Raw genomic sequence first — 45,441 nt, 5'->3', positions numbered from 1 at the left:
TGTCGGGTAAGTTCCGACCTGCACGAATGGCGTAACGACTTCCCCGCTGTCTCCAACGCAGACTCAGTGAAATTGAATTCCCCGTGAAGATGCGGGGTTCCTGCGGTCAGACGGAAAGACCCCGTGCACCTTTACTATAACTTTACACTGGCATTTGTGTAGGTATGTGTAGGATAGGTGGTAGGCTTTGAAGCAAGGGCGCCAGCTTTTGTGGAGCCATCCTTGAAATACCACCCTTATCCACATGGATGTCTAACCGCGGTCCGTTATCCGGATCCGAGACAGTGTATGGTGGGTAGTTTGACTGGGGCGGTCGCCTCCGAAAGAGTAACGGAGGCGCGCGATGGTGGGCTCAGAGCGGTCGGAAATCGCTTGTTGAGTGCAATGGCATAAGCCCGCCTGACTGTAAGACAAACAAGTCGAGCAGAGACGAAAGTCGGTCATAGTGATCCGGTGGTCCCGTGTGGAAGGGCCATCGCTCAACGGATAAAAGGTACGCCGGGGATAACAGGCTGATGACCCCCAAGAGTCCATATCGACGGGGTTGTTTGGCACCTCGATGTCGGCTCATCGCATCCTGGGGCTGAAGCAGGTCCCAAGGGTTTGGCTGTTCGCCAATTAAAGCGGTACGTGAGCTGGGTTCAGAACGTCGTGAGACAGTTCGGTCCCTATCTGCCGTGGGTGCAGGAATATTGACAGGATCTTTCCCTAGTACGAGAGGACCGGGATGGACGTATCTCTGGTGGACCTGTTGTCCTGCCAAGGGCATAGCAGGGTAGCTACATACGGAATGGATAACCGCTGAAAGCATCTAAGCGGGAAACCAACCTGAAAACGAGTATTCCCTATCAGAGCCGTGGAAGACTACCACGTTGATAGGCTGGGTGTGGAAGTTGGGTAACCAGTGAAGCTTACCAGTACTAATAGCTCGATTGGCTTGATCGTTCTCATTGACTATTATCATCTTTTTTGCCCTTTATAGACCTGGTGGCTTTTGCGGAGTGACTGCACCCGTTCCCATTCCGAACACGGCCGTGAAACGCTCCAGCGCCTATGGTACTTCGTCTTAAGACGCGGAAGAGTCGGTCGTTGCCAGGTCTATAAAAGGCAATCCATGAAAACTTGTAATCATGGTTCATTTAAAAAACTCAATCTATATCGCGGGGTGGAGCAGCCCGGTAGCTCGTCAGGCTCATAACCTGAAGGTCGCGGGTTCAAATCCCGCCCCCGCAACCAAGGTCCAAGTATAAAAAATAAAAATCACCCAACATATCAAAATATATAAAATCACTAAAAGTAATTGAATTGATATGAATGATATAAAAGAAGAAAAAATCCTCCAAGTTCTCGAAACTCTTTATATTCCCGAAAGTCAAAAAAATATTGTCGATATGAATCTCGTATCTGAAATTTTTATCGTTCAAAAAAAGGTGTATTTTTCAATAACGGTACCGATGCATCTTGCTAAAAATCTTGAACCTTTGCGTTTAAAGGCTCAAGAACTTGTCATTGCTTTACCAGAAGTAAAAGATGCTATTGTTACTCTTACATCAGACCAAAAAATAAATAAAAAAACAGTATATAACCCAAAACCTCTTCCAGGAGTTTGTTCAGTTATCGCTGTAGCATCTGGGAAAGGCGGCGTAGGAAAATCTACTACAGCAGTTAATTTGGCATTAGCATTACAAAACCTGGATTTAAAGGTTGCTATTCTTGATGCTGATATTTATGGACCATCTTTACCAAGACTCCTCAATATTCAGGGAAAACCAGAAATATTAGAAGGAGAAATTCTTAAACCTATGGAAAATTATAACATAAAAGTTATGTCAATAGGTTTTCTTGTAGATGAAGAAGCTGCATTGATTTGGCGTGGTCCTATGGTTCAATCTGCTTTGATTAAGATGCTTAAAAAAGTTAATTGGGGTCAATTAGATATTCTTATAGTAGATATGCCTCCAGGAACAGGAGATGCTCAATTAACAATAGTGCAGCAAATTTCTCTTTCTGGTGTAGTTATAGTTTCTACACCACAAGATTTAGCTTTGATTGATGCACGCAGAGCAGTTACTATGTTTAATAAAGTACAAGTTCCTGTTCTTGGAATAGTTGAGAATATGAGTTATTTTATAGCTGATGATACTGGCTTATATTATGATATATATGGTCGTGGTGGGGCTTCTGATGAAGCTAAACGTCTAGGTGTAGAATTTTTAGGCGCCTTGCCTTTTGATATTGATATTAGGATTTCTTCAGATATTGGGATGCCAATTTTTCTTTATAAGCCAGAAAAAGATATAGTCATTACATATCAGCAGATTGCTTCACAGATATGGGAAAAAATTTCCAGTGGAATTTCTAATAAGATATAGAATAGTTATCTTGATATGTTGTAAATAGGTCCTTAAGTAAATTAAAATTTTTGTAACGTAAATTGTGAATAAATGATGCTTATCATGGTTTATATTTCATGTTTGACTTTAGTATGGAGGAGTTAATATTAATATATTATTTTTTTACTTATTCATATCAACAATAAGTTCTAATTCCTTAGCTTAAAGTTAAAACATTTGATAAGTAAAGGATAAAATAATATTTCTATTATCTAGAAGGTCATTTGGAATAAATTAAGGCTGATATTTGTAATGATTGATACTTACCGAACTCATTCTAAAATTGATAAATATCAATTGTTTTATCTTACGTTAGAATCTATAGGTGTCGTTTATGGAGATATAGGTACCAGTGTTTTATATGCTTTTAGAGGTGCAGTGAAACCTTTAGAAGCTAATGGTTCTTTAGATAGGACAGAAATTATTGGTGTAACGTCAATAATGATATGGATTCTTACAATTATTGTAACAATAAAATATGTATTGTTATTCTTAAGAGCTGATAATGATGGTGAAGGGGGAACGTTATCGTTACTTGCCTTATTATTAAAAAAAGATTGCATTAAAAAAACAATATTAATTTTTCTTGGGTTAGCAGGCGCTTCTTTGTTTGTAGGCGATACCATGGTAACTCCAGCGCTTTCTGTGCTTTCTGCTATAGAAGGTTTAAAGCATGTTGCTCCAGGGCTAGAAGATTTTATTATGCCTATTTCTATAGGTATATTGGTGCTGTTATTTGCTGTTCAGTCACATGGAACTGGAGCAATGGCGCGTTTTTTCTTTCCTGTAATGATAGTTTGGTTTACAATTCTGGCTATTTCAGGAATTTTAAATATTGTTAATGATTGGAGTATTTTAGCTGCTTTAAATCCTATTTATGCTATAAAATTAATTATGAAAGAAAACCATCTTATTTTTTTCATACTTGGTTCTGCGTTTTTAACAGTTACAGGAGCTGAAGCTCTTTATACAGATCTTGGACATTTTGGACGTCGTCCAATCCAGTATGCTTGGATGGTTGTTGTATTTCCTGCTTTGACCCTTAATTATTTAGGGCAGGGAGCTCTAGTTCTTGCAAAGCCTGAAGCAATAATTGATCCTTTTTATTTAATGTTTCCAAGCTGGTTTTTGCCATTTGCAATTTTTATGGCAACATGTGCAACTGTTATTGCCAGTCAGGCTGTAATAACAGGGATGTTTTCATTAATACGACAAGCAATCAATTTAGGTTTTTTCCCCCGTATGCAAATTCTTTTTACATCAGAGAAATTTAAGGGACAAGTATTTTTGCCAAGTGTTAATACATTTTTGTTTTTAGGAGTGATTGCATTTGTAATTAATTTTAGAAGCTCTGACGCGCTTACCACTGCTTATGGTATTTCTGTAAGTGGTACTATGCTTATTTCTACTATGATGTTTTCTATATTCACCCAAGTATATTGGCATTGGTCATTACTAAAAACTATTGTGATTGTGTTTCCTATTTTATTAGTTGAAATTATATTTTTTGGAGCAAATATACTTAAAATTTTTGAAGGTGGTTATATACCTTTATTAATTGCATGTATCTGTATGATAATTATGTGGACATGGAGACGTGGCACAAATCTTTTATCTACTCTTACACGTCATACAGATATTCCTTTAACATCTTTTATTAGTTCGATTGAACAATCTACAGAGCAGCATGCTCCTGTGAAGGTTCCAGGAACAGCAATTTTTTTTACGAGTGACCCTCATTCTGTTCCTACTGCGTTACTTCAAAATATAAAACATAACCACGTTATACATGAACAGAATATTATTTTAACAATAAATACGGCTAATAAGCCGCGTATTTCACAAGAAAAACGCTTTATAGTTGAACGAATATCTGAACGATTTTCACGTGTAGAAATGATATTTGGGTACATGGAGGTACAGAATGTTTCTCAGGCACTTGCAATGCTTAGAAAAAATTCTCTAAAGTTTGAAATTATGACAACTTCATTTTATTTAGGACGTCGCAAATTAGTGCCGAATTCATGTTCTGGAATGCCATCTTGGCAAGATCATCTCTTTATTATGCTACTTAGTCTTTCTGAAAATCCTTCTGATTATTTCTATTTACCTGCGAATCGAGTAGTAGAACTCGGTTCGCATATTTGTATATAGATTTGTTATACTGGGAAGGACTTATTAATTTAAAAAATTATATGTCTTTATTACATAGGATAAAGGGATCTTAGATTGTAATTTTTAAATTAATGCGTTCTATGAGTTTATAGTGAAAGAAAAATATATAGCTCAGTGTAAAAAAATAAAGCGAAAGTTATATTGAGGAATAGATTTTTTGTTTTATGTTTGTTCTTTTAAATTTTATGAAATTACAATAATCCATAATTATGAGAAGCTTGTTTCTATTTCTTAGGAAGAAGTTTATCGGTTTAGCGTGATTGTAGAGGTTTTGTGTTCGTTTGTTACACTCATTTTTACAAAAAGAAGAGTAGAGGAGATTGTTAAGGAGTTGCAAAAAAGTTTCATATAAGTTTTATTCATGTATTAGATTTGAAATTACTAAAATAGAACATGATGATAGTTCTGTTTATGTCAGAAATACATGTTAAGAAGTATGAATTATTGATGATCGAAGTGATAATATTATCAATATAGAGCTGCAAATTCCTGTAATAACTTCTGGAATATGTATGATAGTTTGTAAAAACATGATAACAGATAGTAATGCTATAGCATAGAATGCTCCATGCTCTAAATAGCGATATTCATTGAGTACATTTTTTCTAAGCAATGTCATGGTCATAGAACGAACGTATATAGCGCCGATAGAAAGACCTATTACTATTATAGGTAGGTTTCGTGTTAGCGCAAAGGCACTCACGACACCATCAAAAGAAAGACTTGCATCAAGAACTTCAAGATATATAAAAGTTGCTAAACCTTGCTTTGTTTTGTTAGAAATATTTTCTGAAGAATTATTAAATAGTAATAGTAATCTTTCCAAGAAAGCAATAGCAAGGAAAATGAGGATACTGCATAGAGAAGAATACACAAATATCATTTGTTTTTTTTGAGTTAAGGTGTAAGAAAATGATAGAGTTGCAATTAATACGCAAGCAATTTCTAAGTATTTAATTTTTCCTAAACGGGACATAGGAATTTCTATAGATTTAATCCAATGTATCTTTTTTTTACTATCAAAAAAGAAACTCAAACTGACTAACATTAAAAATGTACCGCCAAATCCTGCAAGTGGTAAATATGCTTTATTGATAATTTCTAAATATTCTTGAGGATAAAAGATAGCAATTTCAATAGCTTTAATTGGTGTAATCTGGGCGATTATACAGATAATAGCTATAGGGAATATAATACGCATTCCAAAAACAGCTATTATTATTCCCCATGTTAAGAAACGTTCTTGCCAAACAGGAGATATTCCTTTCAATTTTTTTGAATTCAGTATAGCGTTATCAAAAGAAAGAGAAATTTCCATAATTGCCAAGAAACTACAAATTAGCAAAGTTTTTCCTGCACCAAATATCGTTCCAGTTGTTTTCCATCCAATGCAGATGCTTAAAAAAATACCAACTATAGTAATCACAAAAGGCCAGTAAAAACCTTGAAAAATGCTTTTATCTATTTTTTTCATATAAATTTCAGTAAAACCTTTATGTATAATTTTTTGAACTCAATAAAAATATTAACAATACAATTAATTATAAAGATGCTATGGTTAATCTAATTCATATAATGAAGACTTCTTGCTGGGATTAAGTTGAATTAAGTTTTTGTTGTCGTCAATAAAAAAATTCTATCTAACGCAGTTTGTAAAATTAAGGTTGCAGCAATCGAATCAATTTTTTCTGATTGTTTTTTCCTTGAGATATCCATGTTAATGAGCATTCGTTTGGCAGCTACAGTAGAAAGTCTTTCATCCCAAAATATGAAAGGAATATCTGTTTTTTCATTCATATTTTTTACAAAATCGCGTGTAGCTTGGGCTCGTGGACCTTCTGAACCGTTCATATTAATTGGAAGTCCAATAATAAAGGCACTAATTTTTTCTATTTTTGCAAAAGCCAGTAATATATCGGCATCTTGAGTAAATTTCTTTCTTTTAATAAAAGGACGAGGGCTTGCAATCCGTTGGCTAAGATCAGAAATAGACATACCAATAGTTTTTGTTCCCAGATCAATTCCTGCTATAGGTTGTTTTGGCTTTAGAATTTTAGAAAGTTCTTCAATAAAGATAGTAGTCATTGTAATTTTTCTTGTCAAAGACAACGATAGTGTGTTTAAGAGAATGTATGTTAATTGATCATATAGAACTAAATTAGATTTTTAGTATAAAAGATTGATATATGTTTTTGAATATATAATTTAAATGGAGTTTGAAAAATGAAAGTAGTCTGGCTTGGACACTCTGCTTTTTTTGTTGAAAATAGTAAATCACGAATTCTTATAGATCCATTCCTTTCTGGCAATCCAAGCTTTTCATGTATTAATAAAAGTGATGTTGTAAAAGATTTAACGCATATTCTTTTAACACATGGACATGCTGATCATGTTGGAGATACGATAAGTATTGCTAAGGATACTGACGCCGTTGTATTAGCTAATGCAGATTTAGCTTCTTGGTTAAAGCTTCAAGGAGTGGATAAAATTGAAATGGGTAATACAGGTGGTACTATCGATTTTGGAGATTTTACAGTGACGTTTGTCAATGCTTTGCATTCTTCCGCGCATATAACCTCTGATGGTGTATCGCATTCTTTAGGGAATGCCAATGGTTTGGTCCTTCATTTTAACGATGAACCAACGCTGTATCATATGGGAGATACTGATATCTTTTCTGATATGAAACTTATTGAAGAGCTTCATCAACCAGTTATTGGTTTGGTTCCAATTGGAGATCGGTTTACAATGGGTGGAGGAGTTGCCGCATTAGCTTGTCAGCGTTTTTTTAACTTTTCAAAGGTTATACCTTGTCATTATGGTTCATTCTCAAGTATTGATGCAACTCCTGATAAGTTTGTAGCAGCTATGCATGGGAGTATAGAAAAAGTAGAATTGTTAACACCTGGAAGCATTTTGTCAGTTTAGAGACAAACCATGAATAAAAATTTGGAGTAAGAAATTAATGTCTATAGATAGACATACTATAAAACATATTGCACGTCTTGCTCGTATAGGTATGACGAATGATGATATTGATTATATGGCAATACAACTTGAAAATATTGTTAAGTTTTTAGATCAGATTTCTGAAGTGGATGTTGAAAATGTGGAGCCGATGGTATCTGTAATGCCTATGAAGATGAAAAAACGGGATGATATTATTACTGATGGCAAAAAAGAAAAGGAGGTTATTTTTAATGCCCCCGCAGTACAAAATAATTTTTTTCTTGTTCCAAAAGTGGTTGAATAAATTATTATATCAGAGATTTATCGAATTTAATTTAAAATAGAAGGGTTGTTGCTGTGTCAGAACTTAATCTCATGAGTATATCAGAGATTCGAGATAAGTTGAGGTTAAAAGAATTTTCTTCTGTAGAACTCACTGAGTCATATCTTAAGTCTATAGAATCTTCTGATTCAAAGATTAATGCTTATGTTGAGGTAACAGCAGAAAAAGCTCATGATATGGCTAAAGAATCTGATAATCGTATTATTGCTGGTAAAGCAGGTAATCTAGAGGGAATACCTCTCGGTGTTAAAGATCTTTTTGCTACTAAAGGAGTTCATACACAGGCTTGTAGTCATATTCTTGATGGCTTTAAGCCTTTTTATGAGTCGACAGTAACTCAAAAATTATGGGATGATGGGGCTGTGATGCTTGGCAAACTGAATATGGATGAGTTTGCTATGGGATCTTCTAATGAAACTTCTTATTATGGTCCTGTTGTAAATCCGTGGAAACAGAAAGATTCTGAAGCCAATCTTACACCTGGGGGTTCTTCAGGGGGTTCAGCAGCTGCGGTGGCTAGCTTTTTATGCGCTGGTGCGACAGCTACTGATACAGGAGGTTCTATTCGTCAACCTGCATCTTTTACTGGGACCGTTGGTATAAAACCTACTTATGGTAGGTGTTCTCGTTGGGGAATGATTGCTTTTGCATCATCTTTAGACCAAGCTGGGCCAATTGCACGTAGTGTACGTGATTGTGCTATTCTGTTAAACTCTATGGCTGGTCCTGATGATAAGGATGCAACTTGTGTTGATCTTCCTGTTCCAGATTACGAGAGTTCTATTGGTAAATCTCTTAAAGGTATTAAAGTCGGTATTCCAAAAGAATATCGAGTAGATAATATGTTTAATGAAGCTGAAATTTTATGGCATAAAGGAATAGACTGGCTGAAAGATGCTGGAGCAGAAATTGTTGATATATCTCTTCCGCATACTAAATATGCATTACCCGCCTATTATGTTATTGCTTCAGCAGAAGCTTCTTCAAACCTTTCTCGTTACGATGGAGTTCGTTATGGTTTGCGAGTTGAGGGTGATGATCTTATTGATATGTATGAGAAAACACGTTCTGCTGGTTTTGGTAAGCAAGTTAAATGTCGTATAATGATAGGTACATATGTGCTTTCATCTGCTCATTATGATGCCTATTATCTGCGTGCACGTAAGATTCGTACTCTTATAAAACATGATTTTGATCAAGCATTTGGAGATGGTATAGATACTATTTTGACTCCAGTAACGCCTTCATCAGCCTTTATGCTTGGTGAAAAGGAACAGCCTGTTGACTTAATAAAAAATTATTATACTGATATTTTTACAGTTACTGTTAATATGGCTGGCTTACCTGCTATATCAGTTCCTGCAGGTTTATGTAATAAAGGCCTACCTCTTGGTTTGCAGTTAATTGGTAAGCCATTCCATGAAGAAACATTGTTTACTACTGCATATGCTATTGAACAAGCTGCGGGGGTTTTTCGTCCTGAGAAATGGTGGTAGTTTTTTATATTTGTAATCTTGAGTTGTGTAAAATTTCTAACAGCTTAGGTTTAATATTGGTATAATTTAAGATATGTATTGAGTATCTCAATAATATTTATTTTTAAGGCTTGTCTATTCTATGATCTTTATTGATACGCGTTTTCCTGAACCAAAGCGGTTCATTGCTGGTAAAACAGGTAATTGGGAAGTTGTTATAGGAATGGAGGTTCATGCACAAATAACGAGTGCATCAAAATTGTTTTCTGGTGCGTCAGCAGATTTTGGAAATGAACCTAATAGCAATGTAAGCTATTTTGATGCTGCTATGCCAGGTACGTTGCCTGTTATTAATTCGTATTGTGTCTGTCAAGCAATCATTACCGGGCTGGGTTTAAATGCTTGTATAAACAATTATTCTGTTTTCGATCGTAAAAATTATTTTTATCCGGATTTACCTCAAGGATATCAAATTTCACAACACAAGCAGCCAATTGTTGGAGAGGGGAAGGTTCTTATTTCAATTCCTCAAAATGATTGTGGTGATTTTGAAACTATAGAAATTGGGATTGAGCGTTTACATTTAGAGCAAGATGCAGGTAAATCTATTCATGATCAGCATGTAACAATGTCTTGTATTGATCTTAATCGTTCTGGAATAGCGTTAATGGAGATAGTCTCTAAGCCTGATTTGCGTTCTTCTGTCGAAGCAAAGGCTTATATAAGTAAATTAAGAAATATTTTGCGTTATCTTGGGACCTGTGATGGTAATATGGAGAAAGGTTCTCTACGTGCAGATGTTAATGTTTCTGTTCGCCGTCCAGGAGAAAAAATTGGTACCCGTTGTGAGATAAAGAATGTTAATTCTATTCGCTTTTTAGGGTATGCTATTGAATATGAATCTCGTCGGCAGATTGAAATTCTTGAAGAAGGTGGTATTGTTGAGCAGGAAACACGTCTTTTTGATCCTTCTAAGAATGAGACACGTTCTATGCGTACTAAGGAAGATGCGCATGATTATCGTTATTTTGCAGATCCAGACTTGCTACCCTTGGAGTTTGATGATGATTTTGTGAATAGCTTAAAAGCTAAACTACCAGAATTACCTGATCAAAAAAAAGATCGTTTTGTTTCTCAATTTGGTCTTTCATCGTATGATGCTTCAATTATAGTAATGGATAAGTCCATTGCAGATTATTTTGAATGTTTGGTTATTGGTCGTGATGCTAAAGTTTGTGCGAATTGGGTTATTAATGACTTATTGGGTGCTTTGAATAGGACAGGAAAAGATATTAATTCATCTCCAGTTTCTCCAGATCAATTAGGAACTGTTATTGATTTGATTAAGGATGGGACAATATCTGGGAAGATCGCTAAAGATCTTTTTGAAAAATTATGGAATACAGGTGGGGATCCCAAACAGATCGTTGAAGAATTTGGTATGAAGCAGGTTACTGATATATCGAGTATCGAGCAAGCAATTGATAAAGTTATTCAAGATAATCCTGATCAGGTTTCTCGAGTGAAAATCAAGCCCAATCTTGTTGGTTGGTTTGTTGGTCAAACAATAAAATCTACTGGAGGTAAGGCTAGTCCGCAAGTAGTTCAAGAATTAATTAAAAGAAAGCTTGGATTGGAAAGCTGATTATTTAAATTTATGTGGTGCAGTAAAGGTGATTGTGTAGTATTTATACAATAACAATGAAGTATATTTAATGGTTGTAAGTTAAAAAAATATTTCCTAGGTTCTAAATTTTGTTTATAAGTCAAAAGATAAATAGAAAAACAATTGGTATTTCTATTATACTTTTATGTTAATATAAAGGATTAAATTATGATAAAGGTATTGGTGTGGTTTCAATTTTTGATAAAGTAGCTGATATAATAGCTGATACTACGGAGATTGATCGATCTAAAATAACGCCTGAAAGCCATGCGATTAATGATTTGGGTATAGATAGCCTTGATTTTTTAGATATAGTATTCGCTATAGATAAAGAATTCGGAATTAAAATTCCGCTTGAGAAATGGACGCAAGATATTAATGCAGGAAATAATGATACTGAAGAGTATTTTGTGTTAAAAAACTTTTGTGTCAAGATTGAAGAATTATGTAATGAGAAAAATTCTTCTATTAATTAATGAGAGTTTAGAAAATATGAAGCAGTATCTTTATAAGATGTAAAGAGTTGCGTTTAAAAATGAATATTTTATGCATTTAGAATACTTCCAAATGATAGATCGTGTAATTGAGGTATCTCCTAGTCGTGATATTTTGCGGGCACGTTCTATAGTTCCAGATACAAGTCCTGTTTTTGAAGGACATTTTCCTGGTTATCCTCTTGTTCCAGGTGTTTTATTAATTGAGACTATGGCACAGGCTTCTGGATTTCTTATTTTGGTTGCGACAAATTTTATTTATATGCCATTTCTTATGTCTGTAGATTATGCGAAGATGCGTTCTTTTGTAAGGCCTAAAGCAGTGCTTGATATTGAAGTAAAGTTAGAGCATGAAGGGTCTGGGTTTGCAGTGACTAAATCTAAAATTTTATTTGAAGGAAAAAAAATTGCTGATACTCAATTAAAATTTCGTAATGTTTCTTTTAACGAAGTTCCTTTGAGTAAGGTTATTCGGTCTCGATGTGAAGATTTAGGTTTGATGTCTTTTTCTGATTTATGTTTTAAAAATGATTGTAAATCATGAATTCTGAAAATAATAATGTTGTTATTACAGGGATTGGTATTGTTACATCTCAAGGTATAGGGGTGGATATTCACTCTATGCTTTTAAGTAATGATTCTATGCCAGTTCCATGTGTTGAAAAAGAGAAATTTTCTCCGTACCCTATACACCCTTTTCCAGAGATTGATTGGTCTGAGCAAATTCCTAAGCGTACTGATCAACGTCAGATGGGCAACTGGCAACGTTCAGGTGTTTATGCTGCTGGATTGGCGCTTGAGGATGCAGGTTTAAAAGGAAATATCGCGGCATGTGATACAATGGATTTAATTGTTGCTGCTGGTGGTGGTGAGCGTGATATTGAAGTAGATACTTTAATTGTAGAAGAAGCTCTTAAAGTTTCTGATAGAGAGTCTCTTCTTAATAAAAAGCTTATGACTGAGCTACGTCCAACATTGTTTCTTTCCCAGCTTTCTAATCTTTTAGCTGGTAATATATCTATTATTCACAAAGTCACAGGTTCTTCTGATACATTTATGGGTGAAGAGGGAGCAGCTATTTCTGCAATAAAGACCGCCTCTATGCGGATAATGTCTGGACAGTCAAGGCATGTATTGGTTGGTAGTGCATTTTTTGCAGAGCGTATGGATATTATATTATCTGTTGAGGGAATAGGGGCACATGCTCTTGGAGATTGGCAGCCAGTGTGGTCTCGTAACGAATCGGCAGGTGGCGGTATCATTCTCGGTTCTGCAGCAGTTTTTTTGCTCCTTGAATCTTTTGAATATGCACAACAGCGTGGGGCGTATATTTATGCCAGACTCAATTATGTCGAAGGTGATCGTGGTTCTCGTGATGCAGGTTTTTTTGAAGATCGATTTAAAAAATTAATTGAAAATGCAAAAATAAATATTGATGATTATCCTTTGCTTATGTCAGGAGCGAGCGGTATGATAGATTTAACGCTTAGAGAAATGACTGTATTGCAGAATATTTTTCGAAATTCTCCTATCCGTGGTTACAGCAGTATTTTTGGACATACTATTGAAAGCCAATTCGTATTAGGAGTAGCTTTAGCTGCTATTTCTCTTGGTTCCTGTTGTAAAGTTCCTATTTTTCATTCAAAATTTGAGAAACCCATGTTAACTCCTGCGTATAGTGCCATTGTTACAACTGTTGGTCATCAGCGTGGTGAAGGAGTTGCGGCTTTGACGGTTATTTAAAGAGACACGAATGATTTCTTCTGGTTATAAAGATCATTTTGGACGCCCTATAGTAGCTGTTACTGGTATAGGAGTTTTAACATCATTAGGGCAGGGATTATATGATAACTGGCAAGCTTTGATTTCTGGGAAGTCAGGAATTCATGAAATTACAAGATTTTCAACAGAAGGCCTTTCTACAAGAATAGCAGGGAGTATCGATTTTATAGCAAGTAATGCTTCTAACCCTGTAGAACGTTCCTATATCTTTGCTCATCAAACCATAGTTGAGGCTTTGGCGCAAGCAGGGTTTTCTGGTGATTTTAAAGGGCCACTTTTTTTGGCTGCGCCTCCTATAGAACCAGAATGGAATTCTCGTTTTTTTCTTGCTGATCGTGCTGAGGCTCTTTCAATTAAATTTGAAAATGTTTACGAGCGGTTTCTTGCTGTTATGCGTAAGCAAAATAATCCAGATTTTTATGAATCAGTTTTGTTTGGTTCAATATCAGAACGTATTGCAGATAAATTTTGCACTACTGGACTACCAGTGACTGTTTCAACGGCTTGTGCTTCTGGAGCAACAGCAATAAAGTTGGGAGTTGAATCTATTCGACAAAAACAGAACGAGCGTGCTCTTGTAGTAGCAACGGATGGTTCGTTAAGCGTTGAAGCTCTCGTTCGATTTTCACTTCTTTCAACTCTTTCAACTCAAAATGAGTTTCCAGAAAAAGCTTCAAAACCTTTTAGTAAGGATCGAGATGGATTTGTTATTGCTGAAGGTGCAGCAACGCTAGTTCTTGAAACATTAGAAAGCGCGGTTGCGCGTGGTGCCAAGGTGCTTTCTATTATTAAGGGATGGGGTGAAAAGACAGATCATTTTCATCGGACACGCTCTTCTCCAGATGGAGGGCCTGCTGTTTCCACTATTTGTGCAGCGCTTATTGATGCTAATGTAAGAAATGATGAAGTAGGGTATATTAATGCTCATGGAACATCAACACCAGAAAATGATAAGACAGAATATATTGCTATGTCTAAAATTTTTGGTGATAACCTTGCTTCCATACCAGTTTCTTCTAATAAGTCAATGATAGGTCACACATTGACAGCAGCTGGAGCAATTGAAGCTGTTTTTGCTATACAAAGTATGATTAGTGGTGTGTTACCACCAACAATTAATTATATACGTCCTGATCCTGCCATTGTTCTTGATTGTGTTCCTAATATAAAAAGGAATACAAGTGTTGAAGTTGTAATGTCGAATTCATTTGGTTTTGGAGGACAAAATATTAGTCTTATTATGACACGTGAACCCATGTAAATATTTTAAAAAGGTAAATTTATGCGTGCTTTACAGCGAGTTGATAATCGTAAGTTAGAAGTTTTACAAGTTCCTGATCCAGGCCCTTTAAAATCAGGAGAGGTAAATGTACGGATAAAGGTTGTTTCTCTTAATCATATAGATGTTTGGGGGTGGCGTGGAATGGCATTTGCTAAGCGCAAAATGCCTATTACTATTGGAGCTGAAGCGTCTGCAGTTGTTCAAAGTATTGGCCCAGGAGTATCAAATGTTCTTCCAGGTCAATTGGTATCAATTTATGGTGCAAACATTTGTGGTTTATGCAAGCCTTGTTCTCAATCGCAAGATAATCTTTGTGAAAACAGTAGCGGTGTTTATGGTTTTCATATAGATGGTTTTGCTTGTGATTTTATGAATCTTCCAGCTCGGATATTGGTTCCGGCTCCTCCAGGCATAGATGCTATTGGTGCCGCGCTTTCTCCAATTACTTTTGGAACAGCAGAGCATATGCTTTTTGATAATGCTAAGATAACTTCAGGAGAAACTGTATTAATTCAGGCAGGTGGTTCTGGTATTGGTATTGCGGCGATTCAACTTGCTAAAAATATAGGTTGTACAGTTATAACGACTGTTGGTTCTCAGGAAAAAGTAGAAAAAGCAAAGGCTTTGGGAGCTGATTATGTTATCAATTATTCTGTTGATCGTTTTGAAGGAGTTGTCCGTAGGTTAACGAAGAAGAGAGGTGTAGATGTAGTATTTGAACATGTTGGTGCAGATACTTGGTCAGGTTCGATGCTTTCGTTAAAGCGTGGTGGACGTTTGGTTATTTGTGGCTCAACTTCTGGCATATCCGCTCAGATTAATTTAATGATGTTATTTCAACAGCAGCTCAAGGTATTCGGATCATTTGGTTGTCGTATGGAAAATATGAAAAGTGTTATGCATAAAATGGCAAGTGGATTAATTAAACCTGTAATTGATATGACTGTAGGGATTGATGATATTGATTATGCCTTAAAAAGGATGGAAGAGCGAAAAGTATTCGGTAAAATCATCTTAGTTTTGGATTAATAGGTTGATATTTTTGTTCAAGCGTTCTGTATTTAACATGAAAAATTTTCGTTATTGGTTGGTAGCAAAGATAGCTATTTTTATTATCCGGGTTTTAAAAATTTTACCTATAAATTTTGCACTAAAGGTAGCGAGTTCTATAATAAGATTTATAGGTCCTAAGCTTAAACGTCATAAATTAATTTTAAGAAATTTACAAAATGCATTTCCGGAAAAAACAAGAGATGAGATTCATAGAATTGCTATTGATAGTTGGGAGCATATGAGTCGGTTAGCGGTTGAGTGTTTTTTCCTGGATCGTTTGTTTGATTTCGATGTAAAGAATCTAGATGATAGTCGTATCGAAGTTTCAGGCCTATCAATTTTTTTGGACTTGCGTGATAATCCACGGCCATTTATAATTTTTACGGGACATACTGGAAATTTTGAGTTGCTTTCTATAGTAGGGGCGGCATATTTATTGCCGATCAGTGTATTATTTCGTCCTCCAAATAATAAATATCTTGCAGAAGAGATTTTCAAGTTCCGAAGTTCTTATATGAGTTTATTAATTCCCTCGCAGTTTGGATCCTATTTTGAATTAATGCGTCAACTTGAAAAAGGTTTTGGCATTGGTCTTCTTGTAGATCAAAAGATTAATAAAGGATTAACAACAACTTTTTTTGGACAACCTGTTAAGACAAATCCACTTTTACCTAAGCTTGTGAATCAATTTAATTGTGATGTTTATCCAGCACGTTGTATACGTTTGCCTAATAATCGATTTAGATTAGAAATCGAGCCAAAGTTAGATATATATAGGGATAAAAATGGAAACTTTGATATGACAGCTATAGCACAATTACTTAATGATACGGTAGAACGTTGGGTTAGAGAATATCCTGAACAATGGTTATGGTATCATGATAGATGGAATATAAAACATATGATCTAAAATTTTAAAATACCTTATGTTTTCTTAAAATTTATATAAAAAATCTGTTTTATTGTTAAAGCTTTCTTGCAATAAAGATTATATCGCTTTAGAAAGTATTTGTAGGCTTTTAAAAGCACTCGTAGCTCAGCTGGATAGAGCACCAGACTACGAATCTGGGGGTCAGGAGTTCGAATCTCTTCGAGTGCGCCACTTTTCATGTATTTATTTTCAGAAAATTAAATCATTAATTTTCTTTGTATGTCTTAGATATTTTAGAATTTAAGTGATTTACCCTAGAGTATAAGTTTTTTGGAGTTCAAAACACTACAATAGTAAAAAGATTGCTTTCCAAGATTAAAAAATGTTAATGAGTTAAAAACATTTCCTGTTGTTTTTATCTTTCTGATTTAAATCATTTATTTATCAAGGGAGTTTGGTGTACTGATAACATATAAGATCAGTCTATATTATCAACGTATACATCAGGGTCTATTTCTAGAAATAATAAATCATTATACTTTTTTTTAAAAAACTCAATAAAATTATAGAAACCTCTATTAATATATGAAGTATTTTTGGCTCCCCGGGCCGGATTCGAACCGGCGACCTGTCGATTAACAGTCGAATGCTCTACCGCTGAGCTACCAGGGAAAATAAAATATACGGCTTATATCCTATCAATACAAAAATCAGAATAATTTGCCAATAGATTTTTACATTTCTTTGAAAATTAATTACTAACTCTCGATTAAATAACTTTAAGAATTAATTACAAAGAATGCAATATCAGTATAATATATAATTATACTGATGCAGGTTAATTTAATAATAAATCCTTAAAAAGGATATTTTTTTCATTCTTGAATAATTTTCATGAGGTTCAGTATTCATCATAATAACCCCTTGGTTAAGTTTTTAAAAGCAGTAATTTTTTACACTAATCATTTTTATAAAACGATAGATATAAGCAAATTGGTATTAATGAATGGGAAAGACAGAGCAAAATTTAAATAATAAAGCAGCAGATATCTAGTCTTAAGGTTTCTACATGGAGGCCTCGCCCGGAATCGAACCGGGGTACAAGGATTTGCAATCCTCTGCGTAACCATTCTGCCACGAGGCCTCATAAAAATCTGAAAAAACAAAGCTTTTTATGAAAGTCAATCAAAAAAGTAGTTGAGATTTTATAAAAAATATCACTTTACTTTAACAATAAAAATTTTTAGCTGCAAGGAGAATTTTATGATAAGAATCAGGGAGATAACTGATTATTTAAACTTTAAAATTATTTGGTAGCTGATTATATAGGATTATATCGCATATTAAGTCTGTAATTTAGGATTATAAAATAAAATGATAACATATGAAGCCGCTCGTGTACAAATGGTGAATACACAGCTTAGGACTTCTGATGTTACTTCTTATCCGATACTTAGTGCGTTTTTAGAAATACCTCGTGAAGCTTTTGTTCCTCAAGAATTAAAACAATTTGCTTATTTTGATGAGCATTTGCAGATTAAACCATCATCACATACTTCTCCAGCACGTTATCTTATGGCACCAATGCCTATTGCTAAACTTCTTCAGCTTGCAAAGGTGGATAAAAAAAGTAAAGTTTTAGAAATTGGTGCTGCATCGGGATATGTAACGGCTTTGTTATCCCAGTTGGCTTCATCAGTTGTTGCGCTTGAAAGTGATTCTTATCTTTTTAAATCTGCTTCAGAAACGTTATCTTCACTAGGTTATAGAAACGTTACTATAATCAACGCTCCATTAGAAGCAGGCTATCAACCTTCTTCACCATATGATGTTATATTTTTAAATGGTTCTGTTGAAACAATTCCTCTGGCGCTCATTGAGCAACTGAATGAAAATGGGCGTTTAATAGCTGTTAAAGGATATGATCAGGCTGCAAAGTCTTGGGTATATATAAAAAGATTTGGCAAGGTTTCTAGTTATCCAAGTTTTAATGTAAACTTAAAACCGCTTCCTGGATTTTGTAAGGACGATGAATTTATTTTTTGATTATAATAACTTTTTTATTACTGATAATAGAGACAATTTTCTTAAACAAAAAGTTTTAAACTTAAGATATTTTTTGTTGATCGCTAGAGTAAATTTGAGTTTGTTTTATGTAGTGTCAGCATATTAAAAATTGTTGTTTTAAAAGAGCTTTATATTTATTAAATATTTTTTTTAAGTATCGACTCACTAATCTATGGGTTGTATTGTCATAGAGGATTTTTTCTCATTTTTCCTTAAGTTTAGAAGATTCGTAGAAAAAAAGCGAAAGAAGGTCTAGATAGTGATAATCTATGCACTGTTAGCTTATAGCTTAGCAAAATATGTTTAAAGGATCACAGTCCTTTCTTCTTATAGTATTGAGTTTTTTATAGAAAATTGATTATTTTCGTGTTATTTATTTAAAAGATTATATATTTTTTATGAGATATTTTGGTATCTAGTTAAAGACTAGTAGTTGCTATGATTTATTTTCGACGTAATAATTAAGTGTTGTAAAATTAGATCGAGTTAATAATTAATTAAGAATTAAACTAAACAGAGGTTTTTAAAAGCTTGAGTTTGTTGTAAAGTAAGCATTAGAATCAGGCACCTCAGTGGGTTGGATTTTTATTATACATAGTGGGGAGTGAAATGGCCCAATCAAATCTTGCGCTTGAGCCGTCTATGGAAGAGATACTTGCTTCTATTCGTCGGATAATTGAAAATAATGAGCAAGGAGCAGGTGTAGAAAAAGATCCCGATGTTCTTTCAAGTAATCAAGAAAGTTCATATGAAGGGGATAGTTCTTCTGGATTAGAAGAGCAGCCATCTAGTTTGTTTTCTCCAAGCAATTCAGTTTCATTTGAAGATAACAATGATGTGTCTTCTAAAACTGGCAACCTTTCTCTTGCTGATGTTGCAGCACGTGTACGTGCTGAGGCGCGGCGCGATGTTTCTTTTTCATCACGTCGGCAATCGTCAGTTTCTCCTGGTCAATCTTCTTCTGGTTCTAAAGAAAAAGAATACGATATGTTGAATTCAGGGTCCTTTTCGTCTTCAAGATCTCCTTCTAAGCAAGATATCCAATCAGATAAGCAAGGAGAAGGAGCTTTATCTTCTTCTAGTTCAGAGTATTATTCTAATTCTAGTAATGGTTTAAATAAAAAAGTTCCGCCTTTACAGTCATCAATTGTTAAGTTTGGTATGGAGCCATCAGTTTCTAAGTCTATGCCAGAGCCATCGGTTTCTAGATCTGTTTCAGAACCATCGGTTTCTAGATCTGTTTCGGAGCTATCGGTTTCTAGATCTGTTTCAGAGCCATCGGTTTCTAGATCTGTTTCGGAGCCATCGGTTTCTAGATCTGTTTCGGAGCCATCGGTTTCTAGATCTGTTTCAGAGCCATCGGTTTCTAGATCTGTTTCAGAGCCATCGGTTTCTAGATCTGTTTCAGAGCCATCGGTTTCTGAGAGTTCTTTTTCGGAGCCATCGGTTTCTAGATCTGTTTCAGAGCCATCGGTTTCTAGATCTGTTTCGGAGCCATCGGTTTCTAGATCTGTTTCGGAGCCATCGGTTTCTAGATCTGTTTCAGAGCCATCGGTTTCTAGATCTGTTTCGGAGCCATCGGTTTCTAGATCTGTTTCAGAGCCATCGGTTTCTAGATCTGTTTCAGAGCCATCGGTTTCTAGATCTGTTTCAGAGCCATCGGTTTCTAGATCTGTTTCAGAGCCATCGGTTTCTAGATCTGTTTCAGAGCCATCGGTTTCTAGATCTGTTTCAGAGCCATCGGTTTATGAGAGTTCTTTTAAAAAAGAAGAAGATGCTGATTCATTGCTATTATCTCCTGATGTGGGAGATAAAGTTTCTTCTTCGTTTAATGAGCTCATGCATGCATTAAAAGAGGCTAGCTATCGTTCATTAGATGAAATTTCCGAAGAAATTTTGCGTCCGATGTTGCGTGAATGGTTAGATGATAATCTTCCAAAAATGGTGGAAAGACTTGTGCGTGAAGAGATAGAGCGTGTTGCGCGTGGTTCTCGTCGTTAATGAGAATTGTTCTTTAATGCTTTAATAGATAAGGTTTATTTTAGTTTTGCTTAATAAAACGTATGATTGTTCTTCTATTGAGCAAAGAATCGCTTGTAAGTGGGAAAAAGCTGAAGCATTTCGTGCTGGAGTAAATTCAAGTCCAGAAGCAGAAAGTTTTTCTATTGTCATTCCTCCTCCAAATGTTACGGGTTCTTTGCATATGGGGCATGCTCTTAATAGTGTGCTACAAGATATTTTGGTTCGTTTCGAGCGGATGAGGGGTAAAAATGTTCTTTGGCAGCCTGGTACAGATCATGCTGGTATTGCTACTCAGATTGTTGTCGAACGTCATATGTCTTCCCAGAACTTGCCAAGTCGACTACAAATAGGTCGTGAAGCCTTTATTAAAAAAGTTTGGGAATGGAAAGAAGAGTCAGGTAGTAGTATTCTGACACAATTAAGACGCCTTGGGGCATCATGTGATTGGTCACGTGAGCGATTTACGATGGACCAAGGAATGTCTGAGGCTGTTATTGAAGCTTTTGTAACTCTTTATAAACAAGGATTTATTTATAAAGATAACCGACTTGTTAACTGGGACCCTAAACTTGAGACTTCTATTTCTGATCTTGAAGTTGATCAAGTTGAGGTTAATGGTAATTTATGGTATTTTAGATATTTTTTTGATAGTGAGCTATCTTATCGTTTTCCCACTAACTTGGATGAAAAAGGTAACCCTATAGCGTGGGATACTCGAAATTATATTACTATTGCAACAACACGTCCTGAAACGATATTTGGTGATACAGCAATTGTAGTGAATCCTAATGATAAACGGTATAAAGATCTTATTGGAAAATTTGTCAATGTCCCAATTATTGGCCGTCGTATTCCTATTTTAGCTGATCATTATCCTGATCCTAATTTTGGAGCTGGAGCTGTTAAGGTAACGCCTGCCCATGATTTTAATGATTTTGAGATTGCTAAACGTCTCGGATTGGGTTTAATAAATGTCTTTACTATTCAAGGAAAGCTTGATCTTCTAAACAATAAAGATTTTTTACATGGTCTTCAATTATCTGACGAACAGAGGCATCTTCTTGAAGAGTTAGATGGTTTAGATAGGTTTGAAGCTCGTTTAAAAGTTTTGAACATTCTTGAGAAACAGAATTTTCTTGATAAGATTGAGCCTTATAAGCATACGGTCCCTCATTGTGAAAGGACCGGTATTCCTGTTGAACCCCGTATGACAGAACAGTGGTATGTAGATGCTAAGAGGTTGGCTGAACCTGCGATTGATTGTGTTAAGAATTCTGAAACTGTATTTTTCCCAAAGCATTGGGAGAAAAATTATTATGAATGGCTTAATAATATACAGCCTTGGTGTATCTCCCGACAGCTTTGGTGGGGGCATCAGATTCCTGCATGGTATGGTCCTGATGGAAAAATTTTTGTTGAAAAAACAAAATCTGAGGTATTGTCTTCAGCAATAGAATATTATCTTGCCCATGGTGATAGGGAGGTAAAATCTTACGTAGAGGACCTTATTCAAAATAATTCCACTCAGGATCTTTTAAAGCAAGATGAAGATGTACTTGATACGTGGTTTTCTTCAGCTCTTTGGCCTTTTGCATCGCTTGGTTGGCCAAAAAAAACTGTTGATTTAGAAACATATTATCCAACGAGGGTTTTGATAACAGCCTTTGACATATTGTTTTTCTGGGTTGCTCGGATGATGATGATGGGCGTGCATTTTATTAAGGATAGTACAGGTAAGGGTATTGTACCTTTTCATGTTGTATATATACATGCATTAGTCCGTGATAAGAGTGGACAGAAGATGTCTAAATCTAAAGGTAATGTTATTGATCCAGTTGGATTGATAGATCAATATGGTTCTGATGCTTTACGATTTACCCTTGCAATAATGGCAATTCAGGGCCGTGATATTAAATTAGATTCTAATCGTATTGTTGGATATCGTAATTTTGCAACAAAAATTTGGAATGCTTTTCGTTTCGCTGAGCTCAATGATATAAAAGGTAGTAATCATTTTGATCCGGATAGTATTAGTTTTATGATTAATAAATGGATTATTTCACGGTTATCGTGTATTATCAAAGAAGTTACTACATCTATAGAAAATCAACATTTTAATGAAGCAGCGAGTGTTCTTTATCGTTTTATTTGGAGTGAAGTATGTGATTGGTATTTAGAATTTCTTAAGCCTCTTCTTAAGATTGAAGATGTTGAATTAAAATCTGAGACTGCTTCTTGTTTTTATTATACATTACAGCAAATTTGTAAATTGTTACATCCATTTATGCCTTTTATTACTGAAGAACTTTATTCTAATTTCTTTTTTGAAAAAGAAGAGAAGGATTTATTGTGTCATGCAGAATGGCCTTCGCTCATTTATGGGGATGATATAGCTGTTAAAGAAATTAATTGGCTTATTCATTTGATTTCTGAGATTCGTTCTGTGCGTAAAGAGATGAATGTTCCATCGAAAGCTATTACTTCCTTAGTCGTTGTTGGTGAAAATCAGTCGATTAAAGAGCGTTTAATGCGCCACCAAGCTTTAATATGTCGTTTAGCCCAAGTTCAGGATTTAATATTTTCTAAGGAAATTCCAAAATATTCTGCACAGATTATCCTTGATGAAGCAATTTTTTTCTTGCCTCTTAAAGGTTTGGTTGATTTTATTGTTGAAAAAGATCGACTTCATAAAGCCTTGTTAAAAGTTAATTCTAATTTTGATCGTATCAAAGATAAATTATCTAATCAGAAATTTATAGAAAATGCTCAAACTGAAATTGTTGAAGCAGAATATGAAAAGCTTTCTGAAATTGAAAAAAGAAAGTTATCTTTAGAGCTTGCGATTTCGAGAATTAAGAATTTATAAAACAACAAAAAGATTAAAGTAAGAGTATATTTGTAAAGAATATATTGAATTAAATATTCAATATATTCTTAAAGTTGTTTAAAAAAGCTTTTGAATATTTTTTAAAAGTAAATTCATAATAGTGTATGATGCACTATATTTCTTGTTGTTAAAGATGTGGATCGTACTGTTCTATTTTAAACACACCTTTTAAAGGAGTTTGATTATCCTCAAACGGTGTACGATTTGTCTATTTGTTGCCATAAAATAAGAAGACTTAACTGTGAAACATAATAATAGACTCAAATTCTGATAGAATTAGATAATATCTTTAAGTCTAAAAACATAGATTTAATATATTCTTTTTAAGAAGTAAGGGTTTTTTATTCGTGAAACATAGAAACACGGCGGTTTGCTATTAGTATTTATGAGTTTATAATTGTTAGAGAATAAAAATGCAATGCATTAATGGTATATTGAGGTTTAAGTCATTTTTTCTTATTTTCTCTGTGATAGCGTTATGTGTCTATAGTGGTTTATTTATTAACTTTGATATGAATTTTTCTAAAAATTCTGCGCAGGTTAATTGGGTGAGGTCGGTATTTGATTACTATGGAGAGAAAAGTTCACTGACTTCATCATATGATAATAGTAATACCAGTAAACAAGGATATATTGCTTCTCGTTGGGCAATAGCAAATATGTATGCCCTTGGTGATGGGGCTCCAAAAAATTCTTTTCAGGCTTTTAAAATATACATTGAAATTGCTAACCAAGGAATTGAGCCAGGGTCAAGTGATACAGTTTTTTTTATAGATTCTTTGCTTGCTCTTGCTGATTACTATCGACATGGTATTAAAAATAGTCCAGTGGGTATTGATTTATTCCGAGCGCGTCAAATTTATTTCCAACTTGCTTCCGTGTTTGGTGTTCCAGAAGCACAGTTTCAATTTTCTAAGATGCTTCTTTCTGGGGAAGGAGGCGATGTTGATATACAACAGGCAAAAAAATGGCTTTATCAGGCGCGTAAAAGAGGTCATATTAAAGCGATCGCATTATTTGGAAATATTTTGTTTCAGGAAGGTCAAATATCTCGGGGTCTTGCATATATGACAGCTGCTGTTGTTCGCTGTCGATCTGAAAGTTGTTTATGGATACAGTCATTGCAAAAGCATGCTTTAGCTACTGCGAATGAGGAAGATCGTCGTATTGCTATGGTTTTAGCTAATGATGTTAATATAGAATATAAAGAAAAGTAAATTTATTTTGGAGAAGGTATAGTTAATTGTATATTAACAGGTACGTGATCGGATGGCTTTTCAGAATTTCTTAATTCTTTATCTATCCACGCTGAATGGAGATAACTGGCTGCTTCTGGAGATAACATGAGATGGTCAATGCGTATACCTTTGTTTTTATTCCAAGAATTGTTTTTATAATCCCAAAAAGAATACTCTAAAACAGAATCAGTTGTAGCACGTATTGCGTCTATGAAGCCAAGATTTTTAAGTTTTTTAAAGGATTGCCGTATTGGTAAAACAAATAATGCATCGTTTTCCCAAGCTTCTGGATCATAGCAATCATGAGGTTCTGGAATAATATTGTAGTCACCTGCAAGGATAAAGGGTTCTTCTAGAGAGAGGCGTTCTTCTGCAAAAGATAGCAAACGTTCAATCCAGGCAAGCTTATAGTTATATTTTGGAGAAAGGAAAGGATTCCCATTAGGAAGATAGAGGTTTCCTATCCGCAGTATTTGAGAATTTATTGAAAAAACAGCTTCAATAAATCTTGCTTGTGTATCCTGTGGATCTCCAGGAAGTCCCTTAAGGACTTCTTCAGGCATGAACTTTGATATAATGGCTACACCATTAAAAGCTTTCTGTCCATAAGTTTCGATATGGTATCCTAGAGATTCAATACGATCAACAGGAAAACTCTCCTCTAGAGTTTTTATTTCTTGGAGACAGACAATATCTGGATGGTTTGTTTCTAACCATTCCATAAAATCATTAATATGTGCTCGTATACTATTTATGTTCCAAGTTGCAATTTTTAGTAGCAGCATCTTATTATTTCGTCTATATAGAAAAACTTGTTCCACATCCACAGCCAGAAACAGCATTTGGATTTTTTATTTGAAAAGATTTACTGATGATATCATCAACGAAATCAATTTCTGAGCCTACTAGATATGTAAGAGAGATTTTATCTATGTATATTTTTGCTTGGTTTTGTTCGAAGACAATATCTTCGTCAGAGCATGTTGAGACTAAATCAAATTTATATGAGAAGCCTGCACAACCTCCGCCTTCTACAGAAATACGCAAAGCTTTTTTATCAACTTCAGTTGTTAGGAGAGTTCTTATTCTTGTGGCAGCATTATCAGAAATTTTTATGATCGATTCCATATATATTTACCTCTGACGATTTGATATTAAAAAATAAATGGTAAATGGTAAATGCAAACTACAATTATATTTATTATAATATGCTATACGTACAATTAATATAAAATCAATGGATTTTAATTGGGTTGAACAATAAGAGTGATATATTATGGATATTAACATCGACTTATTAGGTTTTGGTTATGAGAAAAACGCTGTCTATGCCGTAAACCCATGGAAAAGTCGTGGCAGGATTTATCCTGAAGAGAAAAGCCTTACACGTTCTGAGTTTCAACGTGATCGTGATCGTATTATTCATACAACGGCATTCAGACGCCTTAAACATAAAACACAGGTTTTTTTCCCGCAAGCACAAGATGGGGATCATTATCGTACTCGTCTTGTTCACACTGTTGAAGTATCTCAAATTGCTAGATCGCTGGCACGTGCCTTGAAACTTAATGAAGATTTATCTGAGAGTGTAGCGCTTGTGCATGATTTTGGTCATCCTCCTTTCGGACATACTGGAGAGGAAGTTTTACACGACTTACTGGAGTCTTATGGAGGTTTTGATCATAATGTTCAGTCTTTTCGTATTGTTACTAAACTTGAACGTAGTTATGCTGATTTTGATGGCATTAACCTTACTTGGGAAACCCTGGAGGGTTTAATAAAACATAATGGGCCTTTTTTAAATCCTAAAGGTGAAGAGATAAATAAATCTATTCCGAAAGTTTTCTTGGAATATTGCCAAAATTATGATTTACAACTTTTTACGTTTCCTAGTCTTGAAGCGCAAGTTGCATCTATTGCTGATGATATAGCATATAATGCTCATGATGTTAATGATAGCTTACGTTCAGGTTTGCTTACTTTCGAGATGCTTGAAGAGGTTCCTTTCTTGAATCAGCAGGTTTTTGAATTACGTAAACGTTATCCCAATTTGAATAAAGAACGTCTTGCACATGAAATTATGCGAAGACAGATTACGGCAATGATTGAGGATGTTATTGCAATGGCACAATATAGATTGGCTATATTGAAACCACAGTCAGCAGACGATGTCCGTTTTGCAGATAACTCAATTATAGGTTTTTCAGAAAAAATGAGCGAAATAGATAAGAAAATCAAAAAAATGTTATCAACAAAAATTTATTATCATCCTAATATCATGAAAATTCGTGAAAATGCAGCACAAGTTATACGAGATCTTTTTAATGTTTATATGGATGATTGGCGGAAAATGCATACACGTTCTCAGATTCAAGACAATAGTAATGTTAGTGAATTTACTAAAGTTCGATTTGTTGGTGATTATCTTGCAGGAATGACAGATACTTATGCAGTAGAAGCACATCGTTGTTTGTTTGAGAATACTCCTGATCTTTTTTAGTGATTAGGTTATATTTTAAAGTTTTTTATTCTTTTTTGGTGGAATCGTTACATAATGCATCTGTTTACAGATTTTAGTCATCGTATTAAAACATATATTGAATCTATTGATTTGGTTAAGAAGAATATAGAAAAAATAGACTTCAAAAAGATTATAGTTGAACGCCCTCGTAATGTAGAACATGGTGATTTGTCAACTAATGCTGCTATGGTTTTAGTGCGACCTCTGGGGCTTGATTATTCATCTATTGCTAAAATGATTATTGCTGAAATAGAAAAAGATCCTGATGTTGTATCTGTTTTTGTCGCAGGATCAGGGTTTATTAATTTGCGTTTATCTGTTGACTATTTAGTACGTGTTCTTGATTCTATCATCTTGGAAGGTAAGGATTATGGTCGTTTATTAATAGGCAAAGGACGGAAAGTTAACATAGAGTATGTTTCTGCAAATCCAACAGGACCAATGCATGTTGGTCATTGTAGGTGTGCTGTTGTAGGAGATACATTCGCCAATCTTATGGAGTTTTCTGGATATGAAGTTACAAGAGAATATTATATAAATGATTATGGCGTTCAAATAGATATTTTGGCCCGTTCTACTTTTTTACGTTATTGTCAGGCTCTAGGCGAGGATATTTCTATTATCCCGGAAGGACTTTATCCAGGTGAGTATCTTGTTCCTTTAGGAGAAAAGTTGAAAGATAAATTCGGTGCCGGTTTACGTTCTCTCTCAGAAGAAGAGTGGATGCCTATAGTTAAAGAGTATGCCATTTCATCAATCATGGAAATCATAAAGTCTGATTTAGAGGCTTTAAACATTAGGCATGATGTATTTATGTCTGAACAGACACTTCATCAGGATGATGCAGTTGATATAAGAACTGCGATTAATGATCTGACATTCAAGGGATATGTATATAAAGGGATTTTGCCGCCTCCTAAAGTGAAGCTTTCAGAAGATTGGGAAAGTAATCGTGAACAGGTTCTTTTTCGTTCTACTGTTGTTGGAGACGATATTGATCGCCCACTTATTAAATCAGACGGATCATATACTTATTTTGCTGCAGATTTGGCATATTTCAAACATAAATATAAACGTGGTTTTGATGAAATGATTTATGTTTTAGGATCAGATCATAGCGGTTATATCAGGAGACTTGAAGCTGTCGCTTCTGCTATTTCAGAGGGAAATGTAAAAGTTATTTTTCTTTTATGTGAGCTTGTTAAGCTTTATAGAGGCGGTACGCTTATTAAAATGTCAAAGCGTTCAGGTACATTCATAACATTACGAGATGTTGTTGATGAGGTTGGCTGTGATGCAGTACGTTTTATGATGTTATGGAGAAAAAACTCAGAACCTTTAGATTTTGATTTTTTAAAAGTGGTCGAGCAATCCAAGGATAATCCTGTATTTTATGTGCAATATGCATATGCAAGGTGTATGTCTATATTTAGACAAGCAAAGGATGTTTTCCCGGACATTGATCTGGAACCTTTTAATATGCAAATGTCAATTAAAGGACATATTTATAATTCAAATGAATTACAAATTATTATTAAACTTGCAGAGTATCCACGTGTTATTGAAAATGCTATTAATTTTCAGGAGCCACATAGAGTTGTTTTTTATCTATATGATCTTGCGAGCATTTTTCATAGTTATTGGAATAAAGGAAAAGAGTTTCCAGAGTTACGTTTTGTGAAAGAGGATGATATGATGTTAACTTTATCAAGATTGGGATTGATATATGCTGTTGCGTCTATTCTTAACTCTGGGCTTGCTATAACAGGGATTGTAGCACCTAATGAAATGTAATGAATTATATTTGATATAAGGACGAATTATCGGGTGGTATAAGCAATGGAAGGAAAAAAATTCGTCTTTGATAAAAAGAATAAGTCTATTTTGGAAAAAAGACCAACTTATTCCAATAGACTTAATAGGAAGTCGAATTTTCAAAATCCTTTTAACAAGCGGGATGATCATCCATCAAACAATAAAGATCTTGTTTATAATCTTGAACAAGAATTATTGAAAACTTTTGATAGTTATAAACCTTCTCAAGGTACGAAACCTTTTATAAATGATAAAAAGCCTGTTAATAAGGGAGAAGGAGGTTTCTTAAATAAGCCATTGCCATCTCAGAGACCCTTAAGTGCTTTTGATGCATTGATTTCTTCTCGTGCTCGTAAAGCAGGAAAGAAAGAGCAAAAAGTTAATAGTGCTAACAGTCATTATAATAATATAAATTCTGAAACTGCTCAGAATAAAGAAACAGATCTTTCGTCACCAGCACTTCGTTTGCCGTTGGCAAATTTTCGATCTCAAAATGAAAGACCTGGTGAACCTAGATCTATAGAAAGCAATATTCATCAGAAGCAGAATAATCCTTCTGATCGGAATCATCGTGTAAATTTTTCTAATTCATTAAAAGAATCTAAAAGTGCTGATTATTTGCCTGATTCAGGGAAAGGAGTTCCTTTTTCTTCAGAAATGCCGCATCGGCATTCTACTAAAAATGGTTCTTTTTCTAAAGATATGCATGATAAACCATTCGTTAAATCTTCTAGGTTCTCTGAAGATTATGAATCTTATCCACAATCTGATCCTATAAGGGAAGCAATTTCAGAATACAATCTTAAGAATAAAATGCTTCCACTAGACACTGCTGTTAAAAGTGATAGTTTTGAGATTGATCTTGATGGAATTGAGCGAGAATTATCTGCTTTAGGAAATATACAAGAATTAGATCCGTTACAAAGGCAGGAAGTATCTTCCTCATTACATGATGATTTACATGTCCAGGATCATGATTTGGGACAAAATTCGCATTTTAAAAATTCTGATTTTTTAAGGGAAGATAACTTAGGATTTGATCCTGTTCAGATTGTTGATTCTGAAGAATATTTGGAAATGCTTGATGATCTGAGCGTTCCTTCTATGCCTATAGAAACAGATCAGCCATTTTCCAGGACTTCTGAATATGGATTGGATCTTGATACAGAAATGGCAAGTTTTATTTCTGAAAATAAGAAAGCGAGCTCTTCTCGTAGTCATCACGAGACAGCGTCAAAAGCTTTCTTAGGTAACATCAATAATGATTTTAAAAATACTTTAGATAGAGATTTTCAAAATTTTTTTCCCGATTCTGCTCAGAATTTTGCTGCATTAGAGGATTCATTTGTACATCCTTCTTCTATGCAAGCTTCTAGGGAAATTACATCCAAGAGTCGTAAATTATGGATAGGAGCAGGAGGTGTTTTGATTATCGTTATTGGATATGGCGCATATTCCTTATTAGACCTTGGATATTTTTCTGGTGCTCAAAATGGGGAGCCTCGTGTTATTGCTGCTGCTAAAGATCTTATTAAGGTTATTCCTGCGATTCCAGGAGGGAAAGCTGTTCCTAATCAGGATAAAGCAGTTTATGATCATGTTTCAGGAAATGAAGTGTCTACTCCTAATCAGAAAAAATTAGTTAATTCACAAGAAGAACCTATTGATTTTTCAAAGAATGCACCAAGGAACGACGGTTTTGTAAGTAATAAAGATGATTCTGCTGTAATACCTGAATTTTCTACTAGTAAAGTACGGACTGTCAGTATTAAGCCAAAAGAAGCTATGCCAGAGGGAAAACAAGACAGTAATTCTAGTCCTCCTCCTTCTGAAAATATACAAGAATCTCAAAAAGATTTGGATATCTCTTCTGAAGATTTTAAAAAAGGAGATGAAAATGAAATTCCTGTTCCATCTCTGCGTCCTATTGAAGATTCTGTAGTTCTTATGAGTAAAAAAGAAAATTCTGTTAATAGTAAACATTCCGTATTTCAGGATTTTCAAACTAAGGTTCCTCCAGTTCAGAAGAGTGTGGTTTCTAAAAATGGTAATGAATTTAGCAAATATGGTATGCAAATTGCATCATTGCCAACAGAAGCTGAAGCAAGAAGAAGTTGGGAGGATTCATTAAAGCGCTATAACAGTATCCTTTCTGGATTGAAAGTTGAGTTTCGTGAAACAGTAATTGCAGGGAAAGGTAAATTTTATCGTGTTCATGTTCTTACAGAAACAAAAGAGCAGGCAAGTGGATTATGTCAGCGTTATCGATCTCTTGGTGGTAGCTGCCTTGTTTCAAGGTAAAGAGTTTTAGATCTTTGAAATTAAAGTCTTGATAGTTGATTAATTTTATTTATTATTATAAATAATAATTATCTATTAGATTTTATAAGTATATTTTTTGAGCATTTTTATGGGTTATATTTTTTAAACAGTGTATAAAAATTGTAAGGTATTTGATTTGAAAAATTCTTCTTTTTTATTAGATAGATTTAAAAATCTATATATTTATGCCTATTAGGATTTTTATATTTCAAAGTAAGGTTTTGCTATCTTTCTTAGCATCTAGGTGTATTCTTTTTTTCTAATTACAAGATAAGCTTATTTTATTAAATAAAGTTAAGGATAGAAGCTACTTATAGCTTATTACCTTATAGCTATATAATCTTGTGTAAGAGAGGATTTTAATATAATGAATGCCCGCCATACCAAAGTATTAATAATTGGTTCGGGTCCTGCTGGATATACCGCTGCTATATATTCAGCACGTGCTATGCTTAATCCTATTTTAATATCTGGAATAGATCCAGGTGGTCAACTTATGATGACAGAGAGTGTAGAGAATTATCCAGGATTTGCGCATTTGATACAGGGATCTTGGCTTATGGAACAAATGCAACTTCAAGCAGAGAGTTTTGGTACGCAGATTGTTAGAGATAATGTAAAGTCAACCAATTTTAAAGATAATCCTTTTATTATAGAAACAGATTCTGGTGAAATTTTATTTTCTGATAGTTTAATTATTGCGACTGGTGCTAAGGCAAAATGGATTGGTTTGGAAGGTGAAAAGACTTTTCAGGGTTTTGGGGTATCTGCGTGCGCTACTTGTGATGGTTTCTTTTATCGAAATAAGAATGTTTTAGTTGTTGGAGGTGGGAATACAGCTGTTGAAGAAGCTTTATACCTTTCAAATCTTGCTCGAAAAGTAACAGTTGTGCATAGGCAATCATCATTAAAGGCAGAAAAGATCCTTCAGGAGAGATTATTTTCTAAGTCGAATATTGATATCATTTGGGATACAGAGCTTATTGAGATAGTCGGCTTGGTTCCAGATCGACCTCGTCTTCCCTTTGTTTCATCTGTTCGTTTATGTAATAAAATAACAAAAGAAATATCAGAAATTCCTATTGATGGTGTTTTTGTTGCAATTGGTCATAAACCAGAGACAGGGATATTTGATGGTAAGTTGAAGTTTAAAAACAACGGTTATATCTGGACTGCACCGGATTCTACAGCAACTAGCGTACCTGGAGTGTTTGCAGCTGGTGATGTAACAGATGATGTTTATCGGCAAGCAATTACAGCAGCTGCTATGGGATGTATGGCTGCATTAGAGGTAGAGCGCTATTTGTCTGGCGTAAAGATAAATGGAGAGGAGGTGAAAGGATAGTTATGTTTGATTGGGACAAACTACGGATTTTTCATGCGGCAGCAGAAGCTGGTTCATTTACGCATGCAGCTGAGGAGTTATATATTTCTCAGTCAGCTATTAGTCGTCAGGTAAGTAGCCTTGAAGATGAAGTGGGCGTCAAGTTGTTTCATCGTCATGCGCGTGGACTTATATTAACAGAACAAGGAGAGAGTCTTTATAAGACAGCACATGATATACTCTTGAAGTTAGAGAGAGTTAAAATAAAATTAACTGAAGCAACTAAAAAACCTTCAGGTAAGCTACGTATTACAACTACAGTAGATTTAGGACAAAGTTGGTTGGTTGGTGAACTTCAAGAATTTTTACAGCTGTATGCAGATATACAGGTACAACTTATTCTTGATAATGAAGAATTAGATGTCAATATGCGTCATGCTGATTGTGCTATTCGATTGCGTAAGCCCCAGCAATCTGATCTAATACAGCGTAAACTGTTTACAATTCATATGAATTTATATGCTTCACCTCTTTATTTACAGCGTTATGGAAAAATAGATTCTCTAGAGGATTTAGATAATCATGTTATTATAACTTTTGGAGATCTTATTCCGAGCTATATGTCAGATTTTAACTGGCTAGAGAATGCTGGACGTCCTTCTGATGATTTACGTATTCCCTATCTTCAGGTCAATAGTCAACTTTCAGTAATGCATTATTGTATATTAGGGGTTGGTATAGCACTTTTACCAAACTACATTGTAAAGCAAGAGCATAACCTTGTAAAATTAATGCCGGATAAGGATATGCCATCTTTTGATGTTTATTTTTGTTATCCTGATGCATTAAAAAATTCAGCAAAACTAAAAGTATTCAGAGATTTTATTGTGTTAAAAGCACGTGATTGGAAATTTTAATAGCATATAATAATTATTATATTCTAATTCAAACATAATCCGCTATAAAATAGAGTTCATATTTTTTGGATTAAGAAAATTAATTTGAAACCCTAATAATAGATTTTATCTTTGAATGTCTACAATCTTCGTATATTATTAATAATAACTATACTGTTAGCTTCTACTTATTTTGAAATGATAATTTCATTATTGAAAGGGTTATAGATTATGATATCTAAACTTGAGCAATTACGTTCTATGACAACCATTGTCGCAGATACTGGTAATATTGATGTAGTACAGAAGTTTAAGCCTGTTGATTGTACAACTAACCCTACTATAGTCTTAGAGACTTTAAGGTCTGGCATGTTTTCTGATGTTATTAAGGAAGCAATCAAATGGGGTAAAAAGCAGGTTTATTCTCAAGAAGATACTGTTGTTGCTGTTGCTGATCGTTTGTCGGTTTCTATCGGTGCAAAGTTAGTAGATTTAATTCCAGGTCGTATATCCACAGAAATAGATTCAGATCTTTCTTTTAGTACACAGGGCTGTGTAGATAAGGCAAGAGCTATTATTGATTCTTATAAGAAAAGAGGTATTGAGAGAGAACGTGTACTTATCAAAATTGCATCTACTTGGGAAGGTATATGTGCAGCAAAGATATTGCAAGAAGAAGGAATTGATTGCAATTTAACTCTTATTTTCTCTAAAGCACAGGCTATAGCTTGTGCAGCTGCAGGTGTTTTTCTTATTTCACCATTTGTAGGTCGTATTTCTGATTATTATAAAAATAAGTTAGGGAAGGAGTACGTTCCTGAAGAAGACCCGGGTGTTTTGTTTGTTTCGTCAGTTTATAATTATTATAAGGTAAATGAAATAAAAACTGTAGTTATGGGAGCTTCTTTTCGTAGCATTGGACAAATAGAAGCTTTGGCCGGTTGTGATCGATTAACAATTTCACCAAAATTCCTTCAAGAACTTGATAATGATTATGGTTCTTTAAGTCCTAAACTCTCTTGTGATTCTCTTGTTGAAGAGGAAAAAATTTTCTTGGATGAAAAATCTTTTAGATGGATGATAAATGAAGATCCCATGGCTAATGAAAAGATTGCAGAAGGTATTCGGATTTTTAATAGAGACCTAAAATCTTTGCGTAATATGGTGAGAGAAAATTTATCTTAGATTGTTGCAATTATTTTGCTAATACCTGGGTAGGCGTCAAAACACCAAAACTTAAGAAAAATCCTGTTAGTCCAAAGAAACAATACAGATATTTAATGGTAAGTGTATGCGAAGGAATGAATGTCTCAGGTTACGTGTTTTGTTGCTACAATATCAGAATTTTGTCAATAGATGTCTCTACTGGAAATAGTTTAAGGAGAACTTTTATCACGATGATAATTTGGTGCTGAACCAGATTATTAGGAATTATTTAAGTTTATGCAGATCAAGCTCATTTTCTGGTCATAATTCTGCATGTTGTGCTAATTTACCCGCTAAAAACACATATTGTTATACTTTGCGATATAATTAAAAATTGATACTTTCAAAATATCATAAGATCAAGGTCTTTTAATATTTGTTTTACAGTGCGCTTTTTTCAGCTCTCAAAAAATGTGTTAATGACGTATTATTATATTTTTTTGGATCTCGTTTAACAGAGCAGGGACGGTTTTTCAAGAAAGAGGATGGTTTCATAAGTACGGAGTTATTTTTCTTAAGGAAGAAGATATAAAAGTTCTACGATTATTTAAAAAATGACTTATCAGATTAACGTCATATTTAATGATACCATTCCACCTGGGTGACGGTACAATCGCCCTGCAAGTTCTAGTTCTAAAAGAACCAAATAAATGATATTAGCTTCTACTCCTGTGTGTTCGATGATATCATCAATGTAAATAGGAGCACAACTGAGTGATTGAGCTATTTTAGTTCTTTCGTTTTCACTAGGTTTAAGCATATCCATACTACTTTTTTCTTCTATAGTCTCAACAAGATAAGGAGATGAAAAGAAATTTTTTTCTATCTGTGGATTTAATGCATCAATTACTTCCTCAGGAGAGGTAATGAGTATTGCTCCATCTTTAATAAGAGCATTTGTTCCTTCATAGCGAGGATCAAGAGGTGATCCAGGGACAGCAAACACAATTCTTCCAAATTCTCCTGCTAGCCTTGCAGTGATTAAAGAGCCTGATCTTTTTGCTGCTTCAATGACTATTAAGCCTATTCCTACTCCTGCAATAAGGCGATTCCGACGTGGAAAATCACGGGCACGTGGTATCCAACCAAAAGGCATCTCACTGATTGCTAAACCTACACCATTCCAAATTTCTTCTAAAAGACTGATGTTTTCTGGTGGATATGAACAATCTAAACCACCTGCCATTGCAACGATTGTCCCGCTATTAAGGCTTGCTCGATGCGCAGCTGTATCTATGCCACGTGCTAATCCTGATATAATAACATAACCAGCTTTAATAATTCCTTGGCATATAAAAGTTGTAAATTTTAATCCTCCTATTGATGCGTTACGAGCTCCGACGACTCCTATTGTAGGGAGTGTACTGGTTCTAATTTCTCCTTTAACAGCTAAAAGGGGAGGAGGAGAATCTATATAACGAAGCGCAACAGGATAATCTGGTTCACCAAGACCCACGAAATGTGCTCCAAAAGAATCTGCTATTTCCAGTTCTTTCTCGGCCTCTTCTCGTGAAAAAATATTAATTTTTTTCATTGCTCCTCCTCGGCGAGAGAACTCAGGGAGCATTTCGAGGGCACGCTCTGCTGAACCGCAATGATTGATGATGTCACGAAAGGTTGCTGGACCGACATTATCACTTCTAATGAGTCGTAACCACGCAATACGTTGTTCTGGAGTTAAAGGTACTCCTTTTGGTTTTGATGGGATATCAATCATATTTTTTTACAAAAGAAATTTTTTCTTCTTTTTTATTAATTAAACGCTGTATATTTCCCTTATGTTTTATCCAAACGATTATTGTCATGCATGTTAATGTCATTGCCAATATTGGATCTGATTTGATTGTCCAGCTGATGATCATGACCATAAGGGTTGAAAATAATGATGCAAAAGAAGAATAACGTGTTAATATAGCACAAGATAGCCAGATAATTGAAAATATTATAGCCATATAAGCATTTAATCCTAAAATTGTTCCTACATAGGTTGCAACTCCTTTTCCGCCTTTACAATGAAGCCATAATGGGAAAATATGTCCTATAAATGCACAGAAACCAGCAAGAATAGCTGCTGTTTTGTCAAAAAAGGCTGTAGCAATAAAAATAGAAACAGTGGCTTTGATAGCATCAAAAAAGAGAGTCATCGCAGCCAATTTTTTATTCCCAGTTCTAAGGACATTAGTAGTGCCGATATTTCCAGATCCAATGGATCTCACATCTCCAAATCCGCCTATATATGTCAATAATAATCCAAAAGGAATAGAACCAAGAAAATATCCAAACATAGCTGATATCATCAGATGTTTACTGTTAATAATCAATTCCATTCAAGAATCTCCTAATGTATAGACACGTTTTCCTGATACATATGTTTCTAAAACACGGCCTGAAAAGTTTGCATTTTCAAAAGGTGTATTCTTTGAAAGAGAAACCATATTTTTAGATCTTGCTACCCATGGATAATCTAGATCAATTACAACAATATCTGCAGGAGATCCAGGCCTGAGAGTGCCTCCAGGGATACCAAATATTTTTGCAGGTCGTGTCGACATTGCTTCTAGAAGTTTAATAAGAGAAACCTGATTATTGTGATAGAGACGCAATGCAGCTGCAAGCATAGTTTCAAGACCTATTGCTCCAAAACTTGCTTCAGAAAAAGGCACGTGTTTTGTTTCAGAAGTTTGTGGATTATGATCGGATACAATGATATCTATAGTGCCTTCAGCTAAGGCATTGATCATTCCCAAACGGTCTTCTTCAGAACGCAATGTCGGAATGATTTTACAAGAAGTTTGGTATTGACCAATATCGTTTTCGTTTAAGGTTAGATTATTAATGGAAACACCACAACTTGCGTTTACTCCACATTCTTTGGCTTTTTGTAGTAGAGATACTGATTGAGGAAGAGAAAGAGTAGGAGCATGATAATGACCACCTGTTCGTTTTGCAATACGTAAGTCTCTTTCTAAAGGAATAATTTCAGACTCTGGAATAATTGGAGATAGTCCTAGCCAGCTTGATAACAAACCTTCATTCATTACACCTTGAGATCCGAGATAATAATCATTTGTATCAATTGTAACAACAGCTTTGAACATATGTGTATAATTCATTGCATTATAAAGAATTTGTGTATTTGCAAAGCTAAAAGGTCCATGAACAAAAGTAACTGCTCCAGCTTCTTGGAGAAGACCGATTTCACTGATCTCTTTGCCTTTCATACCTTTCGTTAAGCTTGCTGCCGGATAGACATTGGCTATTGCTTTATCTTTTGCTGTATTCAGAACAAATTTGACAAGAGGAACACTATCAATAACCGGAGATGTAAATGGCATCATGATAAAAGAGGTTACACCGCCCGATACTGCTGCATTGGCAGCTGAAACGATGGTTTCACGATATTCTTCACCAGGTTCTCCAGTGTTAACACGGGCATCAATCAATCCTGGAGCAGCAACAAGACCTTTGCAGTCATGTATTATTGCTTCTTCAGGGAAACCCTGATTAAGAGCACTGTAACCTGCATCTGCGATGAGTCCATTTTTTATAATAATTGCTCCTGTTTCATCAAGATTACGAGAAGGATCAATGATACGTATATTATTTAAAACAATTGGTTTCATAAGGTTTCTTCAGAGAGTATTTTAATGTCGGAGAAGTTCTTGTATAACAGCCATACGAACAGCAATTCCCATTTCAACTTGTTTTTGAATAACACTTTGGGATCCATCTGCAATTGCAGAAGAAATCTCAACACCACGATTCATAGGGCCAGGATGCATGACAAGCGCATCCTCCTTTGCGATTTTGATGTTCTTTACGTTGATGGAATAATAATATGAATATTCTTGTATTGATGGTATAAATACTCCTAACATCCTTTCATTCTGGGGTCGTAACATCATTATCACGTCTGCGTCTTTTAATCCTTCTTCCATAGTATGGAACACTTTAACTCCCATATCTTCTATACGTGCTGGCAAGAGGGTTTTTGGGCCAACAACTCTTACATGTGCTCCCATTGTATTAAGCAATATAATATTAGAGCGGGCAACACGAGAGTGAAGAATATCACCACAAATTGTGACGATGAGATTTTCTAAATGACCTTTGACACTTCGTATCGTTAGGGCATCAAGCAGTGCTTGTGTCGGGTGTTCATGTGTTCCATCTCCAGCATTAATGAGAGTGGGGCCATGAATCTCTTGCAAGAGAAATTTCATTGTACCAGAACAGGGATGACGAATCACAAGAAGATCTGGATGCATAGCATTTAATGTTGCTACAGTATCGAGAAATGTTTCTCCTTTTTTATAGACGAATTGTTCAATGATATATTGATGACATCAGCTCCAAGTCGTTTTCCAGCAATTTCAAAAGAAGTTTGTGTTCGAGTAGATGCTTCAAAAAAAAGGTTAATATGCGTAAGACCCTTTAAAGTTGAAGTTTTTTTATTGCGCTGACGATTAGTTGTTAGGTATCCTTCTGCTTGATCAAGAAGATAACAAATATCTTGTTCAGTAAGATCTTTCATACTGATAAAATGACGCAATGAAAAAAAATACATGATATCTTTTCCAAAAAAATATGCTATCTTGTTATTTAGATGGCGGTGAATATTCAAAATACTAAGGGAAAATAACAAACCTTTGTTGAGAAAGTCGTGTTTATTTAAGGTAACTCATACTTTATAAAGTTTTTTCTTTTCAGAAACAAGTGAACTAAACGAGGATAAATAATTAACGTTCATGTATTTTAAAAAAAATTATATTAAAGATTAACTATGAATCGGATGAACCGAACAGATTTTTCGGCTGGGTTAAACCAGCCTTCACTGCGTATTGCTGTTAATGCATATCGGAGTGATCCTTTAGTTGTCGATCTTACTGCAACTTTATCGCGTACTGTACGTGAAGAACTTGAGGAGATGGGCAGCTATGTCACTTCGCATACTGCACAAGAATTAGCGCGCATGGCTAATCAAGGAATTCCTCAACTTCGTTCATACGGACCAGGTGGGGAGCGCATTGATGCAGTTGAATTCCACCCAGCTTGGCATGCATTGATGCGTCGTTCCATGCATGATGGTTTGCATTGTTCTGTATGGGATAAACAAGATAAGCCTGAAATGCGTGATCAAGCTCATAAAATGCGTGCAGCTCGATTATATTTGGTAGCTCAACTTGAAAGTGGACATCTAGGATCGCTGATGATGACGAATGCTTCAGTGGCGGCTTTGATGACTTCGCCAAGAGTTCAAAAAGACTGGGTACCAAAAATACTTTCACGTCAGTATGATTCTTCCAATAAACCTCCTATGCAGAAAACAGCTGTTACGGTTGGTATTGGTATAACAGAAAAACAGGGAGGATCTGATATTCGAGAAACGACTTCTTCGGCTGAGAAAGTCAGTGAAGGCATATATCGTTTATCAGGACATAAATGGTTTTTGTCAGCACCTATGAGTGATGCTTTTATAATGTTGGCTAAAACAGTTGAGGGAGTATGTTGTTTTATCGTCCCAAGGTTATTGGAAGATGGTTCTTCTAATGGTCTTCATTATCAAAGATTAAAAGATAAAGTTGGTAACCGTTCAAATGCTACAGTTGAAGTAGAGTTCTTTGATACCTTTGGATTTTTACTTGGAACACCGGGTTCAGGGCTACGTCATGTATTGGATATGGCAACTTTAACTCGATTAGATTGTGCTTTGATTTCATCAGGAGGTATGCGTACTTCTCTTGCAGAAGCAGTTCACTATGCTCGTAGACGTTTAGTATTCGGAAAGCTTTTGATTGATCAGCCAATTATGAAACGTGTTTTGGCAGATATGGCCTTGGATGTTGCTGCTGCGACTGCACTTTCATTTCGTTTGGCAGATGCTTTTGATCGCGCTAATACGAGTTCTGAAGATGCTGCTTATGCACGTATTATCACTCCAGTTGCTAAATATTGGTGTTGTAAGATTGCACCAGCTCTTATTGCTGAAGTAATGGAATGTGTGGGTGGTTCTGGATATGTTGAAGAACGTCCTATTGCACGTCAATATAGAGATTCTCCTGCTAATGCGATTTGGGAAGGAGCTGGTAATTTTATGGCGCTTGATGTTTTACACTTTATTGAAAAGGGAAGAGATCTTTTTGATCAAGTGTTTTCTTGTGTTGCTCGTGATTTAGGAGCGGCTGGTAATAAAACTATTGGTGTTCTGAAGGCAGCAATTTCTTTATGTGAAAAAGATGCAGGTTCTTCTCGTTTTTTAATTGAACAAATGGCGTTAGCTGCTGCTGCTGCTGAGCTTTATCGTTTAGGGGCAGGGCGTATTGCTGATGCTTTTCTGGAAACAAGACTTGCTGGAGGATGGCGTTCGACTTATGGGATGCTTGGTGGTCGTTTTGATTCTTCTTATATTATTGATCTTCTGTATCCAGATATGGGCTAAAAAAGTTTTTAATTTAATAAGATAATGCTTTATAGGTAAAGATCTGTTTTTTTGAGTTATTGGGATATAAATCATTCTTTCTTTTTTAAAACTAAAGGCATTATTTTTTATATTGAGATTAAATTTAAGAATGATTCCAAAATATTAAACAAATATAAAGCTATCACTCTGTATATTTAAAAAGTTACATAACAGAATGAATTCCAGTTAAAAAATAAAAGATTAACTGAAATGAATAGGTATGAAACCGTCCTGTTATAGCCGATAAGATACTCGGCATGTCCCCCCTTATTTCTTAACTATAATTTTAATTTTATATTCAAGGGACATATAATTATGAGTAGTATTTTAACCAATGAACATGCAATGTCGGCAATTTCTATATTCAGAAATACCAATAATGATCTTAAGTCTGTACAAGAACGTATTTCATCAGGTTTACGTGTAGCAGATGCTGCAGATAATGCAGCTTATTGGTCGATTGCAACAATAATGAGATCAGACAGTGAGGCACTTTCCGCTGTTTCTGATGCTATTGGGCTTGGAGCCTCAAAAATAAATGTTGCTAAAGATTCAATGAATGATGCTATCAAAGTATTAACTGACATAAAGAGCAAATTGGTTGCAGCAACTGAAGATGGTACTGATACTGTTTCTGTTCAAGAAGAGATTAATCAGCTGCAGGATCAATTGCATAGTATTGCTGAAGGTGCTTCATTTAATGGAGAAAACTGGTTGAAGGCTTCTCTTGGTTCTCCTTCCGCTTCTATTTCCAAGAGTGTTGTTAGTTCTTTTGTACGAGAAGAAAATGGCGCCATATCGATTAAGAACATTGAATATAAGCTCAATACCGGCAGTGTATTGTTTGATACTACTTCTTCTGTCGATAAAAAGAATTATGGTATTCTTGATAGCAAATATACAATGAGTAATCTTGAGCAGAAAATGGCCAAGATTGATGTACAATATGTCGATACTGATGATGGGAAGTTACATACAAAAACTTTTGATCTCGCAACTGCAAGTGCTGCATGGTTGAAGGGTCAAGGAGCATCTTTTGACGCAAAAAATGGTATTAGCACGATAGCTGCTGGAACATCTGGAGGATCTGGAGCACCTGGAACACCTGTAGCGGCTGCTACTTATATCAGAGTAAAAGATGATGTTTGGGTTAAGGCCTCAGAGACAGAGCTCACGGTGAAGGATTCTGCTGGTGCAAAGGAAATTGGAAAAGTATCAGTTTTTACTGATGCAGGTGCAAAATCTTATTATATTGATATAGGAAACAAAGCTGTTTCTAAGGAAAAAAGTCAAGATGTTGAGATGGATTATTCAGTCGTATCTTTAGATATCACCAAAGCTGATAGCGATGGTATGTATACCAAAAGTGGTGGTATCAAAAATATGGTAAAGTTTGTTAATAACCAGTTGCAAGCCATGACTGCTGCTGCTGGAAAACTTGGTTCCATACATTCTCGTATTAAACTACAGGAAGATTTTATACATACTTTGCAAGATTCCATCAAAAAAGGGATCGGTCGATTGGTAGATGCTGATATGGAAGCAGAGTCAAGCAGGTTAGCTGCATTGCAAACGCAACAACAATTAGCACTTCAATCTTTATCTATGGCAAATAGTAATTCTCAACGTCTTCTGATGCTCTTTAAGTAGCATTTAATAAAATATTGAGATCCTGAAGAGTCATTTTTAAAAATGGCTCTTCAGAAAAGGATAATTTTGCTTTTCTTAATTTTCACGTAAGTTTCGTTTTCTAAGCTTGAGACAAAAAATAATAACAATAGTTATTTGAATATACTTTGTATAGAAAAAATTCTTATTTTATGCTATAATGCAGGATAAAAATGCTGTCTCGTTACTTAAAAGATTTTAGTCAGGTTAATATGCCTGTTGTTGATACTTCGAATGTCTCAGAGCAGTGTTGTTCTGATATGATTCCTGTTCTTTCCTTTTCTGAAGTCAAAGCAGAAAAAGAGAAAGCTTATGCAGAAGGTTATGCACAAGCTAGTCGTGAACTGAAAGAATATTGGGAGAGTAAAAATGCTGATATTCAAAAGATGCATCTTAATGAGATTTCTTGTTTACGTGAACTTCTTGAACGACGTGCAGGGGAAAAAATTTCTGTTGGACTTAAAGAAATTATACAATCATTACGTGATTTTTTAGAAACTAAGGTTTTTAAAGCCTTGGTTCCTGTCTTAGAGGAAGGCTTGGCACGTAAAGCTGCATTTGAAATGGCAGAATTTGTACTTGAAACACTTAAGCATGGAGAATGTGGCGCAATAATAATTCATGGATCAGAAAAAACATATTCTATTATAGAACGGGAACTTGAAGAATATTCAAATATGGTACGCCATATTGTTAGTGATAGTGATCAAGTTAGCTTATCTGTTGAAATTTCTGGTCATGTTATTGTATCGCGTATTGATTCTTGGGCTGCAGAGATAAAGAAAATTCTAGCGTAAAGAAAATGTCTTATATGAACAAGATACAGGATAATCATCAGGTTCTTATTATTAAGAAACAGGGAATTCCTCAGTATACTCTGGGAGAAACGTTTGGTTCTTGGAAAATTGCTTATGCTGACTTTATGACTGCAATGATGGCTTTTTTTTTATTAATGTGGCTTGTCAATGCTGCTGATGAAAAAACTAAGCTTGCAATTGCTAGTTATTTTAGTCCTATCAATTTCTCGAATATAACAGAGCCTGCGAAAGAGTTAGAGAAACAATCTAAAAGTGACCATCAATCAGATCACAATTTACAAGAAAAAGAGGATCTTTCTTTTGATGATGGGTTTTTTCCCCGTGAGGAATTCGATGGTTCAGAAGTAGGTTTTTCAAAAGAAATTTTTCCAATTCTGGAAGAATATGAGCAGGATACTGCTTCTGAAGTTCTTGGTAAGGAAAAAAAGGAGGATAATAAAGCTTATTTTTCGAAAAATCTACAAAACTATGATGCTTATGTAGATCCTTTTGCACAAAATTTCTGGAAGCAACAGCTTCAAGTGCCATCTTTGGATAATGATAATCCAGAAAACTATCCAACTCTAAAGAGTTTTGAGGCTCCTATAATACAAGATATCAATACAGTTAAAAAGAATGCGACAGGGCATGCAGATTCTCTCTCAAGTTTAAAAGATAAGAGTCGTGAAAATGATCGCCTACAAAAAGAGAGCGAAGCACAAAAATTAAAAAACGTTATTGATAGTCAGCTTTCGGGTTTGGTTGGTCGTTTTACAGAAAAAATTACTGTCAAGCCAATAGAGAGTGGTTTGCTTGTTTCTCTTTCTGATCAAGACGATTCTCCTATGTTTGATGTAGGTTCTCATATTCCTTTGAAAGAAACAGTTTTGACAATAGAAAAAATAGGTCAGATTCTCTCTGAAAAAAACGTATCAATTATCATTAGGGGGCACACAGATTCACGATCATTTCGTGTTGGTAAAGGCGATAATTGGCGTCTTTCTCTTGATCGCGCATACAGTGCATATCAGATGCTTGTTAATGGAGGATTTGATAGGAAGAATGTATCTCATATTTCAGGCTTTGCAAATAATCAACTTAAAGTAGGATATGATCCTTTAAATGGAGCAAATCGGCGCATTGAGATCCTAATTCAAGAAAAAAATGAGTAGATGATGATGATTGATAAAGAGATCATCTTTTTTGCGATTTTAACTATAGGAATTCTAGTTCCTGAATTTGCTATTGGATATGAAGCTGACAATGTATTACCACCGTATCGTTTGATACGTTCTCTTCAGACTGTTATGGATACAGCTATACAAGGAAATGTCAATATACGTAGTTCAATGATAAAAGACATGGATATACAGCTACGTAAGACAAATATAGATGCTTTTTCAGATCAACGTAATGTTGAGGCTGTTTTAATTTATTCTATGATTGGAGGTAATCCTTTAACATTGGAATATTTTTTATCAAAGGATACAAAGGGATACTTTGATACTTCTTTTATAAAGTTTTTAAGGCAATATCTTTCAGGTACAGCAAGATTAAACAATGTACAGATTCAGAAATTACAAAAAGAGATTGATGGGAGACCAATTGTACCATATATGGCTTTGCTTTTTGGTAATATGATGATGGTTTCCCATTCTTCCAGGTCGTTACAATTCTTTGATCAGGTTCGTTTACTGTCTCCAGGGACAATTTTAGAAGAAATAGCTTTGAGACG

34 protein-coding genes, 4 tRNA genes, 2 rRNA genes and 2 pseudogenes (2 of these 42 only partly in view) are annotated in these 45,441 nt (G+C 34.9%); 32 read left to right on the top strand and 10 right to left on the bottom strand.

Going from position 1 to position 45,441, the window contains the following annotated elements:
• The 5 genes from B488_RS04755 to B488_RS04735 all read left to right on the top strand — a co-directional run.
• Positions 1 to 945: ribosomal RNA gene (locus B488_RS04755) — 23S ribosomal RNA — on the top strand (it extends 1,856 nt beyond the left edge of the window).
• A 38-nt stretch (positions 946 to 983) separates the two neighbouring features.
• A 5S ribosomal RNA gene (rrf, locus tag B488_RS04750) occupies positions 984 to 1,098 on the top strand.
• Positions 1,099 to 1,159: 61 nt separating this feature from the next.
• Positions 1,160 to 1,236, top strand: a tRNA-Met gene (locus B488_RS04745).
• Positions 1,237 to 1,310: 74 nt separating this feature from the next.
• Complete coding sequence (locus tag B488_RS04740) at positions 1,311 to 2,372, top strand: Mrp/NBP35 family ATP-binding protein (RefSeq protein ID WP_015273401.1); 1,062 nt, start codon at positions 1,311 to 1,313, stop codon at positions 2,370 to 2,372.
• A 273-nt stretch (positions 2,373 to 2,645) separates the two neighbouring features.
• Positions 2,646 to 4,547 (top strand): potassium transporter Kup, encoded by a 1,902-nt coding sequence (locus B488_RS04735; RefSeq protein ID WP_015273400.1) that lies wholly within the window; start codon positions 2,646 to 2,648, stop codon positions 4,545 to 4,547.
• 448 nt (positions 4,548 to 4,995) lie between these two features.
• Here B488_RS04735 and B488_RS04730 read toward each other — a convergent pair whose 3' ends face one another.
• Both B488_RS04730 and ruvX read right to left on the bottom strand, forming a co-directional pair.
• Positions 4,996 to 6,042, bottom strand: a complete 1,047-nt coding sequence (locus B488_RS04730) for a DUF475 domain-containing protein (RefSeq protein WP_015273399.1) — start codon at positions 6,040 to 6,042, stop codon at positions 4,996 to 4,998.
• A gap of 131 nt (positions 6,043 to 6,173) precedes the next feature.
• Positions 6,174 to 6,653, bottom strand: coding sequence for a Holliday junction resolvase RuvX (ruvX, locus tag B488_RS04725; RefSeq protein WP_015273398.1), 480 nt, complete (start codon positions 6,651 to 6,653; stop codon positions 6,174 to 6,176).
• A 138-nt stretch (positions 6,654 to 6,791) separates the two neighbouring features.
• Between ruvX and B488_RS04720 the strand changes: the two genes are divergently transcribed.
• From B488_RS04720 to B488_RS04670, 11 genes are all read left to right on the top strand, one after another.
• Positions 6,792 to 7,496 carry a metal-dependent hydrolase gene (locus tag B488_RS04720; RefSeq protein WP_015273397.1) on the top strand — a complete coding sequence of 235 codons (705 nt, stop codon included), beginning with the start codon at positions 6,792 to 6,794 and terminating at the stop codon, positions 7,494 to 7,496.
• A gap of 37 nt (positions 7,497 to 7,533) precedes the next feature.
• Positions 7,534 to 7,821: an Asp-tRNA(Asn)/Glu-tRNA(Gln) amidotransferase subunit GatC gene (gene gatC, locus B488_RS04715; RefSeq protein WP_015273396.1), complete on the top strand. Its 288-nt coding sequence runs from the start codon at positions 7,534 to 7,536 to the stop codon at positions 7,819 to 7,821.
• A 53-nt stretch (positions 7,822 to 7,874) separates the two neighbouring features.
• The gene (gene gatA, locus B488_RS04710; RefSeq protein ID WP_015273395.1) at positions 7,875 to 9,356 is read left to right on the top strand and encodes an Asp-tRNA(Asn)/Glu-tRNA(Gln) amidotransferase subunit GatA; all 1,482 of its coding nucleotides are present in this window, start codon (positions 7,875 to 7,877) and stop codon (positions 9,354 to 9,356) included.
• A gap of 121 nt (positions 9,357 to 9,477) precedes the next feature.
• On the top strand, positions 9,478 to 10,980 hold the full coding sequence (gene gatB / locus B488_RS04705) for an Asp-tRNA(Asn)/Glu-tRNA(Gln) amidotransferase subunit GatB (protein ID WP_015273394.1): 1,503 nt from the start codon (positions 9,478 to 9,480) through the stop codon (positions 10,978 to 10,980).
• A 200-nt stretch (positions 10,981 to 11,180) separates the two neighbouring features.
• Positions 11,181 to 11,477 (top strand): acyl carrier protein, encoded by a 297-nt coding sequence (locus tag B488_RS04700; RefSeq protein WP_172792756.1) that lies wholly within the window; start codon positions 11,181 to 11,183, stop codon positions 11,475 to 11,477.
• A 70-nt stretch (positions 11,478 to 11,547) separates the two neighbouring features.
• Positions 11,548 to 12,039 (top strand): 3-hydroxyacyl-ACP dehydratase FabZ family protein, encoded by a 492-nt coding sequence (locus B488_RS04695; protein ID WP_041770746.1) that lies wholly within the window; start codon positions 11,548 to 11,550, stop codon positions 12,037 to 12,039.
• Positions 12,036 to 13,238 carry a beta-ketoacyl-ACP synthase gene (locus tag B488_RS04690; RefSeq protein ID WP_015273391.1) on the top strand — a complete coding sequence of 401 codons (1,203 nt, stop codon included), beginning with the start codon at positions 12,036 to 12,038 and terminating at the stop codon, positions 13,236 to 13,238. The genes B488_RS04695 and B488_RS04690 overlap by 4 nt, the downstream gene beginning before the upstream one ends.
• Positions 13,239 to 13,248: 10 nt before the next feature.
• Positions 13,249 to 14,538 carry a beta-ketoacyl-ACP synthase gene (locus B488_RS04685; RefSeq protein ID WP_015273390.1) on the top strand — a complete coding sequence of 430 codons (1,290 nt, stop codon included), beginning with the start codon at positions 13,249 to 13,251 and terminating at the stop codon, positions 14,536 to 14,538.
• A gap of 21 nt (positions 14,539 to 14,559) precedes the next feature.
• The gene (locus tag B488_RS04680; protein ID WP_015273389.1) at positions 14,560 to 15,588 is read left to right on the top strand and encodes a zinc-binding dehydrogenase; all 1,029 of its coding nucleotides are present in this window, start codon (positions 14,560 to 14,562) and stop codon (positions 15,586 to 15,588) included.
• 4 nt (positions 15,589 to 15,592) lie between these two features.
• On the top strand, positions 15,593 to 16,522 hold the full coding sequence (locus B488_RS04675) for a lipid A biosynthesis lauroyl acyltransferase (protein ID WP_280109461.1): 930 nt from the start codon (positions 15,593 to 15,595) through the stop codon (positions 16,520 to 16,522).
• 115 nt (positions 16,523 to 16,637) lie between these two features.
• Positions 16,638 to 16,714, top strand: a tRNA-Arg gene (locus B488_RS04670).
• Positions 16,715 to 17,080: 366 nt separating this feature from the next.
• On the opposite strand, the gene B488_RS04665 is transcribed toward B488_RS04670, so the two are convergent.
• Positions 17,081 to 17,155: transfer RNA gene (locus tag B488_RS04665), tRNA-Asn, on the bottom strand.
• A 398-nt stretch (positions 17,156 to 17,553) separates the two neighbouring features.
• Positions 17,554 to 17,627: transfer RNA gene (locus B488_RS04660), tRNA-Cys, on the bottom strand.
• A gap of 230 nt (positions 17,628 to 17,857) precedes the next feature.
• Here B488_RS04660 and B488_RS04655 point away from each other — a divergent pair.
• The 5 genes and pseudogenes from B488_RS04655 to B488_RS04640 all read left to right on the top strand — a co-directional run bounded on the left by B488_RS04655 (position 17,858) and on the right by B488_RS04640 (position 24,676).
• Positions 17,858 to 18,529: a protein-L-isoaspartate O-methyltransferase family protein gene (locus B488_RS04655; protein WP_015273387.1), complete on the top strand. Its 672-nt coding sequence runs from the start codon at positions 17,858 to 17,860 to the stop codon at positions 18,527 to 18,529.
• Positions 18,530 to 19,159: 630 nt separating this feature from the next.
• A pseudogene (locus B488_RS07505) lies at positions 19,160 to 19,253 on the top strand (DUF2497 domain-containing protein); the annotation flags it as partial.
• 284 nt (positions 19,254 to 19,537) lie between these two features.
• The gene (locus B488_RS07350) at positions 19,538 to 20,551 is read left to right on the top strand and encodes a PopZ family protein (RefSeq protein WP_425277620.1); all 1,014 of its coding nucleotides are present in this window, start codon (positions 19,538 to 19,540) and stop codon (positions 20,549 to 20,551) included.
• A gap of 46 nt (positions 20,552 to 20,597) precedes the next feature.
• Positions 20,598 to 23,438 (top strand): valine--tRNA ligase, encoded by a 2,841-nt coding sequence (locus B488_RS04645; protein WP_015273385.1) that lies wholly within the window; start codon positions 20,598 to 20,600, stop codon positions 23,436 to 23,438.
• A 434-nt stretch (positions 23,439 to 23,872) separates the two neighbouring features.
• Positions 23,873 to 24,676, top strand: a complete 804-nt coding sequence (locus B488_RS04640) for a tetratricopeptide repeat protein (RefSeq protein WP_015273384.1) — start codon at positions 23,873 to 23,875, stop codon at positions 24,674 to 24,676.
• Positions 24,677 to 24,678: 2 nt separating this feature from the next.
• Here B488_RS04640 and xth read toward each other — a convergent pair whose 3' ends face one another.
• Together xth and B488_RS04630 are read right to left on the bottom strand one after the other, a co-directional pair.
• Positions 24,679 to 25,482, bottom strand: coding sequence for an exodeoxyribonuclease III (xth, locus tag B488_RS04635; RefSeq protein ID WP_041770744.1), 804 nt, complete (start codon positions 25,480 to 25,482; stop codon positions 24,679 to 24,681).
• A 13-nt stretch (positions 25,483 to 25,495) separates the two neighbouring features.
• Positions 25,496 to 25,825 (bottom strand): HesB/IscA family protein, encoded by a 330-nt coding sequence (locus B488_RS04630; RefSeq protein ID WP_015273382.1) that lies wholly within the window; start codon positions 25,823 to 25,825, stop codon positions 25,496 to 25,498.
• 148 nt (positions 25,826 to 25,973) lie between these two features.
• On the opposite strand from B488_RS04630, the gene B488_RS04625 reads away from it, so the two are divergent.
• The 6 genes from B488_RS04625 (at position 25,974) to tal (ending at position 34,760) form a co-directional block, all read left to right on the top strand.
• A complete protein-coding gene (locus tag B488_RS04625) occupies positions 25,974 to 27,197 on the top strand; it encodes a deoxyguanosinetriphosphate triphosphohydrolase (RefSeq protein WP_015273381.1) in 1,224 nt (407 codons plus the stop codon).
• 54 nt (positions 27,198 to 27,251) lie between these two features.
• On the top strand, positions 27,252 to 29,012 hold the full coding sequence (gene argS, locus B488_RS04620; RefSeq protein ID WP_015273380.1) for an arginine--tRNA ligase: 1,761 nt from the start codon (positions 27,252 to 27,254) through the stop codon (positions 29,010 to 29,012).
• Between the two features lie 45 nt (positions 29,013 to 29,057).
• Complete coding sequence (locus tag B488_RS04615) at positions 29,058 to 31,334, top strand: SPOR domain-containing protein (RefSeq protein WP_015273379.1); 2,277 nt, start codon at positions 29,058 to 29,060, stop codon at positions 31,332 to 31,334.
• A gap of 388 nt (positions 31,335 to 31,722) precedes the next feature.
• Complete coding sequence (gene trxB / locus B488_RS04610) at positions 31,723 to 32,700, top strand: thioredoxin-disulfide reductase (protein ID WP_015273378.1); 978 nt, start codon at positions 31,723 to 31,725, stop codon at positions 32,698 to 32,700.
• Between the two features lie 2 nt (positions 32,701 to 32,702).
• On the top strand, positions 32,703 to 33,596 hold the full coding sequence (locus B488_RS04605) for a LysR family transcriptional regulator (RefSeq protein ID WP_015273377.1): 894 nt from the start codon (positions 32,703 to 32,705) through the stop codon (positions 33,594 to 33,596).
• Between the two features lie 210 nt (positions 33,597 to 33,806).
• Positions 33,807 to 34,760, top strand: a complete 954-nt coding sequence (gene tal / locus B488_RS04600) for a transaldolase (RefSeq protein ID WP_015273376.1) — start codon at positions 33,807 to 33,809, stop codon at positions 34,758 to 34,760.
• 583 nt (positions 34,761 to 35,343) lie between these two features.
• On the opposite strand, the gene dprA is transcribed toward tal, so the two are convergent.
• The 4 genes and pseudogenes from dprA to B488_RS04580 form a co-directional block, all read right to left on the bottom strand.
• Entirely contained in the window at positions 35,344 to 36,498 is a 1,155-nt protein-coding gene (gene dprA, locus B488_RS04595) for a DNA-processing protein DprA (protein ID WP_015273375.1), read from the bottom strand.
• Positions 36,491 to 37,108, bottom strand: a complete 618-nt coding sequence (gene plsY / locus B488_RS04590; protein WP_015273374.1) for a glycerol-3-phosphate 1-O-acyltransferase PlsY — start codon at positions 37,106 to 37,108, stop codon at positions 36,491 to 36,493. The genes dprA and plsY overlap by 8 nt, the downstream gene beginning before the upstream one ends.
• Entirely contained in the window at positions 37,109 to 38,404 is a 1,296-nt protein-coding gene (pyrC, locus tag B488_RS04585) for a dihydroorotase (RefSeq protein ID WP_015273373.1), read from the bottom strand.
• Positions 38,405 to 38,425: 21 nt separating this feature from the next.
• Positions 38,426 to 39,348 (bottom strand): annotated as a pseudogene (locus B488_RS04580) (aspartate carbamoyltransferase catalytic subunit).
• A gap of 216 nt (positions 39,349 to 39,564) precedes the next feature.
• Here B488_RS04580 and B488_RS04575 point away from each other — a divergent pair.
• The 5 genes from B488_RS04575 to B488_RS04555 all read left to right on the top strand — a co-directional run.
• Positions 39,565 to 41,220 carry an acyl-CoA dehydrogenase family protein gene (locus B488_RS04575; RefSeq protein ID WP_015273371.1) on the top strand — a complete coding sequence of 552 codons (1,656 nt, stop codon included), beginning with the start codon at positions 39,565 to 39,567 and terminating at the stop codon, positions 41,218 to 41,220.
• 336 nt (positions 41,221 to 41,556) lie between these two features.
• A complete protein-coding gene (locus B488_RS04570) occupies positions 41,557 to 42,891 on the top strand; it encodes a flagellin N-terminal helical domain-containing protein (protein ID WP_015273370.1) in 1,335 nt (444 codons plus the stop codon).
• A gap of 191 nt (positions 42,892 to 43,082) precedes the next feature.
• Positions 43,083 to 43,706 (top strand): hypothetical protein, encoded by a 624-nt coding sequence (locus tag B488_RS04565; RefSeq protein ID WP_015273369.1) that lies wholly within the window; start codon positions 43,083 to 43,085, stop codon positions 43,704 to 43,706.
• A gap of 14 nt (positions 43,707 to 43,720) precedes the next feature.
• Positions 43,721 to 44,878, top strand: a complete 1,158-nt coding sequence (locus tag B488_RS04560) for a flagellar motor protein MotB (protein ID WP_015273368.1) — start codon at positions 43,721 to 43,723, stop codon at positions 44,876 to 44,878.
• 6 nt (positions 44,879 to 44,884) lie between these two features.
• Positions 44,885 to 45,441 carry the start of a hypothetical protein gene (locus tag B488_RS04555; protein WP_144049206.1) on the top strand. The gene runs 664 nt beyond the window's last position, so 557 of the gene's 1,221 nt are visible here — the first part of the coding sequence; its start codon is at positions 44,885 to 44,887; its stop codon lies off the right edge, out of view.

This window comes from Liberibacter crescens BT-1 (genome assembly GCF_000325745.1).
In the GTDB taxonomy this organism is placed as follows: Bacteria; Pseudomonadota; Alphaproteobacteria; order Rhizobiales; family Rhizobiaceae; genus Liberibacter; species Liberibacter crescens.
Note: the sequence above shows the minus strand (reverse complement) of the source record. Positions and strands in the feature narration are given on the sequence as shown.

Excerpts from the sequence above, each read along its gene's own strand:
- dprA (WP_015273375.1), bottom strand. The coding sequence starts at position 36,498 with ATGATTGATATCCCATCAAAACCAAAAGGAGTACCTTTAACTCCAGAA.
- plsY (WP_015273374.1), bottom strand. The coding sequence starts at position 37,108 with ATGGAATTGATTATTAACAGTAAACATCTGATGATATCAGCTATGTTT.
- gatC (WP_015273396.1), top strand. The coding sequence starts at position 7,534 with ATGTCTATAGATAGACATACTATAAAACATATTGCACGTCTTGCTCGT.
- pyrC (WP_015273373.1), bottom strand. The coding sequence starts at position 38,404 with ATGAAACCAATTGTTTTAAATAATATACGTATCATTGATCCTTCTCGT.
- B488_RS04565 (WP_015273369.1), top strand. The coding sequence starts at position 43,083 with ATGCTGTCTCGTTACTTAAAAGATTTTAGTCAGGTTAATATGCCTGTT.
- B488_RS04695 (WP_041770746.1), top strand. The coding sequence starts at position 11,548 with ATGCATTTAGAATACTTCCAAATGATAGATCGTGTAATTGAGGTATCT.
- B488_RS04735 (WP_015273400.1), top strand. The coding sequence starts at position 2,646 with ATGATTGATACTTACCGAACTCATTCTAAAATTGATAAATATCAATTG.
- B488_RS04570 (WP_015273370.1), top strand. The coding sequence starts at position 41,557 with ATGAGTAGTATTTTAACCAATGAACATGCAATGTCGGCAATTTCTATA.
- xth (WP_041770744.1), bottom strand. The coding sequence starts at position 25,482 with ATGCTGCTACTAAAAATTGCAACTTGGAACATAAATAGTATACGAGCA.
- B488_RS04740 (WP_015273401.1), top strand. The coding sequence starts at position 1,311 with ATGAATGATATAAAAGAAGAAAAAATCCTCCAAGTTCTCGAAACTCTT.
- argS (WP_015273380.1), top strand. The coding sequence starts at position 27,252 with ATGCATCTGTTTACAGATTTTAGTCATCGTATTAAAACATATATTGAA.
- B488_RS04575 (WP_015273371.1), top strand. The coding sequence starts at position 39,565 with ATGAATCGGATGAACCGAACAGATTTTTCGGCTGGGTTAAACCAGCCT.
- ruvX (WP_015273398.1), bottom strand. The coding sequence starts at position 6,653 with ATGACTACTATCTTTATTGAAGAACTTTCTAAAATTCTAAAGCCAAAA.
- B488_RS04730 (WP_015273399.1), bottom strand. The coding sequence starts at position 6,042 with ATGAAAAAAATAGATAAAAGCATTTTTCAAGGTTTTTACTGGCCTTTT.
- B488_RS04685 (WP_015273390.1), top strand. The coding sequence starts at position 13,249 with ATGATTTCTTCTGGTTATAAAGATCATTTTGGACGCCCTATAGTAGCT.
- gatB (WP_015273394.1), top strand. The coding sequence starts at position 9,478 with ATGATCTTTATTGATACGCGTTTTCCTGAACCAAAGCGGTTCATTGCT.
- trxB (WP_015273378.1), top strand. The coding sequence starts at position 31,723 with ATGAATGCCCGCCATACCAAAGTATTAATAATTGGTTCGGGTCCTGCT.
- B488_RS04690 (WP_015273391.1), top strand. The coding sequence starts at position 12,036 with ATGAATTCTGAAAATAATAATGTTGTTATTACAGGGATTGGTATTGTT.
- B488_RS04655 (WP_015273387.1), top strand. The coding sequence starts at position 17,858 with ATGATAACATATGAAGCCGCTCGTGTACAAATGGTGAATACACAGCTT.
- B488_RS04680 (WP_015273389.1), top strand. The coding sequence starts at position 14,560 with ATGCGTGCTTTACAGCGAGTTGATAATCGTAAGTTAGAAGTTTTACAA.
- B488_RS04640 (WP_015273384.1), top strand. The coding sequence starts at position 23,873 with ATGCAATGCATTAATGGTATATTGAGGTTTAAGTCATTTTTTCTTATT.
- B488_RS04560 (WP_015273368.1), top strand. The coding sequence starts at position 43,721 with ATGAACAAGATACAGGATAATCATCAGGTTCTTATTATTAAGAAACAG.
- B488_RS04625 (WP_015273381.1), top strand. The coding sequence starts at position 25,974 with ATGGATATTAACATCGACTTATTAGGTTTTGGTTATGAGAAAAACGCT.
- B488_RS07350 (WP_425277620.1), top strand. The coding sequence starts at position 19,538 with ATGTTGAATTCAGGGTCCTTTTCGTCTTCAAGATCTCCTTCTAAGCAA.
- B488_RS04615 (WP_015273379.1), top strand. The coding sequence starts at position 29,058 with ATGGAAGGAAAAAAATTCGTCTTTGATAAAAAGAATAAGTCTATTTTG.
- tal (WP_015273376.1), top strand. The coding sequence starts at position 33,807 with ATGATATCTAAACTTGAGCAATTACGTTCTATGACAACCATTGTCGCA.
- B488_RS04720 (WP_015273397.1), top strand. The coding sequence starts at position 6,792 with ATGAAAGTAGTCTGGCTTGGACACTCTGCTTTTTTTGTTGAAAATAGT.
- B488_RS04605 (WP_015273377.1), top strand. The coding sequence starts at position 32,703 with ATGTTTGATTGGGACAAACTACGGATTTTTCATGCGGCAGCAGAAGCT.
- B488_RS04630 (WP_015273382.1), bottom strand. The coding sequence starts at position 25,825 with ATGGAATCGATCATAAAAATTTCTGATAATGCTGCCACAAGAATAAGA.